Raw genomic sequence first — 57,671 nt, 5'->3', positions numbered from 1 at the left:
GTAAAATCACCGGTGGTGCCGGTTACTGCGCCGGCGTTGCTGCAGCCGACAATGACGTTGCCCGTGACGGTTACGGATGCTTCAACGTTTACGCCGTTGTAGTATCCTACGATTTTGTTGTTTGTAAGGCAGGCGTGGTCATGGGCAACGATGGCGGTGGCAAACCCCGTTGTTAAGTTAAAGAAGTTGTTGGTGACAATGGTGGATTGGTCAACGGAGAGGCCTTGGTAGCTAATCTGCTGGAAGGTGTTGTCGCTGATTGTCGGTGAGCCGCCTCTTGAGAGAATCGCCACCCAATACGAATCAATGAAGGCGCATTTTGTGATTTTGGGGGACGAACCCTTGATGTCGAGGGAGACATGGTTTAACATGACGTTCTGTAGAATGCAGCCAGAGTTTACCTGCTCGCTGTAGCTGATGGCGGATGCGGTAAACTGGATCTGCTGGATGGGGTTTTGCTGTTCTTTCTCGGTGGTGAAGGTTATGGGCTGGCTGGCGGTTCCGACTGCGCGGAGGGTGCCGTTGACTCGCAGGTAATAATCATCGAAGTCCACGTTGACGCCGGGTTCTATGGTTAGGGTGGCTCCTTCCAGTATGCAGGCTGGACCTGTGAGGTGGTAGGGGCTGGCGGCGGCGGTCCATGTGGTGTCTTGCGCGATTAAGCCGCTGACGGATTCTGATGCAGAAGCGTTGCCCATTAGGGATGCCGCGCTGAGTATAAGCAATCCAATAAGGAGGAGTGAAGCGTGGGTTTTCATTTTTCTAAATCGCCTTCTTGGTTTTTCTGTTAGTGTACAATACGAGCACAACAACCCACGCTACAGTCAAGGCAACCACACCAATCACCACTAGCCCCATCGAGTCAAGGGTTATCGTGGCGTCGTTGGATGAGCCCTCGATGGGTGAGGGAACCTGTGTGGGTTGAATGGGTTGACCGTCCAGAGGGGGAATGGTTGATGTGGGAGATTGCGTAGGCAGGGGCGTTGCCGGGATGGATATGTCTGCGGATTGAGGCGCCGCCGCGTCGGGTCCACTTAGGCAGGGCAGATACGTGACGGTGCCGAGGTTGAAGTCGTTTTTGTAGTCACGGATGGATTGGCCGATGGCGGCTTGGTCGGTTGTGCCCCACCAGTTCTGGGACGCATCCAAGTTGCCGCTGCCCAACAGGACAATGCTGTTTTGGGTGCTGCCCAAGATGTTATTGTTACTTATGGCGGAGACGCCGTTTGCTTGGATGCCGACGGTGTTATCGGTTACGGTGTTATGGCGGACTAGGCTGGAGCCCTGAGCTTCTATGCCGATGCCGCAGCCTTTGATGTAGTTGCCCTCAGCAGAGGCCCCGGAGACACGTAACCCCAACTCGCTGCAGCCGACCACAACGTTGTTTTTGACGGTTATGTCACCGCTTGCCAGGATGCCACTGTAGCCATTGATGATTTTGTTGTTTAAAACCTGGCCTTTCCCGGTTAATTCGATGCCGCTGAGCACGCCGTTGCCGTTGATGACGTTGTCGGTGATTATGGCGTTATCGCCGTATATGGCGGGAACCGTAACTGAGCCGCCGTTGAAGGTGTTGCCTTTGATTGTCGGCGAGCCGCCGCTGGTCCAGATGGCATCCCACCAGGGCTGGTTAAACACGCAGTTGCTGATGCGTGGTTGGCAGCCGCCCCGAACAAAAACGCCCAGCCGCTCAAAGACGGCGTGGTCGATTATGCAGCCTGCGCCTGTTTGCTCGTTGTAGGCGGTGCTGGGGTAAGTGAAATCGATTTTTTGCCAGCTTGCCGAGCAGCTTACGCCGTTGGTTGTGAATGTGATGGGGTTGCTGCTGGTGCCCTGCGCTTTTAGGGTGCCGTTAACCTGCAGGTAGTACTCGTTGAGGTCTACGGTGACGCCGGGTTCGATGGTTAATGTGACGCCGCTGGCGACGCCCACATGACCCGTGAACTTGACTGGGCTATCAGAGAGGCGCCAAGTGGTATCCTGAGTTATCAAGCCATTAGCTGATATGGAGGCATACGCGTTACCGGTCATAAGCATCGATGCGGAAAGCAACCCCAAAAAAAGCAGTGCGGCAACTATTCTCTTCATACGTTCACCAGTCAAGAAGGCAGCGGCATGATCATTTAAGAGTTTTTGTCAACAAACCTTGACAAGCCCCAGTCCAGAAACATGAACAAACGGCTGCGGTTACCTGACTATCTGATCTACCACGCGTCCTCTGCAGTCAAGCAGCACAACCTCCAGCGGCATCGAGCCCACGGCATGTGTTGCGCAGCTTAGGCAGGGGTCAAAGGCGCGGATAACTGCTTCCACCCTGTTAAGCATGCCTTCTTCGAGTTGCGGGGGCTTGACGTATTTTTTGGCGACCTGCGTGACGGCTCGGTTGTAGGCGAGGTTGTTGTGTTCGGTGGCGATAACCATGTTGTTGTAGGTTACCATGCCCTGCTCGTCGACGCGGTAATGATGGATTAGGGTGCCCCGTGGCGCCTCCGCGACGCCGACGCCCTCCGCGTTGTTAACCAGCGCCTTAGAGGCAACATGCTCAGATTGGATGTCGGGGTCAGAGAGCAGCTGCCGCGCGGTTTCGATGCAGAACAGCACCTCAATGAGCCGTGCATAGTGGTAGTGGAAGGTGCTTTCGACGACGCCGTTTCTGCCCAGACGCTTAAACTCCTTAAGCTCCTCATCCGCCAGCGGCGTGCCGCAGTGCGTGGCCACATTGAGGCGCGCGAGGGGTCCGACGCGGTAGCTGCCGTCGGGGTAGCCGAGGGCTTTAAAGTAGGGGAACTTCATGTAGGACCAGGGCTCCACGGCTTCGGCGATGAAGTCACCGTATTTTTTGGGATCCACACATGTAGCGGCTACGGCTCCATCGGGGGCGACTATGCGTAGTGCGCCGTCGTAGTGTTCTAGGCCGCCGTCGGGGGTGACTAAGCCCATGTAGTAGCTGGGAAAGCATCCGAAACTCGCCACTTCCTCCTGCAGGTCCCCCAGCATCTGCTTATACATCGCAAGCGTCTGCTGAGTCGCCTCCAGCGCCCAGGGCAACTCGGACCGCAGAACATCAGCCCGTTGCTGAGTCAGAGGCCACTTTGCGCCTCCCGGCTGAATCCACTCGCTGGAATGAATTTTTTTGCCCGCTACCTGCTCGATGAGGTCCTGCCCGAATTTCCGCAGCTTGATTCCCCGCAGGGCAAGCTCAGGTTTCTGCTCGATTAAACCGAAGATGTTGCGGGCGGCGGGGTCAGAGTCGAAGCCCAAAAGCAGGTCAGGGGAGGACAGATGGAAAAAGTTGAGTGCATGCGACTGGATAATTTGCCCCATATGGATAAGGCGCCGCAGCAGCAGGGCTGGGCGGGGCGGGGTGACGCCGACGATTTGGTCGCAGGCTTTGGCGCTGGCAAGCAGGTGGCTCACGGGGCAGATGCCGCAGGCGCGGCTGGTAATTGAGGGCAACTCATAGAAGGGGCGGCCCTCCGTGAACTTCTCGAATCCGCGGAAATCCACGACTTTGAAGCGGGCTTCCTGCACGGTGTCATCTTGGTTTAGCAGTATCTCAACTTGGGCGTGTCCCTCAATGCGGGTAACCGGGGATATCAAGATTTTTTTCTCAACCATACTTTGAGCGTCCCTCCATGTTGGGTGTTCTGCCCGCTAAAAGCTCAGTGAGCACGTAGTTGATGAGGTCGGCGCTGGGGGGGCAACCGGGGATGTAGTGGTCCACTTTTACGACTTCGTGAAGCGGGCGGGCGTGGACGAGAAGCCTTGGCACCTGCGTGGGTATTTGGGGGTTGTGGTTGGCGGGGTCAAGGTAGGCGCGGGTAAGGATTGCTTGGTCACTGTGCACCCAGCCGTTACGCAGGGCAGTCACGTTGCCTGTGACGGCGCAGTCGCCCAAAGAAACCAAAACCGCCGTGCGCTTCCGGACCCTCTGCAGCATGGCTTTCTGTTCCTCGTTGGCTACGGCGCCTTCGATGAGGGTAACCGCGACGTTTTGGGGGAACTCCTTGATGTCTGCCAGCGGGCTGTAAACAAGAGTTATCTGCTTTGCCAACTCAACAAGTCGCTCGTCCTGATCCAGAAAAGACATGTGGCAGCCTGAGCAGCCGCTAAGCCAAACCGTAGCCACCCGCACCCTGCTATCCACGCTCATTTGAGTCTAGCCCTCCGATCCATGATGAACAGGGCGATGCCTCGGTTTTTGGTATGCTCAATTTGCTCGCCCTCCACGTAGATGGCGCCGACGGGGCAGACCTTAGCGCATTTACGGCATGACGTACAGCTGCAACTGTTGCCCCATTTCTCATCTAAATCCATGATAACCTGGGAGGTTTGCCCGCGGAGTTTCAAGTCCAAGGTGTGAACGCCCTCGATTTCGTTGCAGACACGGATGCATCGGGTGCACAGGATGCAGCGGTTGCGGTCGATAACCAAGAAGTCATGGGTGGAATCGATTTCTTCGCAGCTCCAGTGCCGCTCATAGAGCACATGGTCCACACCCAGCTTGTTTGCCATATCCTGCAGTTCACAGTGCCCATCCGCCACACACACCGAGCAGATATGCGTGCGCTCCGCCAGCAGTGTCTCGATTACCATTTTGCGGTGCTCCTGGAGGCGAGTGGTCTGCGTTCTAACTTCCATGCCGTCGGCTGCGGGGGTGGTGCAGGCTGGGAAAAGCTTAGGGTTGCCGCTGACTTCAACTAGACATAGTCTGCAGCCGCCATAAGGCGTTAAACCCTCCAGGTTGCAGAGCGTGGGAATAATGATGCCGCCTGCGCCCGCCGCGTTAAGAATGGTGGTGCCTTCAGCTACTTCCACTTCGGTGCCATCAATTCTTAATTTAACGGTTTTTCTACTCATTGCACCTCAGCCTCCTCGCGGGTTCTAAAGCATCTGCCCGCCTCGCATTTTTTCTCCTCAATATGGCTGATGTATTCATCTCGGAAGTAACGCAGGGTAGTGATAACGGGGTTAGGCGCGGTTTGCCCCAGACCGCAGAGGCTCGAGTCGCGGATAAACACGCTTGCCTTCTCAAGCGTAGAGATGTCGCCGAGCAAGCCCTGTCCATGCACGATTCGCTCGAAGACCTCAAGCATCCGCGGCAGCCCAGCACGGCACGGCGTACATTTCCCGCAGGACTCATCCACACAGAACTCGGTAAAGTAACGCGCCGTATCCACCATGCAATCGTCTTCGTCAAGCACCACGATTCCGCCGCTGCCCATGATGGCGCCGACCCTAGTGAGCGAGTCGTAATCAATGGGGGTTTCAAGCAGGGTTTCTGGCACGCAGCCCCCGGAGGGTCCGCCGATGAGAACCGCCTTGAATTTTTTGCCGTCAGGCACTCCGCCGCCTATGTCAAAAACGATCTCCCGCAAAGTCATACCCATCGGAACCTCGATTAAGCCGGGGTTGCGGATTTTACCTGTCAGCGAGAAGCATTTAGTGCCCGTGCATTTTGGAGTCCCCGTTTGGGCGAACCATGCACCGCTGTTCTGGATGATAAGCGGTATGTTGGCGAGGGTTTCGACGTTCTGGATGAGGGTAGGTTTCTCCCAGAGGCCAACATTGGCGGGGTATGGCGGCCTTGGACGGGGCATCGCGCGGCATCCCTCCACTGAAGCCAGAATCGCTGTTTCTTCGCCAGCGACAAACGCGCCGGCGCCATAGCGGAGCTCCAAATCAAACTTGAAGGAGGTCTCAAACACGCTCTCGCCTAAAAGCGTTAAAGATTTTGCCTGAGCGATGGCTTTCTGCAGCGTCTGGATTGCAAGTGGATATTCGCTTCGGATGTAGATGTAGCCTTTCTCTGCACCTATGGCGTAGGCAGCGATGAGCATACCCTCGATTATAGCGTGGGGATCAGCCTCCGCCAACGAGCGGTTAGCGTAGACGCCGGGGTCGCCTTCGTCGAGGTTAGCCACGATGTATTTGGGGGTGTTGTGAGAGCGGGAGACAAGCCGCCACTTCTGGCCCGTGGGGAAACCTGCGCCGCCCCTGCCCCGCAAGCCACTGGCGGAAACCTCGTTAATGACGCCCTCCGGCGCCAAGCCGGCTAAGCATTTAGCCAACGCGGAGTATCCGCCCATGGAGATGTAGTCTTGGATGCGGGAGGGATCGATTTTTCCTGCGTTCCGCAGCACAAGGCGATGCTGCTTCTTGAAGAACGAGCCGCTTTCGTAGAGCATCTCCTTAACGGGCAACCCCAAGACAACGTGGTCTCGCACGATTTCCCGGACTTTTTCGGCGGTAACGTTTTGGTAGAGGTAATCGCCTGGCTCAACAAGCACAGAGGGACCCGCAGAGCAAGAGCCAATGCAGCCGGTACGCGCCACCTTACACTCTTTCTCTACATCGAACTCCTTGACAGCTGCCTCGAACGCTTTAAGAACATTAAGTGAACCGAATAAACTGCAGCTGCTTGAGCAGCACACGTTGATGCGGTACTTGTAGGCGCGCTCGAACTCCAGTTCGTGGTCTACGATGTTGTGTAACTCAGACAGCTTCAGTTTTCTGTTCCTCCAGCACCTGTCTTATTTTTGCTATAACCGCCTCTTTGGTGGCTTTGCCGATGACTACGTCGTCAACGACAACGTTGGGCGCCATGGCGCAGGCACCTATGCAGCGGGTCTGAAGCAGCGAGAGCCGCCCATCCGCGGTTGAGCCGCCCCGTTTAAGATGGAACTCTTCTTCGATGGCCCGCATGATTTCGTCTACGCCTTTAACGTAGCAGGCCGTGCCCATGCAGCCCGTGACGATGTGCTCGCCGGGTTTACGGAGTTTAAAGAAGCTGTAGAAGGTGGCGACGCCATAGACGAGGCTAGGCGGCAGATTAAGCGAGCCGGATATGTCCATGAGGAGGTCTTTGTCGAGGTAGCCGTAGATTTCCTGGGCCCGGTGAAGAATCTCAAGCAGAGCGCTCTCTTGGTAATTGTTTTCCCGTAGAACCTTTTCAAGCATGAGGCGTCGCTTGTCGTCTTTAATCAAAAGGCGTGCATCTCCTGCGTATGCCAAATTGGGTTTGGCACAGGATAGGCTAACAGAATTACCCGATATAAAAGGGTAGAGGAAACCAAAAAACGCAAATGTAAAAAGCTAATCGGTTAAAGATAGCGATTGAACAAGCGGATAGCTACTGACCAAACAAAAACAAGGATAAAAGAAAAACAAAGAAAAGGAAGACTAAAGGGGTTAGGCGGAAGCTGTTTCTTTTGCTTCCTGCGCCTTTTTCGGCACAGATTTTTCGTCCACTATGAGGATTTCCGGTGCTTCCTTAGTTTCCTTGGGCGGTTCAGGCAGTTTTCTGGCGCAGCGCATGTCAATGTCTTCGTCTTTGAGGCTGAGGCCGCCTTTAACGGTGCCGTCGCTTAGGTACTCGATGGCAAAGCCCATCTTCTTGGTGAGGCTCAACGCGCGGTAGTTGTCCTGCAGCATGATGGCGTAGACGCTTTCAACGCCCTTCTCCTTGGCTATGTCTAAGGTGTAATCCACTATCTTGGTGCCTAAGCCCAATCCCTGCCAGTAGTCGCTGACAATAAAGGCCATTTCGCCGTGTTTACCATCAGACTCTATGGATAAGCGGCTGACCCCTAGGATTTTGCGTTTGCCATTCTCCACGATTTCTGCCACCACGGCGACTTCACGGTCGTAGTCGATGTTGCAGTATCGTACGCGGACTTCATGCGGGGTGTCTTTGAGCATTTGGAAGAAGCGGTAGCGGATGGATTCCTCAGATAGACTCTGGAACCATTCCAGCCACATGGGTTCATCTTCGGGTTTAACGGGGCGCAGCAGAACTTCCTGTCCATTCTTAAGCAGCCAAAGGGTCTCGTACTTCTTGGGGTAGGGGCTGATGACCATGTGCTCGTGAGGCTCAAACTTTTTGCAGACGTTTTCTTTGTCGATGACTACGCGGGCGTCGAGGATAACGGCTTCTTTATCGTTGATGAGCAGGGGGTTGATGTCGATTTCCTTTATCTGGGGGAAGTCAACCAGGAGCTGGCTGAACATAAGGATGGTTTCATCGAGTTTCTTAAGGTCAACAGGAGTGGAGCCACGGTAGCCTTTGAGGAGACGGTAAACCTTGGTTTCCTCCATCATACGGTGGATAAGGGTGGTGTTTAGCGGAGGAAGCCCGATAGAGTAGTCCTTGAAAAGTTCCACACCGACGCCGCCCATACCGAAGAGTATAACGGGGCCAAAAACCGGGTCCGTTTTGCCTCCGATGATGAGTTCATGACCCTTCTTGCTGACCATAGGCTGCACGGTGACACCGATAATCTGCGCCTTAGGGTTGTAGGCGGTTGCACGCTGAATCAGCAACTCAAAGGCTTCACGGACCTCTTTTGCCGAGTTCACGTTAAGGATAACTCCGCCTGCATCGCTTTTATGGATGATTTGCGGCGAGAGAATCTTGAGCACCACGGGGAAACCCATTTCCTGCGCGTACGCGACAGCTTCGTCAACGTTGTTGGCTACGGCGGTTTTGACCACTGGGAAGTTGTAGTACTTGAGGATTTTCTTGGCTTCGTCTTCGGTGAGGACATCGCGGTCTTCAAAGGCTGCGTTGCGGATGATTGCCAGGATGGGGCGCTTAGGTGGAGCAGCGTCAACGGGGAGTTCCTCGGGGGTCTCATAAAGCAATTCTATGTTGCGCTGGTAATTGTACATGTACATGTAGGTGCGTAGGGCCTGCTCGGGGGTGCTATATGTGGGGATGTTGTTGGCGTTTAAGATGTTGTTGGCTTCCTGCACGGCGCCAAAGCCCATAAACGAGGTCAGGATGGTTTTGTTCTGGTAGGGTTTGTTGCGGACAAGCTCCACGATGGCTTTAGCGATTTCAACAGACTCCGAAACTGCCTGCTGAGTGAAGACAATCAATATACCATCAACGTTGTCATCGTTTAATGCAGCGTCAAGCGCGGCTTTATAGCGATCTGCTTTAGCGTCACCTAACACGTCGATGGGGTTACCGTGGCTCCAGAAAGCAGGCAACACAGCGTTAAGGGAATCGATGGTTTTCTGGCTGATCTTGGCGATTTTGCCGCCCTGAGCAATAAGCGAATCAGTCGCCATCACGCCGGGTCCGCCTGCATTAGTAATTATGGCAAGGTTAGGGCCTTTGGGAAGCGGCTGAGTGCCTAAAACCTCAGCGGAATTGAACAAATCAGCGATTTCGTTAACACGCACTACACCTGCCCGTTTAAAAGCAGCGTCGTAGATGCCGTCTTCGCCTGAAAGCGAGCCCGTGTGGGAAGCAGCGGCTTTTGCGCTTTCACTGAATTTGCCGGATTTAACCACGATGATGGGTTTGGTTCGGGCAAAGTGCCTGGCGGCGCTCATGAATTTGCGTGCTTGAGTGATGCCCTCGACGTACATAAGTATGCTTTTGGTTTTGGGGTCGGCGCCGAAGTAATCGATTAAGTCGCCGAAGTCCACGTCGATCATGGAGCCAACGGAGACAAAGTTGCTAAAGCCGATGTTTTCATGAATTGCCCAGTCCAAAATTGCCGAGCCTAACGCGCCGCTCTGGGACAGAAACGCTACGTTGCCGGGTTTAGGCATTTTGTCCAGAAAAGTTGCGTTAAGGTTAATTCGGGGGCGGATAACACCGATGCAGTTGGGTCCGATGACTCGGATGCCAAATTGTTGGGCGGCTTCAAAAACTTTATCTTCTAAAGCTTTGCCTGCGGGTCCAGTTTCTTTGAAGCCCGCGGACACGATTATTACGCCTTTTACATGTGCTTTACCGCATTCCACCATAACATCAGGAACGGTTTTGGCAGGGGTAGCGACTATCGCTAAATCGACGGGTTCAGGAATCTGATCTACCGTCGGGTAAGTTTTCACGCCTAAAATCTCCGCTTTGCGGACGTTAACGAAGTAAACTTTACCTGTGTAGCCCATCTTGGTGAAATTCTTCACGATGGCATAGCCGACTGAGCCTTCTACGTCACTTGCTCCGATGATGGCGACGTTCTGAGGATTGAAAATCTTATCCAGATTTGTAGTGACCATTCGATGACCTTCTGACTTAGGGTCGTACAACGGCATAAATTAAAGCTTATTGTTCCAGAATCGATATTCTGAAGTTTAAACCCAACTTTAAGAGCGGACCCTGCCGTTTATACTTTACATTCAAAGCGATTGGCGACTTAAACGCCGCGGCGGTTACTTGAAGTTGCGTTTAAGGTCAGCCAGAGAAAGAACTTCAACGCCCTTTGCCTTCAGCAGCTGCTCAGCCTTCTCAGCGTTGCTTGGACGCAGAATCAAAGCCACCTTACCCTCAACATGCACAGCAGAGGAATACGCATACTCTATGTTTATGCCCTCATCCCCCAGGAGCTTTGTGATCTCAGAGAGAGCATGATGCGCTGAACTGAAGATCGCGGTGACCTCCGTGTTCTTTTTGGATTTGGCAAGATTAAAGCCTGCGCTCTCCAGCAGCGACTTCGCTTTAGGGGGGTCCTCAGTTATCATGCGGACGATTCCGAATTCCCCCGCCTCAGCTATGGAGAAAGCATAGATTTTGATACGGTTTTTATCTAGCTGCGACATCGCATCGAAGAGGGAACCTGGATGATTGTCAAGGAAGACACTGACTTGCGTTATAGGCAAACAATACACCCCACACCCCCTCTATAGGCTCAAAGCATATTTAACTTTTAAGCATCGGGCAGGCAGACCCATTTTTTACCAACCTTTATATTTTCAGCATGAATAATTGCTTGCTAATCGGAGATTGCAAACTTGCTAAAATGCATCGGAGTCTCCAAACGCTTCGGGGGACTGCAAGCCCTAAAAAACGTGGACTTCACCATAAACAGCGGCGAGATAGCGGGGCTCGTGGGTCCAAACGGCTCAGGCAAATCCACGCTTCTTAACCTCATCAGCGGCGTCTACAAAACTGACCAGGGACAAATCCTCTTCCAAGACGAGGATATCTCAAAGCTGCCATCCTACAGCATATGCACAAGAGGCATAACCAAAACTGCCCAGACAGTCCAGTCTTTTCCAGAAATGACCGCGGCAGAAAACGTGTTAACCGCCGTGCTGTTTAACAGAAAAAAAACCGATGAAACCGACCCGATGGCAAAGGCACATGAACTCTTGGAGTTTGTGGGGCTTGATAAAGACAAATTCGATGTCGCCGCCAAAAGCCTCAACGTGGTGGAGCTTAGGCGCATCCAGCTGGCAAAGGCGCTTGCCACTAGCCCTAAGCTGCTTTTACTCGACGAGTTGCTTACGGGGTTAACACCTAAAGAATCCGACGAAGCCATCGCGTTAATTAAGCAAATTAACAAGCAGGGCGTCACGGTGCTGATGGTGGAGCATATTATGCGGGTAATTATGGGTCTCTGCGACCGCGTGATTGTTCTTCAGCATGGAGAAAAAATCTGTGAGGGCACCCCCAAACAGGTCTGCAGCGACGAGCATGTGGTGAAGGTTTACTTGGGTAAGCGCTTCGATTTCGGAGAGGAGCAAGAGGATAATGCTTGAAGTCGAAAACGTCTCAGCATCCTACGGGTTGGTCAAGATACTCTACGATGTCAGCTTCAAAATAGAGAAAGGCGAAATAGTAAGCATCATTGGCCCAAACGGCGCAGGCAAAACCACGCTTGTTAAAACCATCATGGGCTTTCTTAAGCCCCAAACCGGCGCCATCAAATTCAAGGGCGAAAACATCAGTAAACTCTCCACCTTCGAGATAGTCAAGAAGGGACTCACAATGATTCCTGAGGGCAGAGAAATTTTTCCCCGCATGACCGTTGAAGAGAACCTGATGTTGGGTGCCTACACTATAAATGACAAAGCAAAAGTCAAAGCAACCAAAGAACGCGTAACAGAGATTTTCCCGGTGCTCAAAAAGAAGGAGAAGGCGCTGGCGCAGACTCTTAGCGGCGGCGAACAGCAGATGCTGGTTATCTGCCGCAGCTTAATGTCTAACCCTGAGTTGCTGATTCTAGATGAGCCCTCGCTGGGTTTAGCTCCCATCATAGTGGAGAAGGTGCTTGATACCGTGCGCACCATAAATGATGAGGGAGTAACGGTGCTTTTGGTGGAGCAGAACATCCATGACAGCCTTAACGTGGCAAACCGCGGCTACGTTCTTGAGCGGGGCAGGGTTGTCTTGGAGGGGAAGAGTAGGGAACTTTTATCTAATAGTCACATAAAAGAAGTGTATCTAGGTCTATAACGAGAGAGGGAACGATTTGGTAGACGGCAAATACTGGAACCAAAAAATCGAAACAATGCCCCGGGAAGACATCGAAAAGTTTCAACTACAAAAACTCAAGGAGCAAGTCAAGCATTGCTATGAACACAGCAGTTTCTACCGCAAAAAATTTGATGAAGCAGGCTTAAAACCCGAGGATATCCAAACTCTCGATGACCTAAAAAAGATTCCATTCACAGTGAAAAGCGACCTCAAAGACAACTACCCCTTTGGTATGGTTACAACCAAGCTGGATGAAATTGTGGAGGTCCATGCATCAAGCGGAACCACAGGCAACCCCATAGTTGGCGCCTACACAAAAAATGACTTAGACGCCTGGCAGGAGCTTGTGGCACGCTGCATCTACACAGCAGGCGGCAGAAGCCAAGACACCATCCACATCGCCTACGGCTACGGATTATTCACAGGCGGCTTAGGCCTCCATTATGGCGCACAGAAACTTGGCGCAAAAATCGTGCCTGCCAGCGGCGGTATGACTCAGCGCCAAATAAAACTCATGAAGGATTTAGGCACAACCATACTTGCTTGCACCCCCAGCTTCGCGGTTTACCTTGCGGAAACAATGGCTCAGGAAGGCATAGATCCACGAAAAGACCTTAAGCTTAAAAGAGGCATCTTCGGCGCGGAGCCCTGGTCGGATAAAATCCGGGAACGTATCGAAAAGGAAACAGGCATTGAAGCCTACGATATTTATGGTTTAACTGAACTCTGTGGCCCCGGGGTTTCGGTGGAATGTGAAGAACATAAGGGCCTGCACATATGGGAGGACCACTTCATCGTTGAAACCATTAACCCCGACACCGGCGAAGTGTTACCTGCGGGAGAAGAGGGAGAACTGGTTTTCACGACCCTGACAAAAATCGGGATGCCTATGCTTCGGTACCGAACCAGAGACATCTCGCGGATTGTAACTGTCCCCTGCAAATGTGGACGCACCCATGCCCGAATGATGAGGGTTACTGGGCGCTCCGATGACATGCTTATTATCCGAGGCGTCAACGTGTTTCCCTCACAAATAGAGTATGCAGTTATGTGTTTTTCCGAGTTAGCCACACAGTACCTCATAGTCGTCGACCGGCCAACCTCGCTGGATACATTCGTGGTTAAAGTTGAGTTATCAGAGAAAGCCGCAAAGGACCCTCAAACAGACAGAAACGCCCTTAAGAATGAAATCCAGAAAAGAATCCACATAGTGACGGGTATAAGCGCCGATGTGCAAATCGTTAACGTGGGTGAACTTCCAAGAAGCGAAGGCAAAGCAAAGCGAGTTCTGGATTTGCGCAAGGGAAAAATGTAAGGATGAACGATGACTTCCAAGATTTCAGCAAATAAGCCGGGCGCTTTTGCTCTGCTTAACGGCGATGAGGCAGTTGCACGCGGGGCAATCGAGGCCTCCGTCATAGTCGCTGCCGCTTACCCCGGCACGCCTTCAACTGAAATCGTGGAAACCCTCGCATGCGCTTCTAAAGAAACAGGCATGTATGTAGAGTGGAGCATTAACGAAATCGTCGCCGTCGAAGTCGCGGTCGGCGCCTCAATGACGGGGCTTCGCGGGATTGCCTGCATGAAGCATGTGGGCTTAAATGTCGCCGCCGACGCCGTCATGACGTTGGCGTATACGGGTGTGGAAGGGGGCTTAGTTATAGCTGTAGCCGACGACCCCGCCGTGCATAGCAGCCAAAATGAGCAGGACACACGCTACTTCGCCGTCCACGCCAAGCTGCCGCTGCTCGACGCGGGCAACCCCCAGGAAGCCCTTGACATGGCCAGGGAAGCCTACGAACTTAGCGAAAATCTGCATCTGCCAATTATTCTGCGCTTAACCACGCGGGTTGCCCATGGCAAAGCACGGGTAAAGCTGGGTGGCTTAAAGAGGCTGGAGCGCAAAGCCGAATTTGACAAGAACGGCTCCAGATGGGTTATGGTGCCGTCAAATGCTATCCGCCAGCACCGCGTTCTCGAGGGCCGGTTGGCAGAGGCAAAGAGGGATGCTGAGAAATCATGCTTCAACTTCATCGAGGATAACGGCGCGGAAATCGGCATCGTTGGAAGCGGCGTAGGCTACTATTATGCCCGCTCGGTGCTGGATACCAAAAAGTTCTCTTGGCTGAAACTGGGTTTTGTGCATCCGTTCCCCTCGGATCTTGCCTTAAAATTCGCTGGCAAAGTTAAAAAAATCATAGTTATCGAGGAGCTGCGGCCCTACATAGAGGAGAATCTGCAGCGCCTAAAAATCGAAGTCATCGGCAAAGCCGAGTTGGGGCTGGAAGAAATCGGCGAGTTCACACCCGACAAAGTCCGCGGCGCCTTCGCCAAGCTGGGATTCACCTGCAAACCTGAATCGCCGCTGAAACTGGATTTGCCGCCGCGTCCCCCCGCGCTCTGCCCAGGCTGCACTCACCGGGCCTTCTACTATGCCCTTAACATGGTTAACCAGCATGTGGAATGCGACAGCGTCAAATGCGTAGGCTGCGACATCTGCGAGTACGCTTGCTCCTTTGAGAAAGAGAAAGTCTTTAGCCCCCTCAAAGCACGCATCCGCTCCCTCCGCGTCAAGCAGCTGCAGAACACGGCGGTGACCTGTCATGCCTGCCTCAACGCGCCCTGCATAGCAGCCTGCCCCGAAGATGCGCTATCCCAGAACAGGCAAACCGGAGTAGTCACGGTGGACGAGGACAAATGCAAGGGCTGCGGCTGGTGCATCGAAGCCTGCCAATACGGCGCCCTCACCTTTCACCCCACCACCCATAAACCCTTAATCTGTGATGTCTGCGGCGGCGACCCCAAATGCATCCCAGCCTGCCCCGAAAGCGCCCTGAGTCTAACAGGGAAATCAGACGACAAAATCGTGACGGGCGACATCGGCTGCTATACGCTGGGGGTTTTGCCTCCTGTGCAGGCAGTTCAAACCTGCCTCTGTATGGGCGCGGGGATTTCTCAGGCAGCCGGCATGATTCATGCAGGCGTCAAAGACAAGGTGTTCGCGGTTATCGGGGACTCCACGTTTTTCCACGGGGGCATGCCGGGGCTGCTTAACATTGCGTACAATAGAGCAAACGTCTGCGTCATCGTTATGGATAACAGCATAGTGGCTATGACGGGGCATCAGCCTACTCCGGGCTCGGGCAAAACCGCCATGGGCGAAGATACAAAAACCGTTAACATCGCAGACATCGCAAAGGCCGTAGGCATCGAGAAAATCGTGACGGTGGATCCCTATGACTTGAAAGCCACAACCGTTGCCCTCAGAGAAATCATCAATTACCAAGGGCCATCAGTGCTCATATCCAAACGTCCCTGCCCCCTGCTCATCGAAAAGGGCAAGCCGCGGCAAATAAAAGCAGAATGCACCAACTGCGGCGTCTGCACCAAAGCCTTCGGGTGCCCAGCTATCAGCCAAAGCGGGGGCAAAACAGAAATCGACACCGTCCTCTGCAACGGATGCGGCGTCTGCGAAACAGTCTGCCCCTTCGGCGCCATCGGGAGGAAAGACCAATGAAGCTGGATGTGGTCTTCAGCGGCGTAGGCGGACAGGGCGTTGTGTTGCTCAGTGACATCTTCTGTGAAGCCGCGATGCTGGAGGGTTTTGATGTGGCGAAGGCGGAGATTCATGGGATGGCTCAGCGTGGCGGCTCCATTGTGGCGTATGCCCGCGTCGGCGACAAAGTTGAGTGCCCCCTCATCGAGACAGGCAAGGCAGATGTAGTGGTGGGTTTTGAGGTTCTGGAAACCGCTCGTGCTTTGCCTATGCTCAAACGTAACGGTGCAGTCATCGTTAACATGAAGCTTATCCAGCCTAGCTGCGTGGGAGCCGGCGTTAAACTGAAAAGCCAAACCGAGCTTATGGCGCTTCTGCATTCAAAGGCGCTTGTGCATGAAGTGGACGGCATAGGCATCGCCGAGAAGCTGGGCAATATGCTGGTCGTGAACACCATACTTTTGGGTGCTCTGTCGGCGCTTCCCGAAATTCCCCTGAAGGCAGAGTCTTTCCAGCAGGCAATTGCGGAGCATCTTAAGCCGAAACTTATCGATTTAAACCTGAAAGCCTTCGAGTCAGGTAGAGAAAGCGTGCTAAAGAGTTAATCTTATTAGCACAATCATTTGAATTACTATTAAAAGAAGGAAAAAGTATGCAGAGAAAACTAATTGTTATTCTGGGATTAATCGCTATAATCATTGTTGTAGTGGCAGCATTCGCATTCACTGGACAACTTAACCCGGCGCCCTCAGCTGAGGCTAGGCCCATCAAAATAGGCTTAGTTGCATGCTCACAACGCGCTGAAGGAGACGACATGAACCGTGCAGCACAGTTGGCGGTTAAAGAAATTAACGATGCAGGCGGAGTCTACGTTAAAGAATGGAACACGAAAGTTCCAATCGAACTTGTAACCGCTGATACACTGGATGACTCAGTAGCCAACGCCGTGGAACCCGTAAAACAGGCGGTTCTCAACGAAAAAGTAGATATGTTAATCGGCGGATACGCCAGCGCAGGAACTCTCGCCAACGAAGTAGTAGCCATGGATAACCGAGTTCCCTACATAGTCACCGGCGCATCCTCCACGCTTATCACCCGCAGAGGCCCGCAGGGAAACTATGCAGGTTTAGCAGCAGATAGCCCGCAGAGAACCGAAGATGCAGAGGGAATGAGCTACATATTCCACTACTGCGTCACCACATATGAGTACAGCAAAACAGTTCTCAACTTCCTAAACAGCACCATGAAACCCACCCTTGACGCCACCTACGGCTTTGATGAGTCAAGACCACTAAGGTTAGCCATCATATACCGCAACGACCCCTTCGGGCAGGGCGTTGTAGCTGACAGCAAAGCCATAATCGAAAGCGAGAATCTGCCAATCACAATCGTGGCAGAGCGACCCTACACTGCCACCGCAGTTAGCTTCCAAACTGACCTTGGAGTAGTTCAAGCCAAAAAGCCAGATGCAGTTTACGTTGTTGACTTCATCAAGAACACAGCTGAAATCTACACTGAAGCACAAAGAGACGTCAAGTTGAACACAGCCTTGATAGCTGTTGAATGCTGTGATGACCCCGCATTCTACAAGCTCATAGGCAGCTATGGCGACGGCATGCTTATCGAGTCGCAGTTCGGCCCCTACACTGACCCCCTATACCTTGCAAGCATCCAGAAATACTACGATGACTTCAAGGCGATGCACAGCAAAGCCCCAGGATTCATGGGAGCAAGCACCTACGATGCATTCTACATCGCCAAAGACGCGATTGAACGTGCAGGAACCGTTGATAAGGCAGCGGTCCGAGAAGCCATCGAGGGGTGCAGCATGAACCAGCTTTTAATGATGACACAGACGGGGAAAATAGAGTTCTCCACCGGCACTAATTATCATGAGGTGCAAATCACCACGTTCATGGAGCAGATGACCTACAAAGCAGACCTTAGCGAATGCAGAAACAAAATCGTTTACCCAGAATCCGCATCAGCTGGAACTCTTCAACAAGCCGAGTTCAAGTTGCCTGCAGGTTACCAGCCAGGCAGCCCATAACGCATCCATCCATCTCTCTTTTTATTGTTCTTGCCGTAAAAGCGGTAGGTTTCTCGCATATTTTAAATACCTAAACATGAGACAGTAGGTAAGCTGAACCGCATGTTTGATCCATCAGGGTTTGCTAACGCGCTGATATGGGGAGTAGCCACAGGCTGCATCTACATCCTGCTAGCCGCAGGGTTAAACATAATTTTTGGCGTAATGAAACTGGTAAATTTTGCCCACGGACAGCTGCTGATGCTGGGCGCATACATAGCGTTTGCCGTGTCAACCGCGCTAGGGTTAAACGCTTATCTGGTCTCCGTGGGCCTGAACGTTTACATCTCCATACTAGTTGCCATCGCCGCCGTAGCCCTAGTCGGGGTTGCAGTGGAGAGATTAACGTTTAACCGTGTCCGCGGCAGAGAAAAACTAACCGAAATCTTCCTCAGTTTAGGCTTAATATCCATCTTTCAAAACATCGTGATTCTCTGGCAGGGCTTTGATTTACACCAGATTGCAAGCCCCTTTGCCGGAATGAATGTCGCCGTCGGCTCGGTTTCGATAAGCTACGACTGGCTCTTTGCAGTCGGCTTTGTCATAGTTACTTTGGTTTTGCTCTTTGTGTTACTCAAGAAAACAAGGATAGGCATGGCAATCCGCGCCACCAGCCAAAAAGGCGAAGCAGCGACGCTTATGGGCATAAACATCAAACAAGTCTACATATTCACTTTCCTGCTGGGCGCAGCGTTAGCGGGAGCGGCGGGGGCACTCTACGGAATGATACTGCCCTTCGACACCACCATAGGGGCTTACCCGACTATCAAGGCGTTCGCAATAATCATCCTCGGAGGCTTCGGCAGCTTACCGGGCGCCATAATCGGGGGGTTACTCTACGGCATCGCGGAGAACTCGGCGATTTACTTTTTAGGGGGAACCTGGGCAGATGCCATCGCCTTCGTAATGCTCATAGGCGTCCTTATCGTTCGCCCCAACGGCATCTTCGGCCAAAAGGAGGAGCAATAACATGAAATCACCCATACCCCTGTCAAGCAAAAAACTCAAAGAAGACCTGCAGCACTCAAGAAAACTGCAGCTATCCATCGTCGCGCTTGCCGTTGCCTGCCTGCTGCCCCTGCTTGACGGAACAGGCTACATGACCAGCGAGGTGCTCACGCCCATAGTGATATTCGCCATCTACGCCTCCGCATGGAACCTGCTGGCGTATTCAGGGCAAGCATCATTGGGCCATGCGGCTTTTCTGGGCATAGGCGGCTTTGTCTCCGCGTTGATCGGCGTGAAGCTTGGTTTGCCGCCGCTACTAGGGCTGTTTGTGGGCGCAGCATTCTCTGCGTTGATTGGATTACTGATTGGGTTGGCTTGTGTAAGGCTGAAAACGTGGTTTTTGGCGATCGTCACCTTCGGCTTCTCCGTGATAGCCATCGCCGTCTTCACCCAATTCGATAATGAGTTAGGCGGAATTTTGGGGTTTGCCCCCAAAACCATCGTGCCAACGGGTCTTCCGCTTTACTATGTCGCGTTTGCTTTCTCTGTAGCTTCTATCCTTGTGATTTATCGGGTCATGAAATCCAAGTGGGGGCTGGCTTTCCAAGCTATACACCAAAACGAGCAGGAAGCCAGAATGATCGGCATAAACGTGGCTAAATATCGGCTGTTAGCCTTCGTGTTAAGCACGTTTTTTGCGGGGTTAGCAGGCGGACTCTACGTGCAGTACACCTCCTATGTGGATATCTCGATTTTTAACCTGGAACATTCGCTGGCGCCGCTGATGATGGCGATTGTGGGGGGATTGATGACTATTGAGGGGCCAATTATCGGTGCCGTCATAATCGTCGCGTTGGAATCCTACCTGCCCATGCTTGACTCCACGCTTCGGACAAATGTTGGTTTTCTTTTCCCAAGCGTAAGCAACGTGGGACCCTACTTGACTGCGCTGGGGCTCGGGTTGTTCTTTGTGGTTATGGTTATTTTTGTGCCTAAAGGCATAACTTCGCTTATTCCAAAATTGTATGCCCTCATAATGGGCAAAGATAAACCTAAAGAGGAAAAAAAAGATGAAGGGAACCGACAGCTACGCTGAAGCATTAGGCATCAAAGTCCTCGAATCCAAAGACGGCTACTGCAAAACAGCCATGACCGTTGGAAAAAAACATACAAACGCCCATGGCTTCACCCATGGCGGCGCCATTTTTTCGTTGGCGGACTACGCGTTTGCTCATGCCTGCAACTTCGGCGACAACGTGGCGGTTGCGTTGCAGGTGAGCATAAACTATCTTAAACCCACCGTGGAAGGCGACGTGCTTACGGCGGAGGCAACGCGGGTCAGTGACGGCAAAACCACGGGGCTCTACAACGTGATGGTGCGTAAAGACGAGAAGCTTGTGGCGGTTTTTTCGGGGTTAGCCTTCAAAAAGTAGCCATCGCATAAACGCTTGCTTTACTTCACCTAAACCTTTTTTGGTGCCAACAATATTTTTATGTTAGACTCCCCCTAGAATCGTACGTTGCTGGGGTGGCCGAATGGTTCAGGCGGTAGCCTGCAGAGCTGCTATATATGGGTTCAATTCCCATCCCCAGCTCCAATTCCGCGTATAAATTCGGAAATGGTATTGTTGCGCAGTATTCCATGATCTAGGGAGATTATTATTACCCACCGGATAAGGTGGTCAAACCTTTAATGATAAATTTTTAGCTCAGGATTGCCATCCCTGCAGGCGGCAAATCGATATTGAATGCTGTGATTCCATTCAAATATTCTACGTTAACTGTTTGTTCCGGGGGTGGACCTTTAAGTTGAGCATCCGACCAATCACCTTTATACAGAAAAATCATCTTCTCGCTTATGGGATGCAGCCGAGAATCAACAAGGACCCATGCACTGTGATGTTCCAAGCCATTGCTATTTAATACGACCACTACATCTTTATTAAAAAGTATCCTTGACCACGCGACAATTTCTCCTGGTTGAGGATATTGGAACTTATCATTCGGATTAACTGCAATTTCTCGCAGGTATTGCCGCCCTCTTCTAAGAGATGCACCAATGGAATCCTTTCGATTTCGCAATTTTGATATAGCTGCAATTCTGATGTAGGTTGGATGATTTTCGTTAAAGAAGTGACAACCTGCCGTTTCATAGGCTCCGAATGTTCCTCCGAACATGCACTCCCGAATATAGCGGTCTTGATACTGAACACTCCCGTTTACCAGCGGCTCAACCGTTTGATCGTGTAATTCGGGCGAACCATTGAACGCTTGCTCAGTTCCATAATAAATACATGGAATACCCAACGTCGTAAGTTGTACTCCAACAGCATGCGCAACCTGAAGATACTTATCTTTGTCCCTTGCGTTCGTCAACGCGTAGAATCGATATTTTGGTCGTCCAACCATATCAGCTTCGTCAAGAAGCGAAATGTGATACTGCCCAGTTAGACGGTGACTTCCTAGTTCGTCTACCCCACCAAATTGGTCGAAATAATCTTCTTTTGGACGCCCCAACCCTAGAACTAAATTAGCCAGCCGCCTCTCGGCGTCGCCAAGATCCAGTGTTGCATCAAGGTTTCTCTTAAAAATATCAAGATATCCATCAACTGTGTTAGGAAGATATCTAAGCATCATTTTGGCTCCCCCAGTTACTTCGCCGAAGAGCAGAAAATTGTCTTTGCCTATCGACTCAGCATATTCTCGAATAGCTCCACAGAAAGCCCTTGTTGTACAGATAGTGGTATGTTTAACAGTGTCAATACGGAAACCATCAACGTCAAAGGTCCCTATCCAATATTCGTATACCCGTATTAGTGCACTTAAAACTTCATGGTCATTATATGCATGATCAAGGTCTTTAAAGTCATAGAAGTCGCCTCTCCTAAATTCCGTGTTATCATCAAAAGGATTTTCCCATTCTTGAGGATTCCAGTTACTTATTTGCCCTGCTCTAGTATAGTAATTTGGGTTCTGGAATTCAGTAGGCCAAACACCATCTTCTTTATCATCGATTTTGTCAATTTCCTCGGTAATTTTGGATCTCCATTTTCCAAAATCATAGGGCGGTGAAAACCTGTAAGGGATAGCCCTAAATTTGTCTTCGGGAGGCTGAAAAGCATAGAACCAATTATTGCCAGTATGATTGTAGATAATATCCAGTATTACATACATTCCCCGGTCATGCGCCTGGTCAACTAAGTCTCGTAAGTCTTGGCGATTTCCAAAGCGTGGATCGACGTCCAGAAAGTTTTGGATTGCATAACCATGATAAGTCTCGGTGTCACATCTTTGCTTGTACACCGGACCAATCCAAAGAGCCGTTACGCCTAAATTTTTAAGGTAATCCAGTTTGTCAGTAATTCCCTTTAGTTTCCCCCCTCTAAACGTATTTCCATCTGCCATCCATTTTCTTTTGTCTGCTTTGAATTGCTGGGGATTTGATGGGTCAAAAGGGGGTCTTGGCTGAGTGTCATTAAAGCGGTCTGGGAGAAGAAAATAGACAATTTGATCACGCCAAACTGGCGGACTTGAAAAGACCCTCCCGGGGGGTCGCAAATCAACACTAGAGAGGCTAGTTGGCGGTTCACCGTCAATTATTGTTCGCAAAAATTACACCATATTAATATCGGCAGAGGAATAGATAAAAATTAGTTGCTTCTTAGTGTGCTCACTAGTCTTTATAACTTTCCAGCCCCAACCTTATAATTGGAGTCATTTGTGTCTTTAGACTTTTTTTTTCGTAATCTCACTGTCATGGGGGATGTATCATCTATTGACCCCGCGAATTCCAGCTTCGTCATTTCCCTTCTAAGCGGTCAAGAACTAAAAGTACATGTGGGAAATACTACTTCTTTTCAAGTTATTAAGAACCTAGATAACGTCGATGCAGACCGAGTGCCAGACCCCGAAAAAATCAACGACAAAGAAGACGAACGCTCATTTAACATACGCAAGTTCATTTTCCCCCAGTCCCTCATAGTTGCTGAGGGCGTTTACTCTGAACATAAAGGCGAAACCCGATATGACGCTCGAAATATTTACTTAATGCATTCCCAGTCTTCACGTTTCGCTTTTGAAGACACCCATTGGTGGATTACCCAGATTTCGCGCCTTGCGGACCAATGGCTTGATCAACTTTTTGGGGATAATCGAGATTATACATCCGCGGACTTTGCGAAACTCTACAGAAGTAACCTAAACATCACCGGGATGCCAACAGATGACAACACACAAGAAACCGCTACTCTTTCACGGCTCATCTATGGGTTATGCTCAGCGTATATGCTGACTGGTTGCGAGCGTTACTTAACTGGCGCGCGGGCAGGTGTTCAGTTCCAGAGAGAAGCTTTTCGTCATTTAAGTCACGATGGACGATATTGCTTTTGGGCGTTTGGTCGTGTTCATCGTCGCTACATTACTCAACTTTATGAGAGTTCACAAAACCCCGAAGATATCGACACAATACCCCTGTATGAGCAAATCTATGCCTTAGCAGGTCTAACCCAATACTATCGTATCACTCTAGATTGGCAGGTACTCGAGGATATTCGCAAAACGATAAGGGCTTTCAACGACTTTTACCTCGATGGCACAATAGCTGCCTTAGACAAAGATGTAAATGCTAATGTCAAAGCAGATGGTTATTTCTCTCATATCGATTGCACAAATATGTGCTCCAGTTCAAAAAAACTTGGGCAAAATAGTGCCCGAAAAAACTGGAACTCAATCGGCGATCATATACCGGCTTACCTCATCAATCTAATTCTCGCGCTAGAGCCGCTTCCAAGAGGGCGAAATACAGATGACCTCTCAAATTTTCTTGTAAAATGCAAATGGATGCTTGAGCATACTAGTGACCTAATTTGTGCCCATTTCCCCGACCAGGCCTCTAAATACGTAAATGAACGGTTTCTCGCTACTTGGATACCTGACCACGAGCACGGTTGGCAACAAAACCGCGGCATAATTGGACATAACCTCAAAATCGCTTGGAACATGACCCGCGCTGCAAATTACATGTATCTTTTGGCTCAGCAGGAAGGTAATGAAAAATGGCGAACTAAAGGGGACAATTACATGCAAATCGCTAAAAAAATCGCGGACGACATGTCAGTCCTTGGCATTGATCAGATCCGTGGGGGTTGTTTCGACGCGGTTGAACGTAATCCATCCAATGGAATGCCGATAGAGTTCGCCTGGAGCAGCACAAAAGACTTTTGGCAGCAAGAGCAGGGCATCTTGGCATACCTAATTCTTTACGGGTCCACTCGAAAGGAAAATTATAGAAAAATTGCGCGTTACATGATGGCTTTCTGGAACCTTTACTTTCTTGATCATGATTACAACGGCATCATCTTTCGAGTTAATGAGGATGGCATTCCAATTACTAGAGGAAGTTACGGTGTTAAAGCAGGGCATGCTATCTCAGGTTATCATGCATTCGAATTGAATTTTTTAGCCCATATTTACATTCGGTCATTTATTAAACCGATAGAAGAGGCTGACTTTGTACTTTATTTTAAACCTGACAAGAGTTGCGGTCAGCAATCAGTTAATGTTTTGCCCGATTTTTTCCAGCCTTGTGTAGTGCGATTAAAAGACGTAACGGTTGGGGGCTTGCGGAGAAGCGGAGACTTACCGAAAGATTTCCAGGTTGATCTAAGCCCCGATGAACTAGGAACCACCGTTGTTGCAGAATTTGATAGTATTTGGCGATGTCAGCCACCGACCTCGGGGTCTCAAGCCAATCATAAAGGAGATGAAACAAATCGAGAGAATACTAATAGGTAAAAAAATAGGAGTCCTATTGGAGAATCTCTATATTCCAGAAGAAATTGCTGCATACAAACAAAACTTCGAAGCGTTAGGCGCAGAGGTACACCTCCTTTCAAGACTTTGGGGTAACCCATCAGTGAAATTTGTGAGTGACCCCGATGGCTTAGATGAATATGGAAATCCCCGCCAAGCCGAAACAATAGAAGTAAATTTGGACTTAGACAAAATCAGATTGGAGGATTATGCCGCCATAATAATGGCTGCAAATTACACAAGTGTCCGCTTACGTTACTACCAATACCCTGAAGAACCCTCGGATGCACCTGCAGTCAAATTTTTTGCACGAGCCATGCAAAACCCAAAGATAATCAAGGGAGCGCTCTGCCATGGTTTATGGATTCTAACACCCAACCCCCAATACCTAAAAGGACGCCGAATAATCTGTCATGAAGTTGTCCGCTCAGACATCTGCAATGCAGGCGCAATCTATACTGCCAACGAAAGGGGCGTTGTAGTTGACGGCGACCTTGTAACCGGCCGCTCAAAAGCAGAAGTTCATCTGTTTATTCAAGCAATTGCACAGGCAATAAAAGATTTGGATGTCAAAAATGCCAACGCTGGAGGTGAGTGACACGAAAAAAATGTTGATAGTGCTATCTGAATATGGTTATTGGGGAGAGGAATTACTCGGTCCACTTGAAGAACTTGAGCGTGCTGGCTATACCTTCGATTTCGTTACGCCGACAGGACAACGACCAATCGCGTTGCCCGCAAGTATGGATCCCACTTTCATAGACCCCCCACTTGGAAGAGCAGTTGTTTCAGCAGAGGTCGCCAAGAAGGTTTCTTTTCTGGAGTCTCCTGAGAATCCACTACTCCAGAACCCTAAGAACCTGACAAATTGGTTCCCACAATCGCCGTATCTTAGCTCTTCAAGCTACTTACGTGAACGTGAAGAGTATTTCAAGAAATTAGCAATGCTAAAACATGAAATCGATGATAAATATGACGGTATATTACTTGTTGGAGGCAGTGGTACATTAATAGATGTGGCAAACAATCCTCGTGTAAAAGACCTAGTCCGTTGCTTCTACGAATTGAACAAACCTATCGCCGCCGACTGTTACGGTGTAACCTGCCTGGCCTTCACTAGTTACTCAGATGACAAAAACAAGCCCATTATTTGGGGGAAACATGTGACGGGTCATCCACTAGCCTATGATTACCAAGAAGGCTCTGCCTTTTGGGATCGGGAGCACAATAAATACTTCGAAACAAGATTCGCAACCATTCCATTGCAACTTATTTTAGAACTCGCCGTTGGCCCCGATGGATGCTTCCACGGTAATGTCGGCCAGGAAGTATCAGTTGTTGTGGACTATCCCTTTGTGACAGGGCGTTCAATAATGGACTCCTACATGACAGGACAAAAACTCAAAGAAGTGCTTTTAGAGGGCATAAAACGATACGGCTGGTAATTCTTAACATACATCTGGATGTTTGCTAGCTATTCATATGATTGAAACAGCGGCAAATATGTTACCCCAAAGTTAGCGACAAGCACATTATGACACAACAAAAACATAATTCAGCAGTATAGCTCTGGAAATATCTAGATTAGTGGAACGGTGAAGCAAGCTGTTACAAAGTTCTTTCACGTTACCGTTTATTTGCCACAATAGGGGGCAGTTAATCGGTTTGTAGTGCTCCTTGCCAAATGCGCTCAAAGATAAGAGGAGTTTGCGAGTGAAACCCCAAAGATGAAGAGGGGTCAATTCCCATCCCCAGCTCCAATTAACAACTTCCGTGACATCAGGTTTTCATGCGTTTCATAGAATGCTATTGCCTGTCCTTGGCAGACGCAAACCCGTTATCTTTGGGGTTGAAGGCTTTGTAACTCTATTTTTCAGTTGTTTTTTCCACCAGTTTGAAATCAGGTTTTTCTTTTCATGCATTGGTTGACTTAAGTATCTGACTTTTGCTTGTTGTTTCCAACGCCACAGCAGTACGATGACAATTGCGATTCGGGCGTAGATGGTAAGTGCCATCAGCCATGAGTAGACGGGGATGGTTACTACGCCAAGGTTTAGATTGAATAGGAGTGTGCCGCTGGGTATAAGCCAAAGCTTGTAATACCAGACAAGATCAATTTGGGACCCCATGAGGCTGCGAACCATGCCGTAGAAAACATCGTTCATCAGCGAAGCTAGAAGCCCCAGCCCAATGGTTAACTGCCAGTTCCTCGGGAAAGTAATCGTCAAGATTATGAACGGAAAAAAATATATTATGGTGAGCCACAGGTGGTAGCCGCTGTAGGCAAACCCTCCAGACGTGATAGTATTGTCGATGTAGTTTACAAAAACTAAGCCGTAAAGGACACTTAAGATGATGTATAGCTTAAACTTTTTATTAAATGCCTTTAAGGCTCTTTCTTTCTCAGCCTTTTTTGTTTCCTCATCCTCGTACTCCGTTACCCACTTTTTTATGGCTGCCTGATCGGTTTTACTTGTATCTTTTTTTCTTTTGAAAAACCGCACGTTGCTCTACCCTAACCTGTCACGGATAATTACTGACCGCAGGCTATGTTACAATGCTGCTTATTCTTCTGGCTGCATCGCCAAGCTTTATCAAAACTAAACCAAGAGGAACCTGCTGTTTTGTCAACGCCACAAGCAGGACTTTTGAGCCAGCCCCAAGAGTGATTAATTTGGAGTTTGCAGCCTCAACAATAATTCGAGCAGCAGTTCCCCCGTTAACTTCAGTTATCGCCGTTTCAGCTGACCCCGCCATACTTGCACTCATGGCGGCGAATGTTTCAGCATCCACATCAACTGATGTGTCTGCAGCAACGAGTAAGCCGTCTCTTGTAACGACGGCTGAGGATTCAATTCCTCCGACACTCTTAAGTTCCTTCAAAATTTCATCAATCAAAGCCTTAGTCGACATAGTGCTAGTCTCCGCATAAAATTTTTTCAATTAGACTGTCTAAAACGCCTATACTGCTTGCTTTGTCGTTTCCAACAGTACCGATCACTTCAACATCATTGGGAATATTCATTTTAATTTTAATTTCGGAAGCAGACATGGCTTTAGGCAAATCCTGTTTATTTGCTGCCACCACATATGGCAAGCCGTTGACTTTTGCTTTTAACATCATTTCTTTGGCTCTGGGAAATTCTTCCGGTTTAGTGCTATCAACTACTAGTATAGCGCCCAATGCTTCTCCTCCAAGAAGTTTTAGTATGGGGTCAAATCTTGGTTGCCCAACAGTTCCGAACAAATCTAAAGTGAACCCTTTATAGTCTACATGCCCGAAATCTAACGCAACAGTTGTCCCGAACCGCTGCACACTGACAGCGCGAGTTGAAAGCGCATGCACAATGGTTGTTTTCCCAGCATGAAATGGTCCTGTCACCAGGATTTTTGGTATGTAACCTTTTATTTCCCCGGTCACCGACCTCTTTATCGGAATTATTTTTTCTTTCACGGGGACCCCCCCTTTTTTGCTCACGGTAATAGCTTGATTGCCCACTATTCTTTCCAGTGCCATAAGGTCAATGATGGTGGGGTAAAGGCTACTTACTGTTTGAGAGACAGCGTTTTCATAGTTCCACTCGGTATAAAGGAAGCATAGAATTGCGTTGAAGGTTACCGCTATTTTTTTCCAATTATCCACTTCGCCTAAAATTGCGCCTCCGAATTCATCGATTGAAGTGTTTAATGAGTCGTAGATGAAGAATACTTTGCCTTTTCGGCCGCATTCATAGAGCGCTTTTGTTACCACACTAAACACTGAATTGCAGTCGTAACTGTTGTCGACGGCGTATGCTTCCTCACTATTGAGCCCAAAAAGCGCAGAGTACCCGTCGATGAAGAAAAGACGATTTTGCTGTTTATACTCTGCTAGGCTCATGCCCAACGATACTGACTCATCAATAACTGCATTGGCGGATTTGTTGCTGACAAAGTAAACGCCTATGTCGCCACTCCTTAACCGATTTCTAAGGAGCTGTATAGCTATAGTGGATGGGTCAGAGAGGGGATTTGTCCTGATTAGAACCGATGAACCGCGGGGTATTCCTCCATCGAGAAGTTGGTCGACAATATTTATGCCCGTCTGCGTTTTTTCGTTAGACATGTAGGCTTCTACCATTTCAAGGCGCCTCCAACCTGCCATTTCTGCGAAGGTTTTGGGTGACGGATTCGGCGGGTGAAAAAGAAAACGGCACGGACATGCTTGGGTACCCGAAGAATCCGTCGCACCGAAGAGAATTTGCTTCCATCACTATTGCACCGTTCGAGAAACTTTCCAGTTGGTTAACCGTCAACAAGTCATGTGCACCTTCCTCAACTATTAGAAAACCCAAGACGTTTTGTTTCCTAAGCTGCCCTAAGAAAATATGCAAAAAACGCATAACCGTTTGCAGACTACTGTAGATTAAGAGGGTAGAAAGCGAATCAAACAGTACCCTTACAACGGTATTTTTAAAAAAAAAGCCTGAACACCATTCATTCACTGCAACCGTGAGCTTGGTGTATTCTATTATGCTTGGCACTCGCTTTATCGACGGTGTATCAGAAGCATTAACTCCAATCATTTTTGAATAGCAATCGACGAATTTCACTCTGCCTTCCTGCTCAAAAGTCGGGGTTAATCCACACTCGAGCCAACGTGCCCTGATTTCTTCAGCAGTTTTTGTAGCCGAGATGCATATTGCCGCCTCATTATTACGTAACCCCGCACTAAGCATAGTCAATCCGACTTCTCTTTTTGATGACCAAGGGTCACCCATAACCAGCAGGTTTGATGGCCTAGCGAAACCACCCTTTAGGGCAACATCCAATGCAGGTATACCTGAAGGAAAAAGCCCTGCAGACATTTTACACCCCATCCACCGCTGAATCCCCTCTATAAGAATGGGATCCTACATTTCTTATTTCGCGGACTATCTCGGTTAGCTTCTTTGCTGTGTGTATGGTTCCGACTATTTGTCCTTCCTTGTCTCGCAGGGGGCTTAGAGTGGCTAAGGCAGTGAAGCCTGTTCCATCTTTGGTTATTTGCTTAAGTCGTCCCCTGAAAACTCCATCGTTGTCGGTTTTACTGCCGATGGCTTTGAGTTGGTCTGGGTCATAGAACCGCATGATTGATTCACCGGTTAGATCCTCAGCGCCGTCGGCTAGTTCATGCATTGTTATCCAGCTTTTGTTTAAAAAGAGGATTCGCCCTTGGTTGTCTGAAACCGCTATGCCATCCACCTCTTGTTCTACAACACTGCTTAGCAGCCGAATCTGTTCTTCAGCTTGCCTAATGTCAGTTATATCCACAACAAGCTCTGCTGCAGCAACCACTTGGCCCTCTGCATCCTTTATGGGTGCAGCGGCTATTTTCATCCAAACCTTTTTTCCTTCAGCGCCTGTTATTTGAATTTCATGGGATGCCTCATTTGCGTTATCTTCAAAAACTTTTCTTACGCTATAATCGGAGCATATGCTTTTACTTTTGTGACCATGCAGTGCTTGGTAACATAACTTCCCCTCAGCGGATCCAAAAAGGCCTTTTATAAATTCGTTAGTCCAGACAATCTCGTAGTTTCGGCTCACCATCACAAATCCTGCGTTGATGCTTCTTGTAACGGCATTGAGAATATCTCTTTCCTGCTGGAGTTTTTGCTGCATTTCTTTACGTTCAGAAATGTCGTGAGTTATTGTAACTAAATTTACTGGTTTTCCTGAAGCATCCTTTATGGCTGCTCCCGATAACTCGACTGGCAGTTCTTTTCCATCCTTAGTTAAAAAAACCAGTTCTAAATTTTTTACTGGGACGCCAGTTTCCATAACTTTTGCTAAATCCATATAGGCTTTTTGTTGGTCTTTTGGAGAAATCAGTTGGCGGATATTTTTTCCGATTGCTTCTTCTTTTGAATTTAATCCAATCAGGGAAACCGCAGCTTGGTTGCAGTGTAAAATATTTCCCGATAAATCGGTTACAGTTATAGCGTCTGGACTGGATGCGAATATCCCTTCTAGTTGATTCTTTTGTGTTATGATTAGTTGTTCATTTTTTTTACGTTCTGTAATGTCTGTTGCGACGCCTACAAGTCCAAGTTTTCCATTAAAAGTGATGGGTCTGGCGCTCCATATTGCATCAATAGTTGACCCCTTTTTTGTTATTAATGTAAACTCTAAAGGCTCCAAACTTAACCCTTTGATTCTTTTATCAAATTCCTCCATAAACTCAGGTAAAAATTCAGGGGATAATAGCTTGGTCAAATCAAAATCAGGTGAATAAAACTCCTCTTTAGAGTAGCCAGTGACTCTTACGGTTTCTTGGTTTAGATATGCAACTTTTCCATCCTGGATGATAACGATCATATTCGGCCAAGTTTCAGCTAAAATGCTGAACTGTTCCGCCGAATATCTAAGCGCTGCTTCTGCCTGTTTTTGCTGAGTGACATCTCTAAATGAGGCGTAGATTATTTCTTTGCCTTCGATGTCCATTGAATAGGCGTGAATGGACACATCTTTTATTTGTTCATTTTTAGTGATGACTTTGGTTTCTGTTTGGATTTCATATTTTTTTAAATTTGGTGAGTGCGCTTTTTTTTCTCTGAACAGTGTTGTTAAGCTATTGGCAGTTTCTTCGAATGGATACAATATGGCTTCGTGTTCCCCAATCAATTCGTCTTTTGTTCTTTCAAATAGTTCCGCTGCAGCTTGGTTGCATTCAAGGATGACGTCTGATTCTGAACCAATGATTATGATCGCGTCTATTGCCTCTTCGAAAAGTTGTTTGTACTTGTTCTCGCTATTTTGTTTACTAAAATAAAGGGCAGACAAATCGTTCACTTTCAGCTGCAAAAACAGCACTTTTATGTAACCAATACGAAGATATAAGCATAGCCCCTTTGAGCCCACAGGCGTTAGCAGCCGCTGAACTTAACGTCACGCATTAATGATTTTCGTAATAATAACCGTCTATGACTCAGCCTACCTAGGGGAGGCAAAAGAAAACAGCAAAACCTAGTTTCCGACGACGCAAAACTCGCTAAAACCGCAGAAGATTTAGGTGTAAAAACGCTCTCAAGCAGCGACGTCGTCAACAAATAACAGCCAAACCGACCCCTGCAATGCCCCCTAAATGTTCAATTGCCGTCCCAACTCCAAATCCTCTCTCAACGCTGATTTCAACAAAACCTTATCTGTAGCTACCTTGATTTACGATAAAAGGAAGTTGGCAAGCACCGTGTCTACATTTAACTTACCCTATAATCTTAGCGAAACCATAAACAATCGCAGGTCCGCAAGAAGCTACAAAATAGAAGCCCTAAAACCTGAAACGTTGGCGACACTTTCCGAGTACGCCAAGACTGTTAAGGCGCCGTTTGATTGCGCAACTGAGATTCGTTTTTTCAAAGCTAAACCAACAAAGGAACTTTACACCGTGTTGAAGTCACCCCCAGATAACATGGCGTTCCTGTCTGAAACAGATGTTGTTTCAATAGCGAAAACCGGGTTCATAGGTGAACTGCTGATTCTTAGGGCTCAAAGCCTCGGCGTCTCGACCTGCTGGTATGGACATTACAAGCTGGCGGAACTCGAAAAGCTAATGCCTCACCTGCAAAACGCCAGCCAGTTAAATGAGGCGCCAAAAGGCTACGGCTACTCAACCGGCACCACCGAGGGCATTCGCGCCATCTGCATTTCCCCCTTGGGCTACTACGAGTCGGGTGGTCTACGGCTGATGGATAGAATGACCAAGAAAATGTATAGCTTCAACAGAAAAGAAATCAAAGAGCTGCTTGAAAACCCCAGGGATGCAGCGAACCTTCCAGAGGACCTCAGTTATGCTCTTGACCTCGCTAGAAAAGCGCCTTCAGCAGGTAACTCGCAGATGTGGCGTTTCGGCTTTGATGAGGGCTATAAAACGGTGACAGTCGCCATGCCCGTGGGGTACAGGCACTTTAAGTGGGAGCATCCTAACGTGGATGTAGGCATCTGCGCATGCCACCTGTGGCTCGGGCTATTGGAAAGGGGTCTTGCGCCTGCTGTGGAAGTCTGTGAGGATTCAGAGAGGGCTGTTTTCTCTTTTAAGCTGAATTAGCTCAAAATTTGTTGTTCTGCTTGTGGCAGGCTCCACAACCAATCTGCAATATGCCAAAGCGCCCGACGCAGAAAAGCATTGTTTTAGGCAACCCGCAGGTTGTTGTTGAGTAAAGAGGGGTCCCCCACAACAACAACTATAGAAAAAAATAGTCAGCGCTAAAAGCAAACCGCTACAGCAAAGAATTCAGGAAAACCTGACACGCCGATGCCGCCCTTGCTCTAAAAGCTAATTAGCTTCAACATGTAACCTACTTGCTCAGAGTGGGCAGACATGAACGCAGACGGCCAACAGTTCCGGGATGCCATAATCGAGTTTTTACCCGACGCCACCTTCGTCATCGATTTAAACGGCAAAGTCATCATGTGGAACAGCGCCATGGAAATGCTAACCAGCATACCCCGAAGCGAAATGCTGGGCAAATCAGACTACGAATATGCAATGCCCTTCTATGGGCAACGCAGGCCCATGCTGGCAAACCTGATTTTTATGCCCCAAGCCGAAGTAGAGCACAAGTACGACACGGTAGAACGGTTAGGCGACACGCTTATCGTCGAGATTTTTCTCCCAAATTTCCGGGAAGGCGGCGCATACCTCTGGGCTAAAGCTACGCCCCTCTATGACCCAAACAGCGGTGACGTCGTCGGCTCAATAGAAACCATCCGCGACATAACGGACCGCAAACGCGCGGAACAAGAGATTGTTCAGTCACGCCGCAGCCTCGCCGACATCCTTAGCTTTCTCCCCGACGCCACCTTCGTGATTAACTTGGAGGGCAAGGTTATCGCGTGGAACAGCGCCATGGAAATGCTCACCAGCATACCCGCCGACGCCATGCTCGGCAAAGCCAACTACGAGTACGCCCTGCCCTTCTATAAGGAGCGTCGCCCCATGCTTGTGGACCTGATTTTTCTGCCTGAAACCGAGTTGCAGAAAAGGTACAGTAACGTGGAGCGCAATGTAGACACACTGGTCGCTGACGTGTTTATCCCCGATTTTCGGCCAGGCGGCGCATACCTATGGGCGAAAGCTACGCCCCTCTATGACCCGACCAGCGGAGCAGTCATCGGCGCCATAGAAACCATCCGGGACATCACTGAACGCCGAGAAATGGAGGGGAGGCTTGCCCGTTCAAACGCTGAGCTCCAGATTGCCGCGGAAATCCAGAAAAGCTTCCTGCCTGAAGCGATTCCGCGGATTCCAGGGATCGATATTGCAGCCCGGACCGTCATGGCGAAAGAGGTTGGAGGCGACTTTTTTGATGTGATCCCCTATGAGGTGATGACTCTTGAGGGGGGCAGGCATGGGTTGCTTGTTGCGGATGTTTCGGGAAAGGGAGTTCCAGCAGCCCTCTTCATGGCATTATCAAGAGTTGTCGTCAGGGTTAATGCACTCTGGCACCATGACCCCGCCAGAGTCATCTTCAACTCCAACAACACCATCACGCAGGACTCAAAATCCGGAATGTTCGTAACCCTCTTCTTCGGCTTACTAAACGACACAGACCGAACCTTAACCTACGTCAACGCCGGACATAACCCCCCCATGGTTTTTCGAAGCCAGACTGGAACAGTCGAGAGGCTACCGCCGACCGGAATCGTCCTTGGCGCAGCAGAGAACATGGAATACAAATCCAGCAGAGTAAAAATCGGGGAAGACGACGTTGTGGTCATGTTCACCGACGGCGTCACCGAATCAATTAATTCGCAGCAGGAAATGTTTGGTGAAACGCGGTTAACAGAAATCATCCGCCAAAACGCCCATCTTTCTTCTCAGAAGATTCTTGAAGAGATTTTATCTGCTGTGAAAGCCTTCGCGGGAGATATGCCGCAGTTCGATGACATCACCTTGCTAATCATCAAGGGGGCCTAGAGCAGCATAAGTAAAAAGGAAAAGGGGACCATGCGGTGAAAGAGAAGTTTGAACTTACCGTTGAGGGAAAAATGGAAAACCTCGCTAGAATCGGCGAGTTCATCGAGGAAACGATGCATTACTACAGCATAGATAACCCAAGGGATGTCCATGCGGTGCAATTGTCGGTTGATGAGGCATGCACAAACATCATCGAACATGCATACTCAAGCATGGAGGGAAAAATCGTGGTCGGCTGTATGCTGACAGATTCGAAATTCATCGTGGAGATATCGGATTGGGGTGGACCCTTTGACCCAACTACGTTGCCGGAGCCCGATGTAGAAAGCGGTTTGAGCGAACGAAAAGCAGGGGGCTTAGGCATATTTTTCATGAAAAAATTCATGGATGAAGTAAGCTATCTGCGCCGCGATGATAAGAATTTATTAACAATCGCTAAGTATATAAAAAAATAGAATCATGAAGTGGAAACATGGAATTAAGGACCGAAGGAGACGTAGCCACAGCAGTCATGGTGCCCAGATTTGACGCCTACACTGCCAACGAAGTGGAAACCGCACTCAAAGAGTTAATTGCGGCGGGGACAAAAAAAGTAATCTGTGACTTTTCCCAAACCGATTATGTTGCAAGCGCAGGCTTAAGGGTTCTTTTGTCCTCAGCTAAAAGCCTCCAGAGATCAGGCGGCCAAATCCTTTTGGTATCGCTTAAACCCTATGTCCGCGAGGTCTTCGAGATTTCAGGCTTCACACAGATCTTCAAGATTTTGGGCTCTCGAAGCGAGGCACTGCAAGTCCTCAAGCAACCTTAAAGAGAAAACAGACATGTCCACCATAAAATCTGAAGCTGACCGATGCCTAAAATGCAAAGTGCCCGGGTGCGCCAAGGGCTGCCCCGTTTCAACACCTATCCCGCAGGTGATGGCTTTGTTTCTGGAGGGTAAATTGCAGCAGGCGGGAGAAATCCTCTTCAACAATAACCCCCTCTCAGCTATAACTTCGATTGTTTGCCCTCATGACCGGAACTGCAAAGGCCACTGTATACTGGGCAAAAAAGGGCAGCCGGTGGAATTCTACAAGATAGAGCAGTATGTTTCACGTTTCTACCTGGAAACCTATCAGCCGCCTAAAGTCCAGAAAAACGGCAAAAAAGTAGCTGTGGTGGGAGCGGGCCCCGCTGGAATGACCATGAGTATTACTTTGGCCTTGAAGGGTTACTCCGTTACCCTCTTTGAGGCTATGGACAGCATAGGCGGCGCCATGCGATATGGCATCCCCGAATTCAGGCTACCACGAAGCATCTTCGAATATTACCGAAGCATCCTTGATTCTCTGGACGTCAAATTCCGCCCCAACACGCGGATAGGCACCAACTTTAGCACCGATGACATGTTCCTAGACGGCTACGACGCCATTTTTATCTGCACAGGCACAACCCGCCCTAACCGTTTTGGGCTGCTAGGCGAAACCTTGGGGCACGTGCATTTTGCCATCGATTACCTGCGGTCGCCTGAAGCTTACAAACTGGGCAGAAACGTGGCGATTCTGGGCGCAGGCAACGTCGCCATGGATGCGGCAAGGACAGCCATAAGAAAACAACACGCCGAAGCCACCATCATAAACTATCGGGGACCCGAAGACGTTAAGGCAGATAGAGCCGAGGTGGAGATGGCGATGATTGACGGCGTAAAGATGATTCATCACTGCCAGGTAGTCCGAATCATGGAGAACTCTGTTAAATGCGTTAAAGTCGAAAAAACCGTGGCAGCGGACGGCTCGGAATGTCTAAGAGAGGATTTCCAATCCGCGTTTGAGTTACCGGCTGATTCAGTTATCATCGCCATCGGGCAGGGCCCCGGCGCAGACGTTGTTAGCGTCGGAGGCGCAAAAGTTACTCAGAGAGGGCTTTTAGCAGCAGACGAGTTCGGCAGGACCTCGCAGGAGGGGGTTTTTGCCGCTGGCGACATCGTTACGGGTCCGCGGACAGTCATCGAAGCGGTGGCTTCAGCTAAGAAAGCCGCGGAGATGGTGGAGAAATACTGCAGCCGCTAACGGTAGGGTATCCTGTGCTCTAGTAAACAAAGGCACCATCAAAACCAAGGATGCTGAGGGCTCGTTTAGGTAACAAAAAAGGGAGGGGGATAGTTGTTGCTTGTGGTTTATGGTCGTCGTCTGATGGCAAGCAAAAGCACTACGCCGACTATTATGATTACAAGGATTATGGCGATTATTCCCGGCAGCAAGTAAAGGTCCGCGGCTGAAGTTGACGTCGTCTGTGAAGGCGTGGGCGCGGATGAGGAGGGGTCGACTGCGAAGAAGGTTTCCGAGCTTGAAGGCCAGTAAGCATTGGATCCGGCGAAAGTGGCGATCAACGTGTATTTGCCCTCGATGTCAGGAACCCATTGGTAGCTGTATGCACCATTCATGTCAGTTGTTGCTACTCCGATGTTGCGGTAGTTGCCGTTTTGGTCAATAACATCGATGGAGACTGGAACGCCTGTTGCATTGGTTGGTTTAGGCTTCTGCTGGTAGATGTACTCCATCCAATCCGTCATGCTTTCGTCAGACATCACTGGGACGCCACTGGGGAACCGCGCTGCCTGCTCAGTCTGCTTTGTGCCAGCACAGATGTCGGTTACTGTTCCTCTAATCACTAAGCCTTGCCCTAACGTTATATCAGCCAGCGGTGCCTCCACTGTCAAAGCGCTTGGTCCCTTGCCAACAACGTAAACTTGGTTATCGTAGCCGTTGTAGAACGTCGCGAAGCCATCGGCCACGGCAGCAGCTGAGGTTCCGCCGCCGTTATAGTTTGAAAGCGTCCAGATTACGGTTCCGTCGGTTGCGTTGAGGGCTCGGGTTCGTGCATTCTTGTAAATTGGGGTTTCAACAGTGTGCTCGGTTGTCATGGTGTATACTACGTCGTTGCAGACTGCGTAAATGAAGGTTGGGTATGGACCGGGTACTTGGAATTCACTGTTTGTGTTGTTGCCTGCGCCGCCGTTGCCAAAGGTCCAAAGGAGATTGCCGTTTGTGGTGTCATAGCAGTAAACTATGCCTGCCATTCCAGCGCTGTAGAGTTTGTTTGGAGCTATAACTTGTCCTTCTGCTAAGCCTGGGAAGAAGTATCCATAGTAGTCAAGTGGCGGCTGAGATGCAGTTGGGCCCCACAGTTTCTGTCCCGTCGCTAAACTGTATCCGACCCATTGGCTTGTTTCCCTGTAGGATTCGGTGAAGACGCCGCTTACTTGGTCAGCGGGGCCTTGGAGAACAGAGGTGAGGTTCGCTGGCGGCGCTAGTGTATTCCACCATCGTATTGAGCCGAGGGCTCCTTTGGATTGGTTGATGTTGACAGCGAAGTATGTGTAGGATGTGGTGCTGTAGGCTCGTCCGAAGCTGCCTACGCCGGGTTGAGAGCCGTTTCTGCAGATGATTACATCGCCGTAGAATGCATATACTTGAGTGGAGGGGTTTGCTGCGTTGGGGTTGGTGCCTGAGGCGCTGTAGCCCTTGATGTTTGCATATGTGCCGTTATCGAATTGGACAGTGGTTTCGGTTTGGCTACCCATAACGTTAAGCCAGGGTATCGAAACGTTCCAGTCGTAGCGGCTTGCGAGGCTTGCATCATATACGCCTGATTGGCTTGGCGACAGACCTGTCGTAGTGAAGAGTCTTGAACTGTTCCACTGAGCCAGATACCAATTGGGGTTTGTGGTGTTACCGCAGTTAGTCACAACCCATCTTAGCACTTCGCCCTGTGGTCCAAGCGCTGCTATACCTGAGGGAACATTGGTTACGTTAAACAGTGGGTTGCCTGTCCAGGCATCGAAGCATTGTGCAAAGTTAGCTGTGCATAAAACCGGCTGCATGACGCCATGTTGATTGGGCTGCTGCGTATCATATATGTAGGCAAACGAGAGCGCAGGTATGTCAGTTCTGCTCCAAAGCACTTGTCCAGTCCGCAAGTCAACGCACTTCAATGGTCCGCCGTTAGAACTTGAAAAGCCCAGAGGTTCCTTGTAGATCAGTTGCCCCGATACGATGATGGGGTTTCTGTACCTTGAAATGTATGCTGAGCCCTCGAAGTATGTGTCGCCGGCAGTAGCGAATTCGTTTCCTCCAACGACTCCGCCAGCCTGCACGGGCTTTGTCCACATGATGTGGCTGGTCAGGGGTCCTACGCCGTTGGGAACATAGCGTCCGTAGGTGGTTTGCATGGGTGAACCGGTGCCGAGCCAATCTGACGAAATTGTCCACCAGTAGGGGTTTTCGCCGTATATTGGTCGTGTCCAGTACTCTGTTGGAAGCGGATAACTCGCCGGGAAGTCACCGATGGGCTCCTCCTGCACGATGAATGTTCCCGTGGCGCTGCTGGGTAAGTAAGTGTCGTTTACGAATAAGTCATTAGCATGTCCATAGGCATTAACGGCTTGTCCTGGGAACTCGAATTTTATCTGGTAAGTGCCAACTTGGTCGGGTGTGTAGCTGAAACCTTGCGATGAGGTGGTGTCCATGACGACATCCCAGGTTCTCACTTCGGTTGTGTTATCGGGTTTTGTGAGTGTAAGCTTGTAGTTATGCCATCTGTAATCGTTAGCTATTGCTGCAGATGGAAGAATCTTGTCAATCCACATGTAGATGTAGGTGCTCTGTCCGATGCCGATGGGGTTAGGTGTTGCCATAACGTAGGCGAATGTGGGAATCTGCCATGGAGGGGTATGCGCGTTAGTGGTTGGTATAAGAGTCATTGATGATCCAATCGATAGAACTAAAAAGACTGCAACCATTACTGAAGCGATTTTACCTGTTTTCATAAATTTTTCTCCTAGATTTTCGGGTTTGTACCCGCTTGTTTGTTCTGCCGCGGATGCCTTATTTAGTATTGTATTAACCGAGCGTTAAGACGACCCTTGGAGATGCAAGAAATCGCCTGCACCCGGTCAGTATTTAAAATTAACTCACTTATCGTGAGGGTGTTTAATATCGCTAAACCGCCAAAGTAACTAGCAGTGTTGATTTTGCAAAAATGGGAAAATCTCCTAAACGTAACTCCACTACATTGGTCCAAAAACGACGGCGTACGATACCTAACCGAAATTGGCCTAACTAGAATCCAGGCAAGTCTATACCTTAACCTCGTGATCAACGGCAAAGCCGACGCGCGCCTCCTTGCATCCCGAACAAGCCTACCCCGAACCGGAATATACAGAGCACTAAACGAGCTGCAAGAAAACGGCTTAGTAGATAAAGAAGTAGGCAACCCCATCAAGTTCTCAGCGGTGCCGCCTCAACTGGGATTGCAGGCATTTATCGACCGAAAATACTGCGAAGTCAAAGAGATGCGCAGAACCCTTAAGGAGTTTTCAAGCGAATTCAAAGCTAAAAAAGAACAGGAAAGCGAGAAGGACTACAAAATCAGTATCATCGAGGGCAGAAAAAGGATTTTTGCCCAAATGAAACAGCAGCATGACAACGCAAAATCGAAAGTTGACGTAGTGACGTTTCTACCAAGGTTCCTTCATGTTGCCAACGAATGCCAAGATAACCACGACAACGCCGTAGCCAGAGGCGTAAAATACAGACTCATAATTGGGCTGCCTGACCAAAACCAAGCCATCCCCAACGAGATACTGAAAACTCACGATAAAAATACAACCATAAAAACGGTTCTTGGCAACCAAATGGTTAACTTTGCACTCTTTGACCACGAAAACATGAGTTTCAGCTACTACCCTGACAGACCTATCGCGGAATCACCATATGTAATTACTAATCACCCCTGCTTAGTTGCGTTTGCTGAGAACGCGTTTGAGCAACTGTGGAACTCACTGTAGGCAAGGCGCTTGCTGCTTCTTAGTTTCTTCACAAATTTGATAAGCAAAAAAAAATAATTACAAAGCTAATTAAAAAAAAGAAAAGGGAAATGATGTTCTAAGCCTTTTTCTTGAGCACCAATAGCCCCACCACTGCAATTGCAGCAATGATAGCGATGGTTGCTATAGCAAGGTACAGTTCGAATGGAGGCATCACGAAGTCATTGCCAGCGCTGCTCTGAGTCGCCGACGGCGCCTCAAGAACGTTCATGGCGGTTTCTGCGTATGATGGCCAGTATGCATTTGTGCCCTCGAAGCTTGCGATAATTGTGTATTTGCCGGAGATTTCTGGAGTCCAGACAAGACTGTAGGTTCCACTTGTGTCGCTGGTTGCTTTGCCGATTTCATAGACATTGTTGTTTGAGTCGATGACTGATAGTGTTACATCTACTCCTGTGGAGGTCATGGGACTTGGGAACTGCATGTAGACATACTTCATCCATTCGCTTTGGCTGTCGTCGCTGACTGCTGCTACCCCGTGGGGGAAGCGTAGCTTAATTGCGTCTTGTTCAGTGCCCGGAGAGATATCTGTGACTGTGCCTCTAATTGTCACTGGAGTTCCGAATGTTGCGCTGATGCTCGGGGCTTCAACGGTGGTTGCGGTTGGCCCTCTGCCCATGGCGACGATTTGATTATCGTATGAGCTGAAGCCTGCGATTATGCTGTCTCCAATGATGGGTTGTCCGCCCCATCTGCTACCGAGCCGTAAACCATCAATCCGCCAGATTTCTTCGCCTGTTGTTGCATCTATGCATGCTGCGGGGGCGCCTCTTGCTATCGGCGTGTTAGCTGAGTGTTCCTGAGTGAACAGATAGATTTTGCCGTCAACGATGAAATCGATGGGTGTTGGCCATTCTGAGCTGAAGAGTTGTTCGGTGTATTTGTCTGAGAGGTTGTAAGTCCAAAGGTGTTCGCCTGTTTGTACGTTAAAGGCGTTGACTACTCCGCCCATACCTGCAGTGTAGAGTGAGCCGTTTTTGATGACAGCTGCGCCCCAGGGGTTCATGTAGAGGTTAGTGAAGACGTTTAGCCATGGGTCCGGTGGTGATGTTGGTCCCCAGATTTGTTGGCCAGTTGAGAGTCTAAAGCCATAGTGCACTCTGGTTTCTTTGATGCTAACTACGAAGACGTCGTCCTCGACGCTGAAGGGTTCTGAGCCGGGAATGTCTGCATGCGCGTCTGCGGTGGGTAATGTCCAGGTCTTGTTCCACATCAATTTACCTTCTTCGCCTGGTTTAATGCTTATAGCATAGAAGACAGGGTTAGGTTGCGCTGCGCCGCCTGCCCAGTTGGTGTTGCTACCAACGATTGCGTACTCGCCAGCGACGAATTGTATGTTGCTTGAAGGTCCGCCTGTCGGTAAGCCTTTAGGAATAGTCACGTTCCACTGTATGCCCTCTGTGCCGTTGAATTTGATACCGTGGGGTCTCCATCTGCCTGCATAGTATTCGGCTAGTGCAGCATCGTTTGTTGTTCCGCCGCCAGGTTGACCTGCTACGCCTGGACGGGAGAGATAGAAGTCAAGGTATGATTTGTAGACGCATTCAGTTGAGTTCCACATCGTCAACCAGCCATTGATGTTATCCATTGTGTAGACCAAGATTTCGCCGTTTGGACCGACTATTCTTGAGCCAGAAGGCACGTTGTTTATGGTGTATTCCCAGCGTCCAGTGAATGGGTCGTATGCGTTCCATGTGGTTCCAACGGTTGTCCACAGGTATGAGAAGGCACCGTACATGTTCATGGTTTTCCAGTACATTATTTGGCCAAATGCTTGTCTTTCGTTGTTTCCGAGAACTTTGTTCCAAAGCTCTTTTCCTGTATGTAAGTCAACTGCGACCGTTCTCTGTTCAACTTCGTATCCAGTGTAATTCCACGATGTGCCAGCATAGTTCATTGCTGATTGTGCTGCGTGCTGGGTGTAGAACAGTATGCCGTTCATTATGATGGGGTTGCTCCATTTTCCTTCGTATGCGTCGCCGTGTTCATAGCTGATTTGATCCATGTTGATGGCGTCTAAATCTACGCCTCCAACCAGACCGCCTTCAGCGTATTGCCGTGTCCAGAGTAAGTGTGGTGTTTCAGGTGCATCATCGTTAGGTGGTGGTAATCGGTTGTCGTATCCACGGACGTTTAGCCAGTTGCCTGCAATCGATTGCCATTCTCTGAACTGCGCGTTGATTGGGCGAGACCAGTACTCTGAGGGTAATGGAACGCCTGGGTAGTATGCACGTGGTTCCTCGGTTACGATAAGTGGGTACTTTTCGCTGGTGCTTGCCTTCATGGTTGTGTTGGCTAAGGTGCCTGCGGCTGTAACTTCGATTTTCTGCTCGGGGAAATTGGTTTGCAGATAATAGGTGCCGACCATAGTGGGGGTGTAGGATATTCCGGTCATGCCGGTGGTGTCGGTTGTGACTGGCCCAAGTGTTTCAGTGGTGTTATCTGGCTTGTAGACGGTTACGGTAACCCGGTACCAGCCAGCCTGAGGCCAAGCTGTTGCATGGGTTAAACCGGTGGTGATGAGGGTTTCTTGGTTTACGCCTACGGGATTGGGGAGGGCGCCGATAAGTGGGAAGGTGTTTTTAGATACGCCTGTTTGTGCATTAGCAGACGGCGTGTTTATCATGGGTAAAGCTAGTAGGATTGATAGGATTCCAACGAATAAAATTGTCAGTAATTTTTTGTGTTGCATGTTTTTTTCTCCTCTTTGAAGCAAGTGCTTCAGCCTCTAGTGTCAGCAAGTGTAGATAAAACGGTGTCAAAAGGGACAACTTACGACAGTTTTATAAAGCAATAGCAGCAACAATAAACCAGTTGTTTATATTGTCAGTAAACGAATATCACCTTCAAACCCTAGTGCAACTGGGTTTAACGCCTAATCAGGCAAAACTCTACTTAAGCTTGTTAAACATAGGAAAGACATCAGGCGCAATCCTCTCAAAGCAGACTGGACTTGTGCGTCAAGAAATATACCGCCTCCTCAACGAGCTCTACGACATCGGGCTTGTAGAAAAATTCATCAGTACACCAACAGAATTCCAAGCAATCGATATCCAGGACTGCATTACTCATCTAATGATGATGAAGGCTTGCGAGTTAGAAAAAACGAAAGAGAGAACTCAAAGCCTGATAGATGAATACTCAGGAATTCGCACGCCAATTTCAACCCTTATGACTGAATACAAGTTTTTGTTGATCCCTCAAAAACAGTTAGTACATGAAACACGAGAGCGAATGTTTGGAAACGCTAAGCAGACCGTGCGACTCACTAGTACAAATAAGAGGTTCAGCCAAGGGATTACGCATTTCTTTGAGGTATGGGAGGCAATGCTGAAAAGAAATGTTGATGTCCAAGTGATAGTGGTCGGCGACCGATCGAAATTCTGCAACATAAAAAGATTAGAACTCGTTGAGCAGTACCAGAATTTCCACCTGAAATTTACATGTCAAAACCTAGCAGGCATTTTAATAGTGGATGGCGCGGAAGCAATCGTTACTTTGCAGCCGCAAGTAGACTTGGGTGCTTCGCCAGTTTTTTGGACTAATCATCCTGAATTCTTAACTATCTATAACCAATATTTCTTGAAGGCATGGGAGCAGGCATGCAAAATTGCCAGTAGCTGTTAACCAACCCTTCGCTAGTGCAATGTTTACTCTTAATGTTACCACATAACTTTATTTTTTGAAGTGCCCCTGAAGAATTAGGTGTTTTTATTTGTCTAACATGTCCAGTAGCGACTCCGATTATATCCAACGGGGAGTTCTCCCAATTCCCGACTTCCCCTACAAGGGACTAATCGTGTATGACGCAAAAAGCGCCGACGCCAAGTTTCCCCCCATCAAGCCGATTCGTCCCCCCAAAGGGGCACCCAACATAGTTCTGGTCCTACTTGATGACGTCGGTTTTGGAGCATCCAGCGCTTTTGGCGGACCCATAAACACACCTGTCGCTGAAGCCCTCGCCACCGACGGCCTGCGATACACGCGGTTCCATACAACTGCGCTGTGCTCGCCTACACGCGCCGCGTTGCTAACTGGGAGAAATCATCACACCGTAGGAATGGGGGGCATAACTGAAATCGCGACTTCAGCGCCCGGCAACAACTCGATGAGACCCAATTACTGCGCGCCCCTCGCCAAGATTCTCAAATACAACGGCTACTCGACAGCGCACTTTGGAAAATGCCATGAAGTGCCAGTTTGGGAAACTGGTCCAGTGGGGCCGTTTGATCATTGGCCGACCTTTTCGGGTTTTGAGAAATTCTACGGTTTTGTCGCCGGCGAAACAAACCAGTGGTACCCTGAAGTTTATGATGGTAGAGCCAGAGTAACCTTGCCGAAGGATCCCAACTACCATTTCCTGGTAGATATGACTGATCAAGCCATCAATTGGATACGCACCCAGAAAGCCATCGCTCCCGAAAAGCCCTTCTTCGTCTACTTTGCGCCGGGCGCCACTCATGCGCCGCATCATGTCCCTCAGGAATGGGCAGACAGATACAAGGGCAAATTCGATGACGGCTGGGATAACCTGCGGGAAAGAACCATCGAGAAACAAAAAGAGCTTGGAGTTATCCCCAAAGACGCCAAGCTGACAACGCGCCATAGGGAAATACCGGCGTGGGAGGAAATGCCCCAGGAGCTAAAGCCTGTTCTAAGACGTGAGATGGAGGTCTATGCGGGCTATCTGGAATTCACTGATTACCATGTGGGCAGGCTTTTGGATTCCCTTAAAGACCTCGGCATACTCGATGACACCTTGGTTTTCTATGTTATCGGAGACAACGGAGCCTCGGCGGAGGGCACTTTAAACGGCACCTTCAACGAGATGCTTAACTTTAACGGCGCCGAAGCATTCGAGACCCCCCAGTACCTGCTGGATCACCTAAGCGAGTTCGGGGGGCCAAAATCCTACAATCACTACGCCGTAGGCTGGGCGCATGCCATGTGCTGTCCGTATCAGTGGACCAAGCAGGTTGCCTCGCATTTTGGGGGAACCCGAAACGGCTTGATTGTCCATTGGCCCAAGGGAATAAAATCTAAAGGAGAACTCCGCAGCCAATTCCATCATGTTATAGATTTAGCGCCGACGATTCTTGAGCTCGCCGGCATCCCCGAGCCGCAGTTCGTCGAGGGCATAATGCAGAAGCCCATGGAGGGAGTCAGCATGGAGTACACCTTTGAGGATGCCTCTGCGCCGGATCGCCATGACATCCAGTACTTTGAGATGTTCGGTAACCGCGGCGTCTACTTTAAGGGTTGGACAGCAGTCACCAAGCATCGTACGCCCTGGGAGCTGGTGGGAGCCAAAACCGTTGCTTTCGACGATGACAACTGGGAGCTTTATGATACAAGCAAGGATTGGACGCAGGCTGAAGACCTCGCCAAGCAGATGCCTGATAAGCTGCATGAGCTTCAGCGGCAATGGCTCATAGAGGCCACGCGCTACAATGTTTTGCCGATGGATGACCGGTCAGTTGAACGCTTTATCCCCGAGTTAGCGGGCAGACCCAAGATGGTTGCGGGTGACACACAGTTCCTGTACCCCGGCATGATATTGGGGGAATCAGGCATCATCAACATAAAAAACAAGTCACACAGCATCGCCGCCGAAATCGAGGTGCCCTCTGCAAAAGCGGAAGGTGCGATTGTGGCTCAGGGCGCAAACTTTGGAGGCTGGGCGCTGTATGCACGCAACGGGAAACTCAAGTACTGCTACAACTTTTTGGGGCTCGACGTCACAGCCATAGAGTCATCGGAGGCTCTTTCGGAGGGCAAGCATCTGGTTCGCATGGACTTCAAATATGATGGGGAGGGCCTTGGAAAAGGCGGAGCCGCATCGCTTTTCATCGATGATCGGAAGGTCGCTGAGGGCAGGATCGAGCGGACAGCCGCGATTATCTTCTCGGCGGATTCAACTTGCATGGTCGGTGACAAGATTGGGGCGCCCATCTCAGATGACTTCAAGGAAAGCGGCAACAATTTCAACGGGAAAATCAGTTGGGTGCGGATTGAAGTGGGCTCCGAAGATACGAGCCGCCTGATAAAGCCTGATGAGTGGATACGGGTTAAAATGTCGATCCAGTAATCGCCGGTTGCCCAGCTGTTGATGCATGAGCCCTGTGCACTGGGGGTACGGAGTTTTTTGGTGAATGAACAAGAAAACCTTGCGGTTCTCAGGACCCTGTACGCCTACGAACGCAACGTCCTCTCCGTTGAGCGTACGCAGCTTGCGCAGCTTAGAACAGGCATCACCATAGCCCTGATAGCTCCCTCAGCCATCGCCGCCTTTACGTATGCGTTTGATTTTCTGCCCAAGGATATCCCAGTGAGTTCAGCCCTATACATCCTGCTGGTCGCCATCACCGTTTATGGGGCTGCCATGGTGATAAGTGCCTATGCGGGTTTGAGGAAAACACGCAAAAAGAAGCGGAAAATCAGGGAAAGGGAGCGGGAATTGTGTGAACGCATCGGTTTTTCCCCGCTGCCTACTCTGGATTAGCTGTCTGCTGGGCAGTTCCTTGCTGCCTACACCAGCCCTTTCCGGGGCGTTGTAGATGCCTGAAATTAATATGTTTATGACGACAAAATTTTTAAGCTTCATAGCAGAAGAGCATTTAAGGCTGAATTATATGCAAACAGAAAAACCCCTAACGCGAGACGCCCTGATAGGCATGCAGGTTATCGACGCCAGCGCAAAACTGGTAGGCAAAGTCAAGGACCTTGCTTTTTCTGTAGGGAAAGCAAGCATAACTTTGGCGGTTGAAAAAGAGGACGGGTCAATGCAGAACATCGCTTGGGATGAGGTTCAGGCGGCAGCGGACTTTATTCTCTTAAGAACTGCCCTCGCCACCCAGCAGGCCGCGGCGCCAGCGCAGACTAGTCAAAGCCAGAATCTTTGTCCAACCTGCGGCAAACCGCTCACTTGGATACCGCAATACCAGAGATGGTACTGCTACAGCGACAAAAAATACGTTTAGTTAAACTACCCTTTTTCCTTTATTTTCTTGTTGCAATGAGAACCAACCAGTCTTGTCAGATTAATCTTTTCTTTAGCAGGGTTTTTTCAGTAAAATCTTATATATTAAAACGAAAATAAGTTACTTAGAGATTTTTATGGAAAACAAGACCCCTGGGTGGCTACGGTGGGCTAACATAGCCGCTTTCATAGCAACCCTAATCGTTAACGGCTTATCCAACACCACCCTCATCGGCGGACAAACCACCGCGGAAGTCTCCAACAGACACCCCACCCTAATCACCCCCGCGGGCTACGTGTTTTCCATCTGGGGCATCATCTACGTGCTGCTCGGGGTCTACCTGGTTTATCAGGCGCTGCCAAGCCAAAAAAATCGGCCCTTCCAAAAACAAATCAGCTACCTCTTCATCCTAACCAGCATACTTAACATCGTTTGGCTGTTTTTCTGGCAAAACGAGCTGCTATCCATCTCAGTAGCGGTAATCCTTGGTTTCCTGGCATCGCTGATTGCAATTTATCTGAGGCTGCACATCGGACGCTCCAACGTTAGCTTAAAAGAGAAGCTCTGTGTGCATGTGCCCTTTAGCGTCTATCTGGGCTGGGTAACAATCGCCACCATCGCCAACATCGCGGTGACTTTGACTGCGTCGGGTTGGGATGGATTGGGGTTAAGCATGCAGACCTGGGCAATCGTCGTCTTGGCGTTGGCGTTAATCATTGATTTAGCTGTCATCGTGACCCGCCGGGACATCGCTTTCAGCTTAGTGTTTATTTGGGCGCTGGCAGGCATCGCTGTGAATCAAACCTCTTACCCCAACGTGGCTTTGACGGCGGAGATCGCTATAGTCGTGATAGCGGTGGCGTTGGCGCTGGCGGTTGCGGTGACTAGACTGCGCAGACGCTGATAGCAGAGTTTACGAATAAGCTTTGATATCGCAGCTAAGCTTGGGCATGAGTCGGCGGCGACGCAGGCAATCTGACACTTCTACGGATGGCTTCAGCCTACAAAAGGGAACTTAAAAGAAGATGCGGAACTGCTGAGTGAGCCCCGGAGGCAGGGACTAAGGAGAGGAAACACCTAATGAGAAGGGAAACCTCCAGAGCTGAGTCAGCCAGTCCATATGGGATAGAAACGGGGAGGGAAAGTGGGCTTAGGGTTGCATTGTTCTAAAGCTTGATTTGGTGGTTGTCGTGGCTGTTCTGGTTGTGTTGTGGTTCTTGGTTGCCTGCGGGTTGTGTTGTAGGCATTGCTTGATGTGTATCCTTTGAGTTGCCGGTTTGGCTGCGACTGGACGGTGCTGCATGAGGATACGGGCTGTCGCCTGCCACTACCGTTTGGTCACTTGCTAATGCGCGATTTGCAATGCATTGCTGGTGCTGTGCGATTTAGGATCTTGGTGTCAGCGGTGCTGCGTTGTCGCCGGCGGAGGGTTTGGGGTCTGCTTGTGTCATCATTGCTGCTGCCATAGCGCCCATTGCTGTGGCAACTGTTACCAGCCGTTTTGGACTTACTGCGAGCGATTGCGTTTTTTAAGCTGCACCTCCTCATCAAACCAAGGATGCCCAATCGTTTATTAAACAATTTTTCAACATTGGACCCAGAAGACCACATATTTTTACCCAAATTAGTACAGAAATAGCGACTGCTTACATGGCAACTGAACTATGAAGAAGATAGATGTTATTAGTGAACAAATAATTTTTCCTTGTATATTGAGTTGCTAGATACTCACGCATGCCCTTGGCAGTGATCAACTGTCAGCATCGGCGTAATTCAGGCTGGAGCGGTAGCCGAAAGCTTAAATCTAAAACGGCCAGATAGATGCTTGACTGCTATGTCTGAAGAAGATTTAGTTACAATACGGGTCAGCAGAAGGAACGGCAAGATAGACTACAAGGTGGACTGCGCCAAAGAGGTTACAAGCGATGAGCTGGCACATTACCTCGACGAGATAATCAAGGGCATCTGCACCTGGAAACCCGAGGTCTGCCAGGAACCCATCAAAAGCATCGTGGGCGTCATACACAAAAAGCAATCGTCCTAATCAGCAAGAATAAATGCCCACGGTCCCATCAATAAGCAGCCAGGGGCACTTGAATTGGCACAAGTTGATTTAACCGCTAAATACTCAAACTTTTACGCACCGAAAAACCAAATCATCGTCAACTCCGAAGACCTCCACCAAAAATACGGCATCACAGCATCCACCCTAAGTGTGGAGCAGAACCCATCAGCCCCAAAATTCAGGTTCACCGTCAACGACCCCCAGTCAGCATGGATAAACACGGCGCTATTTGAACCCGGCCAAAAAGTTTTTGTGAAAATGGGTTACGGGGCAGTTCTTGAAACGGTTATGGAGGGGGAAGTCAGCGAGGTCAAATCGGTTTTTTCAGCTGACCGTGGACCGCAGATAGAAGTCCTCGGCGCATCCAATCCTAGGCAGACCCCCAGGGCAACTAACGCGGTTCCTGTTTGCACCCTTGCCTTTGGCAGTACCCTGCTGAACTTCACTGCCATAGCCGCCGCAGAGAACCAGCCTAAAACAACCGCTATAAGCAGAGTACCCGCCCTTAAGGCGACGGCAGCTAGCCTGCGATGCGTAGCCGAATCCATAGGGTTACCCGAAGTAAGAGACAGCGCCGCTGTTGCGTTAACTGGACTGGGACAAAAGTTTAACCTAACCTACCTCGTCGAAAAAGCCATCCACAGCTGGGATAACAACTTTGGGTTCATGACCCTTTTTGAGGCAAAAGCGCGGGTTTGACGGAAAAAGCCTAAATGCCACAGAAACAGCACTATTTGCAGTGAGCAAAATGGGAAAATGCACACGAACCATAGGTGAACGCCGGTTGGGCAGAACCATCTACAAGCTGGGCAACAGCGTGGAACTCAGCAGCAAAGAGGGCAAAGCCAAAGTCACCGAGCAAAGCTATAAGCAGAAAGCCCAAGAAAGCCAGGGTTACGGGGAGGATTCGCCGGTGGAGAACCTGCGGGATGCCTCAGCCCGCAAAAAGCCCGCTAAATCCAGTGGGACTGTCTAGCAGGCGTTTATGGGGTTGATTGTTCAGTCAGCAGGCGCCTAGCCTGGCATGCTGATTTTCAATGAAGATTAAGCCATGCGTTTGCTTGCTGCATGAATGTTGAGGGTATATAAGAGGGGGGTCTATAGCTTGTGAGCAACAGAGTACCGCAGCTGTCGATGAGGGTTTTTAAGGTTGAAGCCGCTTTTTTGTTTAGGGATGTTTATGTCTGCTTCTGAAGTTGATAGTGAATGGAATTTTCGGATAGTTGAAAACCGGCTTGTAACCGTAAAGGCAGTAAACCAAGAAACACGTAAAATCGCGGTTGAGGACGCCCAAACAAAGCTGCTCTTCACCGCCGATGCCTCAGACGCCATAGAGATAAAGGGGATTGAGGCCAAAAAGCAGTACCTCTTCACCGTCAACGTGTACACCTCGAAACGCCTCAGCGACGTCAAGGAAGATTTCTTGGGATTCTTCGAGGCAGTTGATGTTGACCAGGAAATGGAGGATTTCATTAAGGCATTCCGGTTTTACCCAACAAAACTCCGCTTTGAACTCGTCGAAGCCGCAGAGCCCTAACGCAGCACCATGTTGACGAATTTGTCTGGGTTAAACAGCTCCAGGTCCTTGTAGGTTTGCCCCACGCCGATGAAGAGAATCGGCTTCTGAGTCACAAACGTCACGCTAAGCGCCGAGCCGCCCTTCACGTCCGCATCTACCTTAGTGAGGATGGTTGCGTCGATGCCTACGGCTTTGTTGAATTCCTCCGCCTGCATCACCGCATCGTTGCCGATGAGTGAATCAACCGTGAACACCACCAAATCGGGCTTCACCACACGCTTCACCTTGATGAGTTCATTCATCAGGTTCTGGTTAGTCTGCATACGCCCAGCTGTATCGATTAAAACCACGTTTATGCCGTGAGCCTGCGCATGGCTAACTGCGTCATACGCCACAGCCGCTGGGTCGCCGCCATAGGTGCTTTTAATCACGCGCACACCCAGCCGCTTAGCATGCTCTTCGAGCTGCTCGATTGAGCCTGCACGGTAAGTGTCTGCACCCGCCAAAACCACCGAGTAGCCCTTATCCTGGAAGAACCTGGCGACTTTAGCGATGGTGGTGGTTTTGCCTGTGCCGTTGATGCCGACGAACATAAGCGTTAAGGGTTCTTTGCGTTTGCGTTTTTCCTCTGCTTTCTGAAGCAGGTCTATGCGGACATTGGTTAACATGACTTCCAAGAGGACCTGCCGCAGGTTTTCATCCACGACTTTTTTGCGGTCCTCAAGCCGCTTAACAGAAACGCCTGACAGCCGCGAAACAAGGTCGTCGCAGATTTTGTCGGCAACAGGAAAAGCCACGTCGTTTTCGGCTAGGCTCATTTTGAAGTCGGATAAAATGGGGGTTAAGTTTTCTTCTTTAAGCTCAGTCGTGGTGACTTTGTTAACTAAGCCTTTAAACCCGGACTTGAGCTTCTCAAACATTCCCTATCGCTCTACTGTTGAGCTTGTCTTGCGTGGGCAAGCATCGATTCAAGTCGGCTTCTGCCGCTGTTGATGCGCTCGGCGATTTGGCTGAACTGCTGCTGCGCCACATTCATGGTTTTCTCGAGTTCATCAAGCCGCTCTTGAAGAGTTGCCTTGGCATCCGCAAGACTTTTCTCCACTGAAACACCAGAGCCCATACCGACGATGACTTTGTCGGGGTCCGCAAGCTTAACTCGCACATAGGAGCTGCCGCCGATGGGAACCAGCATCTCAACGTTCTCCTTCTCCTTCTCGATGCCGTCAAGTGTAGCGCTGGCATAGGTTAAGTCAGTAATGGCGGCGTTAACCATGCTTATGCGCTGCTGAAGCGCCTCAGCGGTCTGCTCTAAATAGCGCATTTCAACGCTGAGCTTACGCAGTTCCTCTTCAGCAGGGGCTCTTTGACTCAATTTATGCTTCTCCAGTTACAAGTTTCTTTAAAACGGGATCCTCGATTTCGTCCACCTGCATTTCCTGGACGCCGGCGATTTTGATTTGGAACCGCTTCACGCGGTGTTTGCTGCCGATTTCGGCGTAAACCTTCTCGACGGCATGTTCGCTTTTGTCAGCTAACACTTCTTTTGTGAATGGAGTTGCAAGTTTCGGCTTCTTGATTTCACCGGTTACTTTGAAAGCTTTCATGACTAATCTTTCCTGCACAACATCCAGTGCATTCCCAATTATAAACATATTCACCCAAAACGTTGCCATCAGACTATCGGACAAACCTTTTGTGTCTACCCCCACAGCCAAGCCTGCATGGATAATCAAATTTGCCGGTGGCGCTTGAAAGGGATAAAAACGTAAACTTAATGAGGCATCCACTGGTGGAAGACAGGGAAAACAAGCAAACCAACCTGAACCCATGGTTAGCCTGAAAGCAGATGACAAAAAGAAACCTCAAATCAGCCAATGCAACCGTGATTATGTTAGTGGCATTTCTCCTTCTAAGCTGCTTTGCCAGCGTAAGCCAACCAGCCCAAGCTCAAAGCGAAAACGTGACTACCCAGCCCCGGGGCTCCGCAGCGGTAATCGCTGATTTAGTGGGTAACGTCGGCGGCAACGCTGGTTGGAACAGCACCCTTCAGACGATTTATGATGGCTTAGCGTTAGGTCAAACAACCGTTTCTCAGCTTCAAGAAGCCGTGGATTCAATCAACGTCACCTCGGCCTCCTCAGCTGAAGCTGTGTTTTACTGGTATTTCCAGTTAAGTAAACTCGGCGTTGGAATAAACTCTACAACGATAAAAGCGGCGTTAGATGCTATGCCTATGCTGCCTAGCGTCGGGGGATTACCCAATAATTACCAGAGAAGTGGAACAGCATCGTTTCTGATAAACAACCGATTCAACCTTTACGCTTACCAATGGGCTGCCCAGCTTGATTACCAAACAGCCAAATGGAACCTAACCCAAGCATACAGCGTCTTCAACAGCACCGTCAGTTCCTATGGCAAACCTCTGCTCTGCGTGGGCTCCGACGGAAAAGGCTGGGGAATCGACTATGGCCCCAGATACTACGATGAATGCGCCCAAACAATCGATATGTACCTTACGTTTTATCTGATGGGCATCCCCGACGGCGCAAAACAGGCGCAGTACTGGTGGAACTGGGAAAACCAAAACCTTTGGACAACTACCACCTGGCAAAGCTACTACAAATATGCCTTAAAAAATTCTGAATTCGAGTGTGAAGCAGGCTCCTTTGACATGCTAATCTGGAAAATCTATGCATACAACCAAGCAACCGCTAACGTAACCAACCTCTTCACAGATATGGAAACCCGTGCGTTAAGCCAAAACTGGAGCAGCCCCCAATGGGCAGACTACGTTGTTGTGCATTCATCAAACAATCGACAACAACGCCTTGAAAACACCATAGTCTCATGGGCAGCGATAATGGGGCTCTATGGAAGCATGAACTCAACAATGCAGGGGCAAGTGCAGATGCTGCTAAACGGCACAGCAACCGATGAACCCGCATGGAGCTTAACGCTAAAAAGCAAATTGTACGATAACGCAACAGGCATGTTTAAGATGCGTTCCGACTGGGCTGGTCCCGCTAATGAGGCAACCGCGGATGCAGCGGTTCTCTTGATGCTACTCTCGACTGTTCCAGTGACAGGTTCGCTGGCGGTGCCTGTGCAGGACTGCATGTACCAGGATTTAAACAGCATAATCGATGGAGCCCTCTTTAGCATGGATTTAAACAACCGCACGGTATCCATAAACGTGGCTGACCCAGGAACATTTCTATCGATGTTTGGAACCAACATCTTCCAGTACAGTATAGAAAGCCCTGGGCTCTGGCAACTTAGCTTTGACAGCGATTGGAACAGCTTAACCGCAATAACGCCACTTTCTCCATTGCCCAGCACGCGACTTTATCTAGGAGAGTCAAACTGCACCCAAATCTACGCGACATGCGATAACAACTGCAGCATATCTCCAGCGGGTTTTGTTAACGTAAAGAAGGGTGAAGACTTCACCTTCACTTACTCGGGAAGCGGCTGCGAAATTAGCACGGTTCTTGTGGATAACGAGCCTGTTGTTGTTACGGGAAGCTACACATTTCTAAACCTAACTGAGCCACATACTATTGCAGTTTTGAGTTCCGATAGGTCTTCCCCCATCGTCCCACCCACGCCTACGCCGACCGCAAACCCGCCTACCTTGAAGCCAGCACAAACAACCATTAAGCCCACACCTAAACCCACCATAACTGCCAGCCCTACACCAACCCCCACACCGACGCCAACCCCGAATGCCACGATTCAACCTACCCCAACGGCTTCAACAGCGGAATCTACGCAAGATTGGACCATCAACCCGTTAGTGGTTGTTATTGCCGCGGCAGCGTTTCTTGCTGCTTCGTTGGCGGTGACAGTTTGGGCGCTGGGCAAACGAACAAAGAAATAGCATGAGTCCTTAGATTTTCATAGGGCACTAAAGGGTGCTTAGGGCATGCTCGATTATGAACATTTCAGGCCCAGTCGTCATGGAACCCGCCACTGCCGCGTTGCTGTTGGCAAGCAAACCCGTGCCCACATAGGGTATGCCGCAGTTGACGGTGCCCACTTCCACGGGAACCTTAAAGACGCTTTCAAGAATCTTCTTTTCCGCCTCTTTTAGCAGCGGATGCGCCAGCACGCCCTTGTTGGTTGCAGTCGCCAGCGACCCCACATAGGGCAACCCAGCGATCTCGGTGGGAACCGCTTCGACGCCAAGTGCATCGGAGATTGCCTTGATTTCTTTTTCTTTAAAGCGTGGATCAACCACTGCGCCCTTATCGCTGGCAAGCACCAGGTTGCCGTAGGCGGTTTTTTTGGTGTCCATAACTGTGAGGTTGCCTTTGTAGACGGCTTTGATGCGTTGGATTTCTTCTTCGCGCACCGAGTTAGGCAGCAGCATGCCGTTGCTGTTGGCGCATGAGAGTGCGCCTGCGAGAACTGAGCCGCTGATGGTTGTGTAGACCAATTCAGCTTTAAGCCAGTCAGCGTATTCCTGGGCTTTCTCCTGCGGCACCATAACTGGGATAATCACTATTTTTTCGGTTGCCAGCGAGTACACGCCGATGCTGGGGCTTCCAACGATGCTGGATAAGTAAACAGTCAAGAAACCTCGGTCTCCAATACAGTCTTAGCGAAAATTGTCATGCACAGTGCCTATTTTAGATTGCGGTGTTCTTATTCTTTAAACATGCTCGTTAAGGATTGAATGGAAGAATAACAGTGAAATTCGTGCCTTCACCGACTTGGCTTTCAAAGTAAACACCGCCACCTAGAGCTTCAGTGAGGCGCTTAACATCTGCTAAACCTAGCCCCTGTCCTTTGGCTTTTGTGGTGAAAAGCGGCTTAAAATCGGGGGTTTAACTGCTTCAGGTATACCTGATCCTGTATCCTTAACTGAAACCAAGACTATGCAGAAACCTTTAGGGAGAAAGCCAGCAGACGGTGCGTTTTATGCAGTTGAGCAAGATAAAAGCGGTGGCGAAGGAAGCTTGGGTGACCTGGGCGTTTATCAGAATTCAAATTCCCTGTTCTGCTTGTGGCGGGCTCCACAACCAGCCAGCAATGCGCCACAACGCCTGACGCCAAAACGCGTTGTTTTAGGCAAACCTTAGGTTGTTGTTGAATAAAGGAGGTTCCCCCACAACAACAACTATAGAAAAAAAGAGTTAACGCTAGAATTTTGATCTACTGATATAGGAGCGGGATGGTGACAGCGCAAAGCGCAAATTAAGCTATCATAGAAAGTGACTGAAAATAAAAAGAAAAACTACAAAGTTAAAACTGAAGGAAAATAGGTGTTTACTGGTTTTCGGCCAGATAAACGGTGACGTTGCCGTCTTTGTCTTTGGTGACGCGGGTTTTGATTTTCCGCGGCGGCTTCTCGATGCCTCTTCCCCAGATTTTCTCGTTAACTTCAGGGGCAACAAGCAACTGAGGTAACTCTTCTTCTTCCTCTTCCTCGCTGACCTTCATTTCAAGCTTCATGTGCTTGGTAACAAAGATTTTAACGAGCTGCATGGCGCGTGGCGCACGCTTCTTAGGCGGGCGAATCAGGGCTTTCTGCAGGGGAATAGTGTAGAAGCGTTCTTCAACGATTTCTTGTTCCTCTTTCTTTTTGTGTTTAGCCTTTGCCTTCTCTTCTGCGGCTTCCTCGGTTTCTGGCGCCTGCTCCTGTGCGGCTTCGGTTGCCTGTAGCTGCTGCTCTTCGGGTGCCTCAGCTATTTCTTCGATGGTTTCCTCTTGGACTTCTTGTTCTTGCGGTTTAGTTTCCTTGGGCATTATGTTCTGTTTCTCCTATGCCTTTATTTTGCGGGTTCGCCAGTTGCGCCGCATTTTAGGGTTCACTCTGACTTTGCCGTCTGTTCGGGCGATAACCCATGTTGGTACAGACTGGGATTCTTTGCCAGCTTTAGCTAATCGGAGTTTTTTCGCGGTTGGTTTTACTCTCGCCATTTTTCTATATCCTTCTTATCGTTGTCTCTCGCTTCCGTGATTGAAGCTGGATTAGGATGGATTTGAGCTGTGCATCTGAAAGCGGAATCGGCAGCCTGCCGCTTTGCGCCATGTCGATGAGTTGCAACTCGATTTGGTCAGCGAACTCCTTCTTCACCATTTTCAGGTTATTAAGCCGCTGCCTTGCCTCAGGTGTCAATATCTTCGCAAGCAACGCCTGCTTTTGAGCTTCAAGTTGCTGTTCGGCTTGAGATTGCCTCTGCTCGTCGCTTACGCTTGCGCGGTTCTGCATCGAGAGAAGTTTTCTCTTGCGAATCTGCTCAAGCTCATCATCTGACATGTTCTCTTATTCGCCTTGATACTTCCTAAGCTCAGGGACAGATTTGACTAGCTCCTTTGCCAGGTCTCCAGCGACTTCCTGCATCATCTTGCGGCCCTTCGGAGTCACCACTCTGCCCTTGGGGCGGGTAACCTGTACAAAACCTGCGGATTCAAGCTGCTGCAGCGACTTGCGTATGCCGCTTCCGCCTGATTTGCACGCGTGGTTCTTGTGGACACCGTTGTTTTTGCGTCCGCCATAGTCGCTGCGGAGGTTTTCTAGGCCGATGGGGCCGTGAACGTAGACCTTGCGCAGGATTGATGCGCTGCGTGTGTACCACCAGTTGGGGTTTTGGGGTTGCTTCTCTACGTGGGTGCCGGTTTTGGCGAAGGTTGCCCATGTAGGGGGCTGCACTTCATCCACGTTTTCCCGTAGGTACTTGGCTAATCGGTCGATGTACTTTTGGGCTGGAACGTCATGTGGAGTCGTCAAAGAT

Annotated in this window: 53 protein-coding genes, 1 tRNA gene and 1 pseudogene (1 of these 55 only partly in view); 29 read left to right on the top strand and 26 right to left on the bottom strand. The window is 49.6% G+C overall.

Annotated elements, in window-relative coordinates; genetic code table 11:
- The 9 genes from NWE93_11160 to NWE93_11120 form a co-directional block, all read right to left on the bottom strand.
- A protein-coding gene (locus NWE93_11160) for a right-handed parallel beta-helix repeat-containing protein (GenBank protein ID MCW4000788.1) crosses the window boundary here: on the bottom strand, nt 1-698 show its 5' portion. Its footprint begins 571 nt before the window's first position; the window shows 698 of its 1,269 coding nt (coding positions 1-698); it begins with the start codon at nt 696-698; its stop codon lies off the left edge, out of view.
- Nucleotides 699-762: 64 nt separating this feature from the next.
- Entirely contained in the window at nt 763-2,088 is a 1,326-nt protein-coding gene (locus NWE93_11155; protein ID MCW4000787.1) for a hypothetical protein, read from the bottom strand.
- A 99-nt stretch (nt 2,089-2,187) separates the two neighbouring features.
- Nucleotides 2,188-3,618, bottom strand: coding sequence for a Ni/Fe hydrogenase subunit alpha (locus NWE93_11150; protein ID MCW4000786.1), 1,431 nt, complete (start codon nt 3,616-3,618; stop codon nt 2,188-2,190).
- Nucleotides 3,611-4,153 carry an oxidoreductase gene (locus NWE93_11145; protein MCW4000785.1) on the bottom strand — a complete coding sequence of 181 codons (543 nt, stop codon included), beginning with the start codon at nt 4,151-4,153 and terminating at the stop codon, nt 3,611-3,613. The genes NWE93_11150 and NWE93_11145 overlap by 8 nt, the downstream gene beginning before the upstream one ends.
- Nucleotides 4,150-4,860 carry a 2Fe-2S iron-sulfur cluster-binding protein gene (locus tag NWE93_11140; GenBank protein ID MCW4000784.1) on the bottom strand — a complete coding sequence of 237 codons (711 nt, stop codon included), beginning with the start codon at nt 4,858-4,860 and terminating at the stop codon, nt 4,150-4,152. Before NWE93_11140 ends, NWE93_11145 begins: the two co-directional genes overlap by 4 nt.
- Nucleotides 4,857-6,470, bottom strand: a complete 1,614-nt coding sequence (locus NWE93_11135) for an NAD(P)H-dependent oxidoreductase subunit E (protein MCW4000783.1) — start codon at nt 6,468-6,470, stop codon at nt 4,857-4,859. The genes NWE93_11140 and NWE93_11135 overlap by 4 nt, the downstream gene beginning before the upstream one ends.
- 25 nt (nt 6,471-6,495) lie before the next feature.
- The gene (locus NWE93_11130) at nt 6,496-6,987 is read right to left on the bottom strand and encodes an NAD(P)H-dependent oxidoreductase subunit E (protein MCW4000782.1); all 492 of its coding nucleotides are present in this window, start codon (nt 6,985-6,987) and stop codon (nt 6,496-6,498) included.
- A gap of 204 nt (nt 6,988-7,191) precedes the next feature.
- Nucleotides 7,192-10,017: a GNAT family N-acetyltransferase gene (locus tag NWE93_11125; GenBank protein MCW4000781.1), complete on the bottom strand. Its 2,826-nt coding sequence runs from the start codon at nt 10,015-10,017 to the stop codon at nt 7,192-7,194.
- A 153-nt stretch (nt 10,018-10,170) separates the two neighbouring features.
- A complete protein-coding gene (locus NWE93_11120) occupies nt 10,171-10,617 on the bottom strand; it encodes an acetolactate synthase (GenBank protein MCW4000780.1) in 447 nt (148 codons plus the stop codon).
- A gap of 132 nt (nt 10,618-10,749) precedes the next feature.
- On the opposite strand from NWE93_11120, the gene NWE93_11115 reads away from it, so the two are divergent.
- The 10 genes from NWE93_11115 to NWE93_11070 all read left to right on the top strand — a co-directional run bounded on the left by NWE93_11115 (nt 10,750) and on the right by NWE93_11070 (nt 20,348).
- Complete coding sequence (locus NWE93_11115; protein MCW4000779.1) at nt 10,750-11,499, top strand: ABC transporter ATP-binding protein; 750 nt, start codon at nt 10,750-10,752, stop codon at nt 11,497-11,499.
- On the top strand, nt 11,492-12,196 hold the full coding sequence (locus NWE93_11110; GenBank protein ID MCW4000778.1) for an ABC transporter ATP-binding protein: 705 nt from the start codon (nt 11,492-11,494) through the stop codon (nt 12,194-12,196). The genes NWE93_11115 and NWE93_11110 overlap by 8 nt, the downstream gene beginning before the upstream one ends.
- A 55-nt stretch (nt 12,197-12,251) precedes the next feature.
- Nucleotides 12,252-13,532: a phenylacetate--CoA ligase gene (locus NWE93_11105; GenBank protein MCW4000777.1), complete on the top strand. Its 1,281-nt coding sequence runs from the start codon at nt 12,252-12,254 to the stop codon at nt 13,530-13,532.
- A 9-nt stretch (nt 13,533-13,541) separates the two neighbouring features.
- A complete protein-coding gene (locus tag NWE93_11100; protein MCW4000776.1) occupies nt 13,542-15,734 on the top strand; it encodes a thiamine pyrophosphate-dependent enzyme in 2,193 nt (730 codons plus the stop codon).
- Entirely contained in the window at nt 15,731-16,318 is a 588-nt protein-coding gene (locus NWE93_11095) for an indolepyruvate oxidoreductase subunit beta (GenBank protein ID MCW4000775.1), read from the top strand. Before NWE93_11100 ends, NWE93_11095 begins: the two co-directional genes overlap by 4 nt.
- 47 nt (nt 16,319-16,365) lie before the next feature.
- The gene (locus NWE93_11090) at nt 16,366-17,763 is read left to right on the top strand and encodes an ABC transporter substrate-binding protein (protein ID MCW4000774.1); all 1,398 of its coding nucleotides are present in this window, start codon (nt 16,366-16,368) and stop codon (nt 17,761-17,763) included.
- Nucleotides 17,764-17,865: 102 nt separating this feature from the next.
- Complete coding sequence (locus NWE93_11085; protein ID MCW4000773.1) at nt 17,866-18,771, top strand: branched-chain amino acid ABC transporter permease; 906 nt, start codon at nt 17,866-17,868, stop codon at nt 18,769-18,771.
- A 1-nt stretch (nt 18,772) separates the two neighbouring features.
- Nucleotides 18,773-19,846, top strand: a complete 1,074-nt coding sequence (locus tag NWE93_11080) for a branched-chain amino acid ABC transporter permease (GenBank protein MCW4000772.1) — start codon at nt 18,773-18,775, stop codon at nt 19,844-19,846.
- Nucleotides 19,821-20,183: a hydroxyphenylacetyl-CoA thioesterase PaaI gene (gene paaI / locus NWE93_11075; GenBank protein ID MCW4000771.1), complete on the top strand. Its 363-nt coding sequence runs from the start codon at nt 19,821-19,823 to the stop codon at nt 20,181-20,183. Before NWE93_11080 ends, paaI begins: the two co-directional genes overlap by 26 nt.
- Nucleotides 20,184-20,272: 89 nt before the next feature.
- Nucleotides 20,273-20,348 (top strand) — tRNA-Cys (locus tag NWE93_11070).
- Between the two features lie 106 nt (nt 20,349-20,454).
- On the opposite strand, the gene NWE93_11065 is transcribed toward NWE93_11070, so the two are convergent.
- Nucleotides 20,455-22,359, bottom strand: coding sequence for an alpha-amylase family glycosyl hydrolase (locus tag NWE93_11065; protein ID MCW4000770.1), 1,905 nt, complete (start codon nt 22,357-22,359; stop codon nt 20,455-20,457).
- A gap of 111 nt (nt 22,360-22,470) precedes the next feature.
- Between NWE93_11065 and NWE93_11060 the strand changes: the two genes are divergently transcribed.
- Genes NWE93_11060 through NWE93_11050 form a run of 3 tightly spaced genes read left to right on the top strand, consistent with a single transcriptional unit; the run spans nt 22,471 to nt 26,006 of the window.
- Nucleotides 22,471-24,543 (top strand): AGE family epimerase/isomerase, encoded by a 2,073-nt coding sequence (locus NWE93_11060; GenBank protein ID MCW4000769.1) that lies wholly within the window; start codon nt 22,471-22,473, stop codon nt 24,541-24,543.
- Nucleotides 24,544-24,559: 16 nt separating this feature from the next.
- Nucleotides 24,560-25,159, top strand: coding sequence for a DJ-1/PfpI family protein (locus tag NWE93_11055; protein ID MCW4000768.1), 600 nt, complete (start codon nt 24,560-24,562; stop codon nt 25,157-25,159).
- Entirely contained in the window at nt 25,137-26,006 is an 870-nt protein-coding gene (locus NWE93_11050; GenBank protein ID MCW4000767.1) for a DJ-1/PfpI family protein, read from the top strand. Before NWE93_11055 ends, NWE93_11050 begins: the two co-directional genes overlap by 23 nt.
- Before the next feature lie 351 nt (nt 26,007-26,357).
- On the opposite strand, the gene NWE93_11045 is transcribed toward NWE93_11050, so the two are convergent.
- Genes NWE93_11045 through NWE93_11025 form a run of 5 tightly spaced genes read right to left on the bottom strand, consistent with a single transcriptional unit; the run spans nt 26,358 to nt 31,386 of the window.
- Nucleotides 26,358-27,065 carry a hypothetical protein gene (locus tag NWE93_11045; GenBank protein MCW4000766.1) on the bottom strand — a complete coding sequence of 236 codons (708 nt, stop codon included), beginning with the start codon at nt 27,063-27,065 and terminating at the stop codon, nt 26,358-26,360.
- A gap of 43 nt (nt 27,066-27,108) precedes the next feature.
- Nucleotides 27,109-27,474, bottom strand: coding sequence for a roadblock/LC7 domain-containing protein (locus NWE93_11040; GenBank protein ID MCW4000765.1), 366 nt, complete (start codon nt 27,472-27,474; stop codon nt 27,109-27,111).
- A 4-nt stretch (nt 27,475-27,478) separates the two neighbouring features.
- Complete coding sequence (locus NWE93_11035; protein ID MCW4000764.1) at nt 27,479-28,681, bottom strand: ADP-ribosylation factor-like protein; 1,203 nt, start codon at nt 28,679-28,681, stop codon at nt 27,479-27,481.
- A 1-nt stretch (nt 28,682) separates the two neighbouring features.
- A complete protein-coding gene (locus NWE93_11030; GenBank protein ID MCW4000763.1) occupies nt 28,683-29,408 on the bottom strand; it encodes an RAD55 family ATPase in 726 nt (241 codons plus the stop codon).
- A gap of 1 nt (nt 29,409) precedes the next feature.
- Complete coding sequence (locus NWE93_11025; GenBank protein ID MCW4000762.1) at nt 29,410-31,386, bottom strand: PAS domain S-box protein; 1,977 nt, start codon at nt 31,384-31,386, stop codon at nt 29,410-29,412.
- Nucleotides 31,387-31,771: 385 nt separating this feature from the next.
- Here NWE93_11025 and NWE93_11020 point away from each other — a divergent pair, with 385 nt between their 5' ends.
- From NWE93_11020 to NWE93_11000, 5 genes are all read left to right on the top strand, one after another.
- The gene (locus tag NWE93_11020; protein MCW4000761.1) at nt 31,772-32,629 is read left to right on the top strand and encodes a hypothetical protein; all 858 of its coding nucleotides are present in this window, start codon (nt 31,772-31,774) and stop codon (nt 32,627-32,629) included.
- 273 nt (nt 32,630-32,902) lie between these two features.
- Nucleotides 32,903-34,501: a SpoIIE family protein phosphatase gene (locus NWE93_11015; GenBank protein ID MCW4000760.1), complete on the top strand. Its 1,599-nt coding sequence runs from the start codon at nt 32,903-32,905 to the stop codon at nt 34,499-34,501.
- 35 nt (nt 34,502-34,536) lie between these two features.
- Nucleotides 34,537-34,956: an ATP-binding protein gene (locus NWE93_11010; protein ID MCW4000759.1), complete on the top strand. Its 420-nt coding sequence runs from the start codon at nt 34,537-34,539 to the stop codon at nt 34,954-34,956.
- A gap of 17 nt (nt 34,957-34,973) precedes the next feature.
- A complete protein-coding gene (locus NWE93_11005; protein ID MCW4000758.1) occupies nt 34,974-35,309 on the top strand; it encodes an STAS domain-containing protein in 336 nt (111 codons plus the stop codon).
- A 13-nt stretch (nt 35,310-35,322) separates the two neighbouring features.
- Nucleotides 35,323-36,549: an FAD-dependent oxidoreductase gene (locus NWE93_11000; GenBank protein ID MCW4000757.1), complete on the top strand. Its 1,227-nt coding sequence runs from the start codon at nt 35,323-35,325 to the stop codon at nt 36,547-36,549.
- 107 nt (nt 36,550-36,656) lie between these two features.
- Here NWE93_11000 and NWE93_10995 read toward each other — a convergent pair whose 3' ends face one another.
- The gene (locus NWE93_10995; GenBank protein ID MCW4000756.1) at nt 36,657-39,308 is read right to left on the bottom strand and encodes a PQQ-like beta-propeller repeat protein; all 2,652 of its coding nucleotides are present in this window, start codon (nt 39,306-39,308) and stop codon (nt 36,657-36,659) included.
- Between the two features lie 204 nt (nt 39,309-39,512).
- On the opposite strand from NWE93_10995, the gene NWE93_10990 reads away from it, so the two are divergent.
- On the top strand, nt 39,513-40,328 hold the full coding sequence (locus NWE93_10990; protein MCW4000755.1) for a hypothetical protein: 816 nt from the start codon (nt 39,513-39,515) through the stop codon (nt 40,326-40,328).
- A gap of 97 nt (nt 40,329-40,425) precedes the next feature.
- On the opposite strand, the gene NWE93_10985 is transcribed toward NWE93_10990, so the two are convergent.
- Complete coding sequence (locus NWE93_10985; protein ID MCW4000754.1) at nt 40,426-43,059, bottom strand: PQQ-binding-like beta-propeller repeat protein; 2,634 nt, start codon at nt 43,057-43,059, stop codon at nt 40,426-40,428.
- 131 nt (nt 43,060-43,190) lie between these two features.
- Here NWE93_10985 and NWE93_10980 point away from each other — a divergent pair, with 131 nt between their 5' ends.
- From NWE93_10980 to NWE93_10940, 9 genes are all read left to right on the top strand, one after another.
- Entirely contained in the window at nt 43,191-43,994 is an 804-nt protein-coding gene (locus tag NWE93_10980; GenBank protein MCW4000753.1) for a hypothetical protein, read from the top strand.
- Nucleotides 43,995-44,091: 97 nt separating this feature from the next.
- On the top strand, nt 44,092-46,455 hold the full coding sequence (locus NWE93_10975) for an arylsulfatase (GenBank protein ID MCW4000752.1): 2,364 nt from the start codon (nt 44,092-44,094) through the stop codon (nt 46,453-46,455).
- 60 nt (nt 46,456-46,515) lie between these two features.
- Entirely contained in the window at nt 46,516-46,869 is a 354-nt protein-coding gene (locus NWE93_10970) for a hypothetical protein (protein ID MCW4000751.1), read from the top strand.
- A 130-nt stretch (nt 46,870-46,999) separates the two neighbouring features.
- Nucleotides 47,000-47,347, top strand: a complete 348-nt coding sequence (locus NWE93_10965; GenBank protein MCW4000750.1) for a hypothetical protein — start codon at nt 47,000-47,002, stop codon at nt 47,345-47,347.
- Between the two features lie 136 nt (nt 47,348-47,483).
- Nucleotides 47,484-48,251: a tryptophan-rich sensory protein gene (locus NWE93_10960; GenBank protein ID MCW4000749.1), complete on the top strand. Its 768-nt coding sequence runs from the start codon at nt 47,484-47,486 to the stop codon at nt 48,249-48,251.
- A 930-nt stretch (nt 48,252-49,181) separates the two neighbouring features.
- Complete coding sequence (locus NWE93_10955; protein MCW4000748.1) at nt 49,182-49,391, top strand: hypothetical protein; 210 nt, start codon at nt 49,182-49,184, stop codon at nt 49,389-49,391.
- A gap of 54 nt (nt 49,392-49,445) precedes the next feature.
- Nucleotides 49,446-50,111 (top strand): hypothetical protein, encoded by a 666-nt coding sequence (locus tag NWE93_10950; GenBank protein MCW4000747.1) that lies wholly within the window; start codon nt 49,446-49,448, stop codon nt 50,109-50,111.
- 49 nt (nt 50,112-50,160) lie between these two features.
- Entirely contained in the window at nt 50,161-50,388 is a 228-nt protein-coding gene (locus NWE93_10945; protein ID MCW4000746.1) for a hypothetical protein, read from the top strand.
- 204 nt (nt 50,389-50,592) lie between these two features.
- Nucleotides 50,593-50,949, top strand: coding sequence for a hypothetical protein (locus tag NWE93_10940; GenBank protein MCW4000745.1), 357 nt, complete (start codon nt 50,593-50,595; stop codon nt 50,947-50,949).
- Here NWE93_10940 and ftsY read toward each other — a convergent pair.
- From ftsY to rpl18a, 3 genes are read right to left on the bottom strand one after another with little or no spacing between them, the layout of a single operon-like run.
- Complete coding sequence (ftsY, locus tag NWE93_10935; protein ID MCW4000744.1) at nt 50,946-51,851, bottom strand: signal recognition particle-docking protein FtsY; 906 nt, start codon at nt 51,849-51,851, stop codon at nt 50,946-50,948. The genes NWE93_10940 and ftsY overlap by 4 nt on opposite strands.
- A gap of 11 nt (nt 51,852-51,862) precedes the next feature.
- Nucleotides 51,863-52,303, bottom strand: a complete 441-nt coding sequence (pfdA, locus tag NWE93_10930; GenBank protein ID MCW4000743.1) for a prefoldin subunit alpha — start codon at nt 52,301-52,303, stop codon at nt 51,863-51,865.
- A gap of 1 nt (nt 52,304) precedes the next feature.
- Complete coding sequence (gene rpl18a / locus NWE93_10925; GenBank protein MCW4000742.1) at nt 52,305-52,583, bottom strand: 50S ribosomal protein L18Ae; 279 nt, start codon at nt 52,581-52,583, stop codon at nt 52,305-52,307.
- Between the two features lie 194 nt (nt 52,584-52,777).
- Here rpl18a and NWE93_10920 point away from each other — a divergent pair, with 194 nt between their 5' ends.
- A complete protein-coding gene (locus NWE93_10920; protein ID MCW4000741.1) occupies nt 52,778-54,811 on the top strand; it encodes a hypothetical protein in 2,034 nt (677 codons plus the stop codon).
- Nucleotides 54,812-54,838: 27 nt separating this feature from the next.
- Here the strand turns inward: NWE93_10920 and NWE93_10915 are convergent, their stop codons facing one another.
- From NWE93_10915 to NWE93_10890, 6 genes and pseudogenes are all read right to left on the bottom strand, one after another.
- Complete coding sequence (locus tag NWE93_10915) at nt 54,839-55,507, bottom strand: translation initiation factor IF-6 (protein ID MCW4000740.1); 669 nt, start codon at nt 55,505-55,507, stop codon at nt 54,839-54,841.
- Nucleotides 55,508-55,598: 91 nt separating this feature from the next.
- Nucleotides 55,599-55,673: pseudogene (locus NWE93_10910) on the bottom strand (ATP-binding protein).
- Between the two features lie 529 nt (nt 55,674-56,202).
- A complete protein-coding gene (locus tag NWE93_10905) occupies nt 56,203-56,682 on the bottom strand; it encodes a 60S ribosomal protein L31 (GenBank protein MCW4000739.1) in 480 nt (159 codons plus the stop codon).
- Nucleotides 56,683-56,697: 15 nt separating this feature from the next.
- On the bottom strand, nt 56,698-56,856 hold the full coding sequence (locus NWE93_10900; protein MCW4000738.1) for a 50S ribosomal protein L39e: 159 nt from the start codon (nt 56,854-56,856) through the stop codon (nt 56,698-56,700).
- 4 nt (nt 56,857-56,860) lie between these two features.
- Nucleotides 56,861-57,196, bottom strand: coding sequence for a DNA-binding protein (locus tag NWE93_10895; protein ID MCW4000737.1), 336 nt, complete (start codon nt 57,194-57,196; stop codon nt 56,861-56,863).
- Nucleotides 57,197-57,202: 6 nt separating this feature from the next.
- Nucleotides 57,203-57,667 carry a 30S ribosomal protein S19e gene (locus NWE93_10890; GenBank protein MCW4000736.1) on the bottom strand — a complete coding sequence of 155 codons (465 nt, stop codon included), beginning with the start codon at nt 57,665-57,667 and terminating at the stop codon, nt 57,203-57,205.
- Nucleotides 57,668-57,671 lie beyond the last annotated feature (4 nt).

It is taken from the genome of Candidatus Bathyarchaeota archaeon, from assembly GCA_026014735.1.
Taxonomy (GTDB): Archaea; Thermoproteota; Bathyarchaeia; order Bathyarchaeales; family Bathycorpusculaceae; genus Bathycorpusculum.
Note: the sequence above shows the minus strand (reverse complement) of the source record. Positions and strands in the feature narration are given on the sequence as shown.

Bases quoted from the DNA above. Each gene is read 5' to 3' on its own strand.
- NWE93_11150 (MCW4000786.1), bottom strand. From the start codon at position 3,618: ATGGTTGAGAAAAAAATCTTGATATCCCCGGTTACCCGCATTGAGGGA.
- NWE93_11005 (MCW4000758.1), top strand. From the start codon at position 34,974: ATGGAATTAAGGACCGAAGGAGACGTAGCCACAGCAGTCATGGTGCCC.
- NWE93_10995 (MCW4000756.1), bottom strand. From the start codon at position 39,308: ATGAAAACAGGTAAAATCGCTTCAGTAATGGTTGCAGTCTTTTTAGTT.
- NWE93_11040 (MCW4000765.1), bottom strand. From the start codon at position 27,474: ATGTCGACTAAGGCTTTGATTGATGAAATTTTGAAGGAACTTAAGAGT.
- NWE93_11100 (MCW4000776.1), top strand. From the start codon at position 13,542: ATGACTTCCAAGATTTCAGCAAATAAGCCGGGCGCTTTTGCTCTGCTT.
- NWE93_11050 (MCW4000767.1), top strand. From the start codon at position 25,137: ATGCCAACGCTGGAGGTGAGTGACACGAAAAAAATGTTGATAGTGCTA.
- NWE93_11095 (MCW4000775.1), top strand. From the start codon at position 15,731: ATGAAGCTGGATGTGGTCTTCAGCGGCGTAGGCGGACAGGGCGTTGTG.
- NWE93_11085 (MCW4000773.1), top strand. From the start codon at position 17,866: ATGTTTGATCCATCAGGGTTTGCTAACGCGCTGATATGGGGAGTAGCC.
- NWE93_10945 (MCW4000746.1), top strand. From the start codon at position 50,161: ATGGGAAAATGCACACGAACCATAGGTGAACGCCGGTTGGGCAGAACC.
- NWE93_11145 (MCW4000785.1), bottom strand. From the start codon at position 4,153: ATGAGCGTGGATAGCAGGGTGCGGGTGGCTACGGTTTGGCTTAGCGGC.
- NWE93_11000 (MCW4000757.1), top strand. From the start codon at position 35,323: ATGTCCACCATAAAATCTGAAGCTGACCGATGCCTAAAATGCAAAGTG.
- NWE93_10965 (MCW4000750.1), top strand. From the start codon at position 47,000: ATGCAAACAGAAAAACCCCTAACGCGAGACGCCCTGATAGGCATGCAG.
- NWE93_10920 (MCW4000741.1), top strand. From the start codon at position 52,778: ATGACAAAAAGAAACCTCAAATCAGCCAATGCAACCGTGATTATGTTA.
- NWE93_11125 (MCW4000781.1), bottom strand. From the start codon at position 10,017: ATGGTCACTACAAATCTGGATAAGATTTTCAATCCTCAGAACGTCGCC.
- NWE93_11140 (MCW4000784.1), bottom strand. From the start codon at position 4,860: ATGAGTAGAAAAACCGTTAAATTAAGAATTGATGGCACCGAAGTGGAA.
- NWE93_10905 (MCW4000739.1), bottom strand. From the start codon at position 56,682: ATGCCCAAGGAAACTAAACCGCAAGAACAAGAAGTCCAAGAGGAAACC.
- NWE93_11110 (MCW4000778.1), top strand. From the start codon at position 11,492: ATGCTTGAAGTCGAAAACGTCTCAGCATCCTACGGGTTGGTCAAGATA.
- rpl18a (MCW4000742.1), bottom strand. From the start codon at position 52,583: ATGTTTATAATTGGGAATGCACTGGATGTTGTGCAGGAAAGATTAGTC.
- NWE93_11030 (MCW4000763.1), bottom strand. From the start codon at position 29,408: ATGTCTGCAGGGCTTTTTCCTTCAGGTATACCTGCATTGGATGTTGCC.
- NWE93_10960 (MCW4000749.1), top strand. From the start codon at position 47,484: ATGGAAAACAAGACCCCTGGGTGGCTACGGTGGGCTAACATAGCCGCT.
- NWE93_10985 (MCW4000754.1), bottom strand. From the start codon at position 43,059: ATGCAACACAAAAAATTACTGACAATTTTATTCGTTGGAATCCTATCA.
- NWE93_11090 (MCW4000774.1), top strand. From the start codon at position 16,366: ATGCAGAGAAAACTAATTGTTATTCTGGGATTAATCGCTATAATCATT.
- NWE93_10940 (MCW4000745.1), top strand. From the start codon at position 50,593: ATGTCTGCTTCTGAAGTTGATAGTGAATGGAATTTTCGGATAGTTGAA.
- NWE93_11015 (MCW4000760.1), top strand. From the start codon at position 32,903: ATGAACGCAGACGGCCAACAGTTCCGGGATGCCATAATCGAGTTTTTA.
- NWE93_10900 (MCW4000738.1), bottom strand. From the start codon at position 56,856: ATGGCGAGAGTAAAACCAACCGCGAAAAAACTCCGATTAGCTAAAGCT.
- NWE93_10895 (MCW4000737.1), bottom strand. From the start codon at position 57,196: ATGTCAGATGATGAGCTTGAGCAGATTCGCAAGAGAAAACTTCTCTCG.
- NWE93_11035 (MCW4000764.1), bottom strand. From the start codon at position 28,681: ATGGTAGAAGCCTACATGTCTAACGAAAAAACGCAGACGGGCATAAAT.
- paaI (MCW4000771.1), top strand. From the start codon at position 19,821: ATGAAGGGAACCGACAGCTACGCTGAAGCATTAGGCATCAAAGTCCTC.
- ftsY (MCW4000744.1), bottom strand. From the start codon at position 51,851: ATGTTTGAGAAGCTCAAGTCCGGGTTTAAAGGCTTAGTTAACAAAGTC.
- NWE93_11105 (MCW4000777.1), top strand. From the start codon at position 12,252: ATGCCCCGGGAAGACATCGAAAAGTTTCAACTACAAAAACTCAAGGAG.
- NWE93_11080 (MCW4000772.1), top strand. From the start codon at position 18,773: ATGAAATCACCCATACCCCTGTCAAGCAAAAAACTCAAAGAAGACCTG.
- NWE93_10955 (MCW4000748.1), top strand. From the start codon at position 49,182: ATGTCTGAAGAAGATTTAGTTACAATACGGGTCAGCAGAAGGAACGGC.
- NWE93_10975 (MCW4000752.1), top strand. From the start codon at position 44,092: ATGTCCAGTAGCGACTCCGATTATATCCAACGGGGAGTTCTCCCAATT.
- NWE93_11155 (MCW4000787.1), bottom strand. From the start codon at position 2,088: ATGAAGAGAATAGTTGCCGCACTGCTTTTTTTGGGGTTGCTTTCCGCA.